Raw genomic sequence first — 57,671 nt, 5'->3', positions numbered from 1 at the left:
GTTTATCCCAAGCATTTTTCATTTGTTGCAGCAAGATACGTTCATGAGCTGCATGCATATCAACAATAATCAGACCTTCAGTATTTTGCGCCAGAATATAAATTCCATGAAGCTGAGCAATGGCAATACCTAAGGGAAATTCATCAATTTTAGCGACAGGCTCAATATTTTCATCAACTGAAAAATTGGCAGCAGGTTGATCACGTAATGGGGCCAAGTAAGTCTTTAATGCATTATTTAACTGCGCAGAACCATTATATTTGGGGGTTTGTTCTGCATAGTGAACAGCTTGTGGACGACTGTCATTAAAATCAGTTAAAAGTTCAGTAGAGGGCTGATAACTAATAGGCTTGTCTAGTGTTGTATCAACAGCTTGGTCTGTGCGATGCAATGTGAATTGTTCTTGATATTTAGGCTGAGATTGTACAAATGAAGCCTGTGTATCGTCCACTTTCATGGCTTGTGCTAAATCAGCACTCGCTGTCTGAAATTGTGCTAGTGTTTCTTTAGCATAATGTCTTACAAACTCATGTACTTCGCGTTGATTTAGGAAACGAATCTCATGTTTTGTTGGGTGAACGTTAACATCGATATTTTCAGGATCAACTTCTAGGAAAAGTAAATAAGATGAATGCTGATGACCATGTAAAATTCCGTCATAAGCCATTCTTAAAGCATGCGAAATCGTTTTATCTTTAACAATTCGGCCATTTACATACACATATTGCAAGTCTGCTTGAGCACGTGCATCTGAAGGATGTCCTAACCAACCCGACAAACGCATGTTGATACTGTCTGCATCAATCCAGTAAGCATTTTGAACAAACTGTTGCCCCAATAATTGCTGTACACGCTGAAATCTTAATTCACCGCTATCTGCAATCGGTAAATTAATTCGAATATTATCGTTATGCTCAAGTACAAAACGTATATCAAAATGCGTTAAAGCCAAACGGCGTACAATTTCTTCAATATGGCCAAATTCAGTGGTTGGCTTTTTTAAAAATTTACGGCGAGCAGGAACATTAAAAAATAAATCCTGAACTCGAATATGAGTACCCTTTTGTGCAGCTACAGCTTGTACTTGCTGATGGTCAAAGGCTGTACCATTCACCTCAACCTGATGACCAATTCCGCTTTCATCTTGACTACTGGTTAAAGTCAATCGTGAAACTGCTGCAATAGAAGCAAGTGCTTCACCACGGAAACCTAAGCTCACAATCGCGTGTAAATCTTCTGCTGTTTTAATTTTACTGGTTGCATGGCGCATCACTGCCAATGGTAAATCATCAGGATGAATCCCATGTCCATTGTCAATAATCTCGATTAGTGTTGAACCACCTTGTGCAATCCGCACAATGAGCTCCGTTGCACCTGCATCAATTGAGTTTTCTAATAATTCTTTTACAACCGATGAAGGGCGTTCAATCACCTCACCGGCAGCAATCTGGTTGGCTAACGCGGCGTCTAATGTATGAATACGACGTTGTGTTAGCTTTTCATCAGTCATGAAGCTGTTCCTGCAAAGTCTGGTACAAATGCTCTGTTGGTAAAGTTAAGGTGACGAAACGATTGAGTTCATCATCTGATTTTTGAATATCAATGACGATATCCGCTTCAGGGATTTCGTCTCCACCTTTTGACGGCCACTCAAATAAAAATAGAGCATCCTGAATATCTAGATAATCGCGGATTCCCATTAATTCAAGTTCGTAAGGATCATTGAGACGGTATAAGTCAAAATGAAAAATTTCTTTATTATTAATTTTATAGGGTTCAACCAATGTATAAGTTGGACTTTTAACCGAGCCTTTATGCCCTAGAGCCTGTAAAAAATAACGGGTCAATGTCGTTTTACCAGCACCCAAATCGCCAATCAGATAAATCACGCCAGCTTGAACATGCTGCGCCAATGCCTGAGCTAAACGCTGGGTATCTTCTTCATGATTTAAGACCATTTTCAATGAATACGACATAACACACATAACATGATTCAAAATAATCGATATGATACCATTGCCCTGCTTTAAAGCCTACTTAAGTCCTCAAAGTTGGCTTTTTTTACACCACATTTATTAAATATTGACACACTTTTATGTCTAGTTCGATTGAATTTTTCCCACCTATGATTGATGGCGTAAGCGCAAGCCAAGTCTATCTACCACCGCAAACAAATGCTCACACCATCTATCAATTTCTTTGTGAAAATTTTCCTCATATAAAAGCAATAGAGTGGCAGCAACGTTTTCAAGATGGGCTTATTTACGCGGCAAATGGCGAAAAATTAACATTAGACAGCCCTTATATAGCAAACACTCATATTTTTTATTATCGATTTCTTGCTTATGAAGCCCACGTTCCATTTGAACATCAAATTTTATTTGAAAATGATGACTTGCTCGTTGTAGATAAACCTCATTTTTTAACCATTAGTCCAACCGGGCAATATGTACAAGAAACGCTATTAGTCAGATTAAAAAAACAAACGGGTAATGAGTTTTTAACCCCAATCCATCGATTAGACCGTGAAACTGCGGGAGTCGTTTTATTTTGCAAACGACCACAGTCACGCGGGGTTTACCAACAGTTATTTGCAGATCGTCAAGTTCATAAGATTTATCACGCCATCGCTCAATATAAAGCTGAATTAAAATTTCCTCAGACTTTAAAACTATATTTAGATAAAGGTACGCCCTTTTATACAATGTGCGTTATCCCCCATATTAAAACCAATACAGAAACAAAAATTGAGTTGCTTGAGCATAACCAATCTTGGGCTAAATACTGTTTAACACCCACTACAGGAAAACAACATCAACTCCGTGTGCATTTAAGCTATTTGGAAATTCCGATTAAAAATGATCCTTTTTATCCAGTAGTTCAACATAAAGCCGATGATGATTTTTCTCAGCCACTACAGCTTTTAGCTAAACAAATTTCTTTCATAGATCCACTGACAAAACAGGAAATGGTTTTCAATTCTCAGCTTGAATTGACACTGTAATCACGCCGTAATGACAAAAAGATTATTTTTTATGCTGAAAGACATTGAAATTACATTGCGATGGTTTAAAATAAATCCCTAAAAATTAAAAATCATTTGGTTTTGTTATTCATGCGAAAAACAGAAGTTTATCAGGTTCGACTTGACTCCCAAGAGAAAAAACAGGCTTTTGCTGTTTTTAAACAATTGGGGATTACCCCTGCCCAAGCAGTGCGACTGTTCTTTAAACAAGTCGTCTTAACTAAATCTATTCCTTTTGCGATCGAAAATCAGAACATTAATATGGAACAATTATTAAAACTGAGAAAAGCGAAAGCATCTTCATTAAATCAGAACTCTTCAACTTTAAATGAAGATGATGACCATGAAGATTTATTTGAAGAGTTAAATGCTCTATTAGGTGAAAGTGACAAAACTTAACGGTGTTGCATTTTTAAACAACTTTTAACGTCAGTTGGTTGATTTTTTAGTTATGCTCTCTTTGTAAAAATATAAACATAAATACAAGGAGCGCCTAATGATTGTAAGACGAGCGACCTATGAAGATCTAAGTCAACTTGCTGTTCTATTTGATGAATACCGTCAATTTTATGGTGCATCTTCTAATCTTGATGAATCACATCATTTTTTAAAACAACGTTTTGAGAATAAAGAAAGTGTGTTTTTTATCCATATTAAGGATGAAAAAATCACAGGTTTCGTTTTACTTTATTTAGGTTTTTCTTCAGTTGCTTGCTCAACTTACTATATTTTAGATGATGTCTATGTTACCCCTATGTTCCGACGTCAGGGTTCAGCAAAACAGCTCATTGATACAGCTATTTTATTTGCAAAACAAGAAAATGCTTTACGTATTAGTTTAGAGACTCAAACGAATAATCATGAATCTCACCGCCTCTATGAAAAAATGGGATTTATTCGAGACAGTGAATTTCAGACTTTCCACTGTTTTCTTAAATAATATTTTGAGCGAGTTGTTTTTCCTGCTCCGACAAATACACCCAATCTCCTTCCTCAATTTCAGGTAAAATCAATTGACCGATTTGATATCGATGTAATTTTTCGACTCTATTGCCCACAGCTGCAATCATTCTTTTGACTTGATGATATACACCTTGATGAATGGTCATTGTTAACTGATGAGTTCCTAATAGCGCCACATCTGTCGCAGCAAATATACCCTTTTCTTGGTGCAAATTAACACCTTGAGTAAGCATTTCAATTTGCTCAGGTGTTACTGGATCTATAGTCGTAACATGATAAACCTTTGGAACATGTTTACGAGGATGAGTCAAAGCTTGAAGATATTTACCATCATCTGTGAGTAAGAGTAAGCCCGTTGTATCTTGATCTAAACGACCAATGGCTTGCACGCCACGTTGAATCATGATTTCAGGGAGTAGACTAAAAACACTTTGATGATGCTGAGGATTGTGTGAACATTCAAAACCTTGCGGCTTATTTAGAGCAATATAAACTTTTTCTCGATATTGATAGGTTTCCCCAAACAGAGAAAACTCTAAATTTTCAGGGGAAAACTGTTTTTTAAGATCGCTCACCACCTCCCCATCAATACTTACAGAACCATTTTTTATTAACTGCTGGCAATATTTACGTGAACCAAACCCTTGTGATTGCAAAATTTTTTCCAGCAGCATAAAGCTTTCTCTTTAAAACGAAACCATTATTTTAACGTAGTTTCAGAGTTTTATTACTTTTTGCTTGATCATCTTTGCACTTAACGTCTATTAATTTTGAATTATTCTTCAATGACGCGATAAATATTTTCGTTTTGTTCACTTTCAAATAATAATTCAGTGGTAGGTAAGATCACTTCATTATCCACAATAATATGTTCAATACGCTGACTTAGCTTTAATGGCTCATTTTCATGTTCAACTAAATTTTTCTTTAATTGAGCTTTTGCATCATGAATTTTGTCGAACTGATCTTTAATCTTGATATCTATAATATCCATACGACTAACTCCGCACTCATGAGTAGTGATTATTTTATATCATACTCTCTCAAAAGAAGGATTTTTAAGTTGTTAATTTATATAACATTGTGTCCAAGCGTAACTAAAAATAAAACTTCTTATCATTGAGGCATATACATTAAAATTCTTATTAAAAAGGCCATCTTTATACTTTATCGCTTTTGAAAAGCTCTCACATTTTGGCTCTCAATTATTATACAATTCAAATTATTTGCTTTTTTTACCGCCTCTCATGCTTGCCCAATTCGATGTTAATTTAGTGGTTTTATTAGTTCTACTTATCTGCGGTTTACTAAGTCAAAATGCAGCTGTAACTATCGCCGCAGGCATCTTAATCGTCATTAAAATCACACCGTTAAATCAATTTTTTCCTTATATTCAAGCTCATGGTCTCAACCTAGGAATTCTCATTTTAACCATTGGTGTACTGACTCCCATTGCCAGTGGTAAGCTTAGTGGAGAAAGTATTTTAAAATCCTTTATAAGTTTTAAATCTTTGCTGGCTATTGCTATTGGTCTACTTGTCGCTTGGCTAGGGGGCCGTGGTGTGAAACTCATGTCAAGCCAACCTGATGTAGTTGCAGGCTTACTTATTGGAACAGTTGCAGGTGTTGCCTTACTCCGTGGTGTACCTGTTGGTCCACTAATTGCTGCCGGCCTGCTGTCTTTATTCATTGGCAAATAAATCATAGATATTAAAAAGGTGCTTAATCGCACCTTTTTGATACTTAGGCTAAATTATTTGTTTTATCCAGAATAATAAGCGTTTCGTTTTAACGAGAACTTTTCTAACTGCTTTAAAAATCCTTCAAAATAGCTCTTCTCTTTTTCTTCAGTTCGGTAGCCTGCATATAATGTACGTCTTAAACCAGCTGAAGAAACACAGTCTAAACGGCGGCTAGTCACCCAACCTTTTTGTTCATATTCATTCACAACCCAATCTGGTAAAGCAGCAATACCTCGGCCACTTGCTACAAGTTGAATCAGCATTTGAGTTAAATCTGTTGTTCGAATTTGTTTTGGCTGAATATTTGCTGGTATAAACAGTTTCGACATAATATCTAAACGGTGCTTATCAACCGGATAAGTAATGAGAACTTCTTCTGCAAGATCCTGAACTGTAATATTTTCAGCACGAACCAATCGATGAGTATTTGATAAAACCAAACGTGACTCATATTCAAAAATTGGAAAATACTCGATTCCTTTTAATGCAATCGGATCGGCTGTAATAAGTAAATCAAACTCACCGTTTTGTAAAAGCTCATGTGGATTTGCTTCAAAGCCTGAAGCAAAATCTAAATCTACGTCTGGATACTGTTGTCGATATTGATTTAATAAAGGCATTAACCAGTCAAAACAGCTATGACATTCTGAGGAAAAAATAATTCTGCCTGTTTGTCCATGAACAATTCGCGTAATGTCACTCTGTGTGATCTGAATTTGCGGTAATACATCGTCAGCCAATTTGAGTAAACGCTGCCCAACATTCGAAAAGCTAACAGGTCTACTTCGTCGATTCACCACTTCCACACCATACCAATGATCTAATTCTTTTAATTGGTGAGAAATAGCAGACGGTGTTAAACACAGATCATTAGCAGCCGCAACAAGTGAACCATGTTCACGTAAAGCAACTAAAGTTTTAAGATGACGAATTTCTAACATGGGCAAAAGCCTGAACAAATTGATTTATCTATTAATTTTTAAACTCATCTGTTATTTAGCAGCAAATAGAGTCAGTTTAGATAAATCACTATTAATGAACAGTATTCATGTTATCACAATATTAATTAATTTACCTCAACATGAACTGTGCTTCATTATTTTTATAAGAAGTGAATTTTCATAATTTTAAAGTTAAGTATTCTTTCTAAATAGAAACTAGTAAACCTTTTATATAGACAAAGAAAAAGGCCTAATGGCCCTTTTTATTTCATCATTGTGCTTTTGCTTTGGGAAATGCCTGCTCAAAATCGATAAGCTTAAAGCTTTTCACCAAGTCATCTTGTCCATACGTTACTTCGTAAGAAGTTGGTTTACCACTAAAATATGCTTCAGTTGGTGTTCCAAATACTTCCCATAGCCCAAATGACGCAACATCTGCTATGCCATGGCCAAATGCACGGCTGACTTTCGCCCATTTTGGATAACCTTGCTGGAAAGTATAAATTTCGACTCTTGTACCATCACGATATTCAGAAAGTACAGGTGCTCCAAACTCAGCAATAACATAATTGCGAGAACTACCCGGATTTAAAACATTTAAATTTTTTTTACTTGGTTGATTACCCGCCATAAAGACTGAGCAACCAGACATAGATAAAATGACCAACCCCATAAGGCAGGCAATACTTAATTTTCTCACGCTTTAGATTCTCTATTTTTTAAATATTTATACAACTCGTTGTAATACCTAAAGTATTACGTGCTCATCATATATAATTTATAAAAAAATTTCGATAAATTATTCAAAATAAAGATAAAATGCTTTTGCTTAAGATGTGCAAACATACTCTCAATATTTTAGTTTTTTATTATTTTGATCTCTTTTCCCTTATACTTTCATTTTTGAGTCTGTTTTTTTAATTTATTATGGCGTCACCCCAATCTCCTTCATCCACACATCGGCATTATTCACTCTTTTTAGCAATTTTCTCACTCGCAGTAGGCGGTTTTTGTATCGGAACTACAGAATTTGTCGCAATGGGACTTATTCAGGAAATTGCTCATAACTTAAACATTACAGTACCTGAAGCGGGGCATTTTATTAGTGCTTATGCATTAGGTGTTGTTATTGGTGCCCCTATTATTGCCATATTGGGTGCCAAAGTCCCTAGAAAGACATTATTACTCGGTCTAATGCTGTTTTATGGTATTGCTAATGCTTGTACCGCTTTAGCTCACACACCAGAAACCGTTTTAATTTCTCGTTTTATTGCAGGTTTACCTCATGGCGCATATTTTGGAGTCGGTGCCCTCGTAGCTGCTGAACTCGCAGGCCCTTCACGCAGAGCTTCAGCTGTTGCACAAATGATGATGGGCTTAACCGTTGCTACTGTTATTGGCGTACCTTTAGCCACATGGTTAGGTCAACATTTTGGTTGGAGAGCAGGTTTTGAATTTTCAGCAACGATTGCATTTTTTACTTTAATTGCCGTAGCTTGCTTTGTACCCAATATCCCAGTTCAAGCTACTGCTAGCATAAAAACAGAATTAGCTGGGCTTAAAAATATAAATATGTGGTTAACTCTTGCAGTTGGTGCAATTGGCTTTGGAGGTATGTTCTCGGTATATAGCTATGTCTCACCCATTCTCACAGAATACACAAAAGTTAATATCCAAATTGTTCCTATTGCGCTAGCGTTATGGGGAATCGGAATGGTGATTGGAGGTTTAGCCGCGGGTTGGCTAGCAGATAAAAATCTCAATAAAACCATTGTCGGCGTACTCATTAGCTCAGCAATTGCCTTTGTTGTTGCAAGTTTCCTAATGAGTAATATCTATACTGCGATTGCTTCTTTATTCTTAATCGGACTAACTGTAATGGGTTTAGGTGGGGCTTTACAGACACGCCTGATGGACGTTGCAGGCGACGCGCAAACGCTAGCAGCTTCACTTAATCACTCTGCCTTTAATATGGCAAATGCATTAGGAGCATTTTTAGGTGGTTGGGTACTGAGTCATCAAATGGGTTGGATTGCACCGATTTGGGTAGGTTTCGTACTGAGCCTTGGTGGTCTTATTATCTTACTCATTGCATTTGCTGTAGAAAAAGCAACTCAAAAAGCCTGATTCTCGTCAGGCTTTTTTGCTGAAATACTAGTCTGTTAATTTTTCGCCACAGTGCGGACAATAGCATTTCTTCTCTCTCGCAGATTCTTTTTCTTCTAATACCTTTTCTCGCATAATTTGGATAATCAAATTATGCGCTTGTTCTTTTGGTAGCCCTACTTTTTGCCGAATACGTTCTATTTCAACTTCATCATGCAAGATATCAATACCACGCACTTGAAGTAACTCACGGAACTCTTGTTCAAGGCGCTGATTACGCTGGTTAAGTTCATTGGCTAAACCAGAAGCTAGAATACCAGCTGGCAAAGCAGCAATCCCTACCCCTAAAATTGTAATTAAAGCCCCTAGTAGTTTTCCTAAGCTGGTCACAGGTGTGACATCACCATATCCGACTGTGGTTAAGGTAACGACAGCCCACCACATTGCTTTAGGAATAGAGCTAAAAGCTTCTGGTTGCGCTTTATTCTCAACCACATAAATACCAGAAGCAGTCATAATAATCATAATGATTAAAATAAAAATCACTGCCTGAAACGAACCTTTTTCTCTTTTAATGACACATAGCAATATTTGCAAAGAGATAAAATAGCGAGTTAATTTTAATAGTCGAAGTAATCGTAAAATTCTGAGCATACGAAGGTCTATTCGTACGAAGAAATTTAAATACGCCGGCAAAATTGCCATGAGGTCAATCAGCGCCTCTCCGCTTTTCATCCACGCTAAACGCTGCTTCCATGCAGCTTGTGTAGGATCACGCTCTACTACACTCCAGAGGCGTAAGAGGTATTCAACACTAAAAATCGTGATTGAAATATTTTCAAAGTAGTCAAACCATATACGATAGCTGTAATACAGATCGTTTACTGTTTCTAGCAATACCGCAATGACATTCCCAATAATTAAGAAAACCAAGAAGTAGTTAATACACCTACTCACTGTTGTTTCGTAATCATGGTCATGAAGGTTGTTATAGAAGAACTTACGTAATGTCTTCCAAGCTAAAATTCGCATACGGTTCTGAGCCACATTATATTGAACATATATTAAGCTCACATACGTAAATTCACCACTACAGTGACCAATAAAATATTTTATTAATTGTATTAACTAAACAATCATAAATAATATTTCATATTTTCTAATTATATTTTAATGAGCAGCGACATATCTAAACTCATTTTCTTCCCACCATTGCACATCATAAATACCTGCATGTGACTTCAAAATGATATTAATATAATTTTGAAGCAGCATAATATGATGAGTAATATCTAACTTTCTAAAAAGAAATCTTCTCAAAATTGGTGTATTTGGTGAAATGAATATTGCAAAGCCATTACTGTATTCTTCATACACACTAATACCGATATACATGGTGATCTCAGGTAATGGTACTTCTATTTCCCAGCCCCAACGTTCAGCAGTTAATTCAATACTTAAGTGATATCTATTTTTCAATATACTATAAATATACTGTGCAATATCTTCAGTTTTCTGTACTAACGTATTTCCGTCTTCTGCTGATAAATTTTGATCATATAGATGGTAATCATCAAATTTAAATTCAACAATTGTCTTTAGCATTTTTAAGTTCCATATATAAAATACCCATGTTCTTTTTAATTATTTTTAAGTTCGTTCAATTATTTTAAAGCAAAATCTTCTTTAATATCTAGCCTTATATTTATTTTTACATTTTAAATAAACAAAACATGATCTATTTAATATTTTATTTGAGAACTAGGTATTAATTCTCTTTTAAATAAAAAAGGAGCTGAATAATCAGCTCCTTTTTTGTACTAAATCGACAAATTAAGTCAATTGAGCAGCAGCAATTTTCTTAGTATCTACTTTATCAGCAGCATTTGTATATTCGCCCATTTGGTCGAAATTCAAATATTTGTAGATGTCAGCAGACATACTGTCAATTTGAGCTGCATATTGTTGGTATTCTTCTGGAGTTGGTAATTTACCAAGTACAGCAGCAACAGATGCAAGCTCAGCAGATGCTAAGTAAACGTTAGAACCTTGACCTAAACGGTTAGGGAAGTTACGTGTAGAAGTCGATACAACAGTTGTGTTCGGCGCAACACGTGCTTGGTTACCCATACATAATGAACAACCAGGCATTTCTGTACGTGCACCAGCACGGCCATAAGTGTTATAGAAGCCTTCTTCCATTAACTGATGTTCGTCCATACGTGTTGGTGGAGCCAACCATAAACGAGTTGTTAATGAACCGCTTGGTACTTTTTCAAGTAACTGACCAGCAGCACGGAAGTGACCAATGTTAGTCATACAAGAACCGATGAATACTTCATCAATTTTGTCGCCTTGAACGTCAGAAAGAAGTTTTGCATCATCTGGATCGTTCGGGCAGCAAAGGATAGGTTCTTTGATGTCTGACAAATCAATTTCATAAACTTTAGTGTATTCAGCATCAGCATCAGCTTTAAGTAAGCTTGGGTTTGCTAACCATTTTTCCATGTTTTCAACACGGCGAGCCATAGTACGAGCATCACCATAGCCTTGTGAAATCATCCACTTAAGCATTGTGATGTTAGAACGTAAGTACTCAGCAACTTTCTCTTCAGAAAGTGTGATTGCACAACCAGCAGCTGAACGTTCAGCAGAAGCATCAGAAAGTTCGAATGCTTGCTCAACTGTTAAGTCAGTTTCCATTTCTGTTAAGTCGATTTCTAAGATACGACCAGAGAAGATATTTTTCTTACCTTTTTTCTCAACAGTAAGATCGCCTTCTTTGATTGCATAGTAAGGAATCGCATGTACAAGGTCACGTAAAGTGATACCAGGCTGCATTTTACCTTTGAACTTAACAAGAACTGATTCAGGCATATCAAGTGGCATTACACCAGTTGCAGCAGCGAAAGCTACAAGGCCAGAACCTGCTGGGAACGAAATACCAATTGGGAAACGAGTATGCGAGTCACCACCAGTACCTACTGTATCTGGAAGAAGCATACGGTTTAACCAAGAGTGGATAATACCGTCACCTGGACGTAAAGATACACCACCACGGTTCATGATGAAGTCTGGAAGTGTATGTTGCATTTGTACGTCAACTGGCTTTGGATAAGCAGCAGTGTGACAGAAAGATTGCATTACTAAATCAGCAGAGAAGCCCAAGCAAGCTAAGTCTTTTAACTCGTCACGAGTCATAGGACCAGTTGTATCTTGAGAACCAACTGTAGTCATCTTAGGTTCACAGTAAGTACCTGGACGGATACCTTGACCTTCTGCAAGACCACATGCACGACCAACCATCTTCTGAGCTAAAGTAAAACCTTTGCCAGTGTCAGCAGGTTGTACTGGAGTACGGAATAATGTAGATGGAGCTAAACCTAAAGCTTCACGTGCTTTAGCAGTTAAGCCACGACCAATGATCAAGTTAATACGACCACCAGCACGTACTTCGTCTAAAAGTACTGGAGTTTTAAGTTCAGACTCAGCGATTTGTTCGCCATTTTTGAACGCAGTAACTTTTGCAGCAGCATGATCGATTTTAAGAGTAACTTCGTCACCCATGTTCATGTTAGAAACATCGATCTCTACTGGTAATGCACCAGCATCTTCCATTGTGTTAAAGAAGATCGGAGCAATTTTACCGCCTAAGCACACGCCACCGTCTTTTTTGTTTGGAATGTGAGCGATTTCATCACCAAAGAACCAAAGCACAGAGTTTGTTGCAGATTTACGAGATGAACCTGTACCAACAACGTCACCTACATAAGCAACTTGGTTGCCTTTAGCAATAAGTTCTTTAATTTGGTTTAATGGACCAACTTCACCTGGTTTTTCAGGGTTGATACCGTCACGCTCGTTTTTCAACATTGCGTTTGCGTGTAATGGGATGTCTGGACGGCTCCATGCGTCTTGAGCTGGAGACAAGTCATCAGTGTTTGTTTCACCTGTTACTTTGAACACAGTGATTTTGATTTCTTCTGGTACGTCTTTACGACTAGTGAACCATTCAGCATCAGCCCAAGATTGTAAAACAGCTTTTGCATTAACATTGCCAGCTTTAGCTTTATCAGCTACGTCATGGAACGCATCAAATACAAGTAAAGTTTTTTTCAATGCTTCAGCAGCTAAGCTCGCTAATTCAGCATCATCTAGAAGCTCAACTAAAGGTGCTACGTTATAGCCACCAAGCATAGTACCTAGTAAATAAACTGCACGTTCTTTAGAAACTAGCGGAGATGTCGCTTCGCCTTTTGCAATCGCTGCCAAGAAAGCTGCTTTTACGTAAGCTGCTTGGTCAACACCTGCAGGAACACGGTTTTCAAGCAAATCAACCAAGAATGCTTCTTCACCTGCCGGTGGGTTTTTTAATAACTCAACAAGTTGAGCAGTTTGAGCATCATCAAGTGGCTTCGGTGGGACTCCGAGTGCGGCACGTTCAGCAACGTGTTGGCGGTAAGCTTCTAGCACGGTGTTCATTCCTCTTTTTTTAAAAAATTACTTGTAAATTCCAGCTTTCACAAAGCTTCACAAGTAATATGGACTACAAAATTTTACTAGAGTTCAAGCTAAAAGTTAATGCGCGCGGGGTGTTTCTCCGTGATGCCCATTATTTTGTAACTAAATACCCCTGTGTAAATAATGATCTTAATGACTGACTTATCATGCGATATTTTGATTTGAAAGAACACTCCACCTTAGTGGAGTGTTGACGATGTCTTGTACACTTAGAACTTTTTGTAGTTTGGCATTTTGTCGTGGGGTGTAACTAAGCACTCATCTGCCATTTGTTTTCTAATTTTTTCTTGTAGGGCTTCTGGGTTAGTTTTTAGTTCATCTTGTGGAATAGCATAAACTTTTTCAATAATATTCAAGATGAATTTTTTGGTGATCTCATCTTCAATTTTATTTGCATGTTCAACCGCTTGAGTCTTTTCAATTGCTTGCTGACGATCAAACACAATACTTCTAGCTGCATTTCCAACACTTGTACAAAAGCCATGCCATTGTTCTTCAGGTGTTAAAGGTTTTTTCTCTGTACAGCCGACTAACAACATACCCATCAAAACAAATAAAACTTTTTTCATCATTACTCTACACAGACTAAGCTGCCCACATCATACTGAATCTGACAAACTTTGCAAAAACTGCCATAAAAAACCGAGATAGAAATTCTCGGTCTTTTATAGGAAGTGTTAGAAATACTGATTTATCAATTCAGATTAATTAAAAAATTTAATATCAGTAGGCGTAGATATTTTTGCAGCATCGCCAGCAGGTTTTAAGCTACCGCTTTTTGCATCAAAGCGGAACAAACTAATATTATTACTGTATACATTCGTCACATACAGATATTTACCAGTCGCATCGAATGAGAAAGCTCGTGGTTCAATACCATTAGCGTTATAAACGACTGGTTGATCTAGCAAGCCATTTTGTTGAATTTTAAATACCAAAAGTTTGTTGTCTGCACCACGATTGGCAGCAATTACATATTTGCCATCTGGACTAAGGATAATTCCACTCGCACTTTTAAATTCGGGGGTTTTATCTTCATGTACCAGCTTTAGCTCAGCAATTTTTTTCAAATGTCCATCTTGTACATTAAACGCCACAATTTCACTTCGCATTTCTGCGGTAATGTATGCATGCTTGCCATTTGGTGAAAAGACCATATGACGTGGACCAGACCCATGAATAAACGTCACATCTCGGCTACTGTCCGCTTCAAGTGGTTGCGTTTTACTTGGGTTATAACGAAAGGTATAGATTTTGTCATTTCCAAGATCGCTCGCATATAAATACTTACCATCTGGGCTGAAAGTTGTCGAATGTGCATGACCACTTTCCTGACGACCTTTGACATGACCAGAACCTTCTGCGAACACAATATTTTGTACCATTTCACCTAAATGTCCATTTGGCAAAATTGGCAAAACGGCTACGCCACCACGACCTTTATCGAATGCGGAATAGTTCGATACAAACAGGAACTTACCATCTAAACTGATTGAGGCATGTGTTGGATGTCCACCATGGCTATCCACTGTGTTCAGTACCTCTACCTTTCCGTTTTGAACTGATAAAGCAGTGACTTCCCCTGAGTTTTCTTCATTTGTTGTATATGCAAAACGGCCATCTTTCGATTTCACAATCCATGAAGGACTTTTCATTTTTAATACTTTAACAGGAGTTAAAGTCCCATCGCTATTCACTTGAAGCTGGTACAAACCTTCACTGGCCTGTTTTGGTTTTTGCACAAGTGGTGCATTAGGAATTGATGTCCAAGTTCCAACTAAAGCGATTTGTTGATCTGCAGCATTCACAGCGTTCCCCCAACCAAGTGATAAAAACGTCACTGATAAGGTTGTTGTTAATTTTTGAATTAGCCCACGATATTTAACATTTGGCTCGTTATCCCTATTCTCTTTAATTTCAACACAAGTATCTTTTTTCACTGGCATTTCCTTGGAAAACTCACCTTATTTGCAATTATCAACAAGGCATTATCAATCTAATTTCATTTAATGATTCTGAAAATTAATTTATAAAACTGCAGTTTTCAAGTGAATTTTCTTTAATAAAAAACCTATTTAAAGCGTGACTCCTGCTCAAAAATTGATGATCTATATGATTAATATCCAACTTTTTAAAAACACTATAAATATTTAATAAAATAAGAGCCCACTAAAAGTGAGCTCTTAATTCATACATTTAGAAACGCCAATTGTAGAATAGGTCGATTGCTCTTTCTAAAGACTGACTTGCTTCTAAATATAAACGGCGGTTCATTTGATAACGCAAGGTAAGCTTGTTAACTGGCGTAAATACACCAACACCATAACGAATGAATAAGTCAGGGGTAATATATCCAGTTAAACTTACCTGAGTATCATCCCCTGTACCTTGAGCATCGAGTGCAAGTCCACTTAAACCAAAAGTACGACCAATTTGATTCGTTAAAGCACGAGTACCACCCAAGCCCATACTAATACCGGCCGCAGCAATTGTATTGTTTACATCAGATTTAAAACCTTCTGAATTACTTAAACCGCTAGAACCTTCATTAATACGACCTGTTACCAATGCATTTAATGCTTCTTGTTCAGATAAGCCTGCATCGTTATAAACTTGAATGTTTGGAGATGATGCAGTACCTGTGACACGAACGCCCACCATACTGCCCTGAACATTCTTATTCGCATCAATATCTAAAGTCGGGTTTGCCAACGGACCATTGAAACGGGCAATTGCACGGTTTAAATCTAAGCTTTGTCCATAGGCTTCAATTTTCACTTTTTGGCTCACACCAATAGCACCCATTGCGCGCATTGCAGTTTCATAACCACGCTGAGTTAAGTTCAAACGACCTACTAAAGGAATATTACTGTTAAAGCCTTGGAAGATAACCTGATTACCAATATTTACCGAAATATCTGCACGAATATCCCAAGGTTTTGCTGCACGTAAAATTGCAAGTGGATCTTGGCCTTGACGAACAATACGGACATCTGAAGATGTATTAATGACAGGTGCGGTTGTTTCAGGCATTGAAATACGTGCACGAGGGACATCTACCGATCCTTTCAAACTTAGACGTTTATCGAAAGGATACATATCGAGTGTCAAATTCGGATTTGCAATTGCGGTAATTAATGGTGCTTGGCGTACCAGTAAGTTATCACCTTTTAAGTTCAACTGTAGACGTGGTGAATCTTTCCAGTCGAAACTACCTTTAAGTAAACCTACCCCTTGTCCACTGTTAAATGCACCATCAATTGTTGCCATATCCTGACGAATAGACGAGTACACTTGTACGTTGGTTAAGTTCACTGGCAGGGAAATCATACTGATCGCCCCGTTTTTCAAACGCATTTCACCCGTAAACTGCGGTTGGGTTAATGTACCATTCACTTTACCTGCTAAGGCTAAGGTACCACTCATTGAACGTACATCTTGAATGAATGGTTTTAAAACTTTCAACTGCACATCATTAAAGGCCACCTCACCACGCATTGGCATAGAGGGTTGGTATGGATTAATAATGACATTTGCATAGCCAGTACCAATATCAGGTGTTTTTACATCAACACGTAACAATAGACCATCTGAAATACTCTTCGCGATTACGCTCAGTTCATCATAAGTCAATGTCGTTGGTGGGTCTTGAGGGTCTTCTGCTGCTAGACCTAGCTCACCTTTTCGTGTCACTAAACGTGCATCAAGTTTAGGGTGTCCACCATTTACCCAAGAAGCTTTTGCATAGCCATTGAGTTGCCCTGTCATTGCCAACCCTTCTGGCATGAACGCAGCAAAATCGCCTAAATCCAAATTTTGGGTAACAAATGAAATATTGCCCTGTGCTTTACTTACACGTACAGGTTGATCAAGACATAACTGACTACTTCTACTTTGCCAACAATGTTGTCCCACATATAACTCAGAACGTGCTGATGAGAAAACAACAGGTGCATTTTGATTTTGTGCTAAACGAATTCGACGTGAATCAAAACTACCTTTTTGAATTTGGCCTAACCAATCATTATTCTGGTTAAAACCGCCTGCTAACTGTACATAGAACTTAGAAACATTATTATTCGCCTGCACTTTTAATAAGTGCGCTTTTCGTGTTCCGGCCAAATTCACCTCAGCAGACTGGATTAGACGGCTACCACTACGTAAATTGTCTAGTTTTGCTGTGAGTTGAGTTGGTGTTGTTTCAGAAGTTGGAAGTTCACCCTGTACACGCAGTTTTTTAATACTCACTAAATTAGTGTAGGCAAAGTTATCAACTGCAATATTAGCTGTAGCCTTTAAACGTGGTTGAGATTGGACACTCAAATCTCCATACGCACGGCCACTTAAACCAGGATACAACTCATAAAGTGCAGGTGCATTGAGCTTAATTTTTAAATTCTGCGCATTACCAGTCGCTTGCAACTGGTTCTGTGCATACACTAAAAATAGATTATTCGCTTCAAATTGTTGAGGTAAAAAGCCCTTTTGGTTCGAATCCATAAGTATAGATAAGTTACCTTTACCTCTCACTGGCTTGTTATTCAAAAATCCTGCAAGATTCAATTGTTGAATATCAATACGCTTTAACTTATCAGACCAAACACCTTGCGTTTTTACATTTCCTGAAATTTCACCTTTTACACTAGAAACAAAATATTGAGGTTTAAAACGCACAAGCGAACTATTGATATCCCAAGCAATACGATCTTTTAAATTTAATGATCCAGTCGCATAGATTTTTCCTGCAACACCATCATGTTGTAACTGACTAATTCGAATAAACTCTGGAGTACCTGCAATAGAGAACTTTAATAATCCATTAGCCTGATTAAGTGCTTTTAAAGATCCATCATAATTAACGGCAAAACCTTTAAAACCGCCACCAGCTTTAACATCATTAAATAATAAAGCTGCTGTACTTTTTCCAGCTAGCGCAATAGTTTCTTGGTTTGCTTGAGCCAATTGGCCTTTTAAATCAATTTTTTCCAGTTGAATAATTTGTTGATTTGGCTTTGCAAAACCACTTGCCTTGACTGATCCATTGAGTAGGTTAACCGGTGCAGCTGCATGAATACTTTGTGGATTAAAGTCTTTTGCATTTAATAAAGCATTCCATGCCAGCTGACGTTTTTCAGTAGGCAATAAAACTTTGGCCTGACCTGAGAGACTACCTTTTTGAGCCACAAAATTAAAACTAGGAACATTAAGAATATTATTTTTAACATTCAACGTTGCCAGATATTGCCCTGCTGGCAATAAAGTCTGTTCATGCTGATATACTTTTGTCGAGACTTTAATATCTTGCTGACCATCTCGAAGAGTCAGATCAACTTGACCACTATCACTGCTTAACCAACCTATATATGGCATAGCACGGTCTATTTTTGACCAAGCCACATTCATAAACATTGGCTGAGGTTTTTTATTCTTTTCAGGAGCTTGGTTTAATTTAAGTTTCCAAGACTCGTAGCGGTCAAAGTCTACATTAGCTAATACTTCAGTACCTTTTTCCAAAGAACCCGTTGAAGAAACGGCTGCATCTAAACTTGGTGGCAAGAAATCCTGAACGACTTGAGGAATCGCTTTATCTTTAGGAGTAACATGATCTAAACGACCTTTTACATCCCAAGTGACATGATCTTTCCAGTTCACTAACCCTTTAAGGTTAATTGCACCTTTCATAACCTGACCATTAAAGTCAGTAATATTCAACTGGTGAACCAGATCGGTATTCATTAAGGCGTTGTATTGGCCTTCAGGTAAATTCTCACCTTTTAAATCTGTATCAAGTGCTAAGTTCAGTTGTTTCACATCTCCCTGAAACTTGATCACGCCATTTTTAGCAAATAATTTTTGTTCGACCAGTAAAGGCAAGTGATAGTTTTTGAATAACAATGCACCTTGCATAGGTACTTCATGACGAACAGGATGTAAAACGACCCAACCTGTTAATAAATCTGGTGTTGTGGTTGCTACACCAGCTTGTAAAGTGTCTAAACTTCCTCGGGCTGCCACTTTAATATTTTGGATATTTAAACTTTTTAAAGAAGGAATTCTTAAATCTGCAGTCGCATTAAGTGGATATTTACCACTAAAGTCCATATTTCCTGTTGCGTTATGAACAGAAAGATACCCCATATCCATACTTGAGTTTTCAAACTTCAGCTTTGTTTCTGACCACAGCGCATCATTTAGATGAACATCATGGAAATTTACGACAGAACCTGAATTTTTAATTTCTAAATGATCGACATCTGCCTGATCTACCCGCAGCACAAATGGCAATTTAATGGGTTTAAATCCAAATGGTTTATCTGATGGCGGAGCTTTATTAATAATGATTAAGTTACGTACATCTGCATTACTCAAATGCACTTCTTTTTCTAATATTAAAGAACGCCACCCTAAGCGAACATCAGCTCTATCTAAAGTAACATCGACTTCTGCTAACTGAACAATAATATTTTTAAGGATAATTCCTTTAAGTAAATTACCCCCTTCATATTCATATTTAATAACTTGCTGCGCCTGTAAAACACGGTCTAATAAGAAACGGCTTCCACGGTCAGTCGACATCATAATAATGATAGAAGCAACAAGTAATAAAAGTATGATTAATATCGTCAGCAAGAAGCTGCGCAAAATGCGTCGCTTCTTAGGAGAGTCAGGTGCCGAAGTGGGCTGCTGTTCTACTTCCGCCATAAAATAAACCTAATAAATTTTATTTTTAAAGTTGTGGACCAATAAAGAAATGCAAACGAATCGGATGATTATCATCAGAAATACCTGAAGCCACATCTAAACGAATTGGTCCAATTGGTGACTTCCAACGAATACCGACACCAACACTATAAGCACTCGGATTACTAAAATTCTTATCGTAAGCATTACCAAAATCAGAAAAAACAGCTGCTCGCCATCCCTCTTTGAATTGATAGTTATATTCCAAAGAGCCAATAGCTAAAGCTTGTCCACCAATCTTATATCCATTTTCTTCTGGTGAAAGACTTTTATAATCAAAACCACGAATTGTCTGATCACCACCAGTAAAGAATCTTAAATTATAGGGAACTTTATCAAATTCATCGGTAAAAATATAACTAAGATCAGATCGCCCCACAAACTGATGGTTATCGTTTTCACCCAAAGAATAAATAAATCTCCAACCCGCTGTTGCAATCGCCATATTAGCATCGGAAAGTAGACTACTACTTCCCAGTTCTATCTTATAGCTTTGTTTAAATGCTTTAGTTGGGTTTAAACGTGTATTACTCGAAGTTTTAGATGTTTCATAACCGAATAACAAGGCTTCTTGTTCTGATGCAGCAGCTTTAAAAGCATCTGGTAACTCAGAAATATCAACATCCCCTTTTTGAGTTAAACGGTCCAGACGGTAACGTACCCCAATCGTATGTTGCCAGTTTCCTAATGGCTTTTTAATAACTCGCTCACCACCGAATACCGCAGATTCAGTTAATAAACTCACATCAGGACCGATATTATCTCTAGTCTCGCGCTCATAACCACCCACAATATTAAAGTAATCATTTAATGGGTGCTTATAAGGAATACTATAACGGCCATCTATAGACTGCCGAATTTGTGAAAGTTCAAAGTTGGCATCAAATGAATGACCATATTCATTGACAATCGAGCGGCGATATTGACTACGTAAACGAGCTCCCGTGTCAGTACCATAACCAACACCTGTTTCCAGACTATTTAGTTTGTCAGCATTTAAGGTCACAATCACCGGAATTCGTTTTTCTTCACGTGCCTGGGCTTGTAAACGGTCTTGTTCCGATTCTTGCTCTGCGTGTTGTACTGCTGCTGTTTTTAAAGCAGCGGGCGCCGCAGCTAATTGTGGATTTTCAGTTCCGGCAAATTGTTTTTCGTCCACGACATTTTGAGTGACTTCTTTACTAGATGAAGCTAACTGTCGAGCTTTAGCAAGCTGTTGTTGCTCAGGGGAAAGCAATTTCGATTCATCAATAGTGACATTTTGCTGATCAACCAATGCTTGCAAATCTGGCGGTAATTCAAGTGGTTTTTCAATTGGATCAGGTTTAATTGAATCGACCAAAGTGTAGTTAAAATAACGCGAGTTAGTCAGGTTATTGGCTAAAGCATTTACACGCCAGAATGTGTAATCATCACCTTCTTGCCAAGGTGCCATACTTTCCAGAATTTTTAACTTGATTGGCAATGGTTTTGAAGGATCGCTCATACGAAACTCAACCTTACCCAGCTTATAGCGCTCACCTGTTTCATACTTGAGATTAATATCTGCTTTGTTCTCAGGTTGGCTTACTTTCACATCATGTAAACGCCAGTACGCATCAAAATACCCGTTATTCGATGCAGCATCGACAATTCGGCTTTTGGTTGTTTCATACAGACCATGATTAAAAATATCACCTACATCTTGGTCTGGCACTAAACGAATAACCTGAAACTGTGGCTGTTTTGAACCAGCTCCACTAAACTCAATGTTTTGTTCATTAATTCGTACAGGCTCATTTGGAGTAACGTTAACACGAACGCGGCTTGCACTTAATTTTTCAAAACGAAACTCAGCATTGTAATAACCCACAGCTTGGGCAGCTTGGTTACTTAAACTTCTAAGCTGAGGTAACGCGGAATTAAAATCTTCAAATGATTCTTGGGTAAATGTAGATAATTTGCCTTTAATATTTTTAGCAAGATCATCCGGAGCTCCACTGACCTCAGCAGAGATACGAGGTATTTGTTCCATCGGAATCACACGTGGTGGACGGATTTTATTTATTATTCGCTTAAAGAAACCTTTTTCTTCGGGTGGTTCTTCAGTCGCAGCTGTAAGCTCGGGTAAAGTTTTTCCTGTTTCATTTGCTTCGACTACAATCTTACTATCCGATTGAATCTCACTCATGAGTTGGTCAATATTTACAGGTGCTTGAGTAATTTCATGTAATTCTGCTTGAGATGCATCATTGACCACCATTTCTGGATGTTTTTGCGTTCCATTCTGGAAGTTCTGAGCTTCAGTCTTTGCCTCTTCTGCTACCCGATAAATTTCATTTGCCATGTTCTGGTCAACAGGCATAACTGGTAAATCTTCAAGGTTATCGAGCGTAATTGGCTTAAATTCTTCAATCTGATTTGGAAATTGTTCTTGTTGTTGCAATATAGCCAAGCTATCTTGTTGTTGCTGTGCTTGAGTTACAAGAGTCGCAATATCAGTAATCGGAACATCGTTTGGGTTATTTGTATTCGTTTGTTGTAATGATGAATCAGCTACTGTCTGGTTTGCGACTGGTGTTATAGTATCAGCCGAACTTTGAGCATAACAAGGATTAACACATAAACTTAACAATAGGCTGCTACAAATAAGTTTAGGTATACTCTGCATTTTCAAGATTAAATGCATAGAGTGAGAAAGAGTTGACTGTTTAAACTTAATTTTAGAAGGCATGGAAAACTCTAAACTTATTTTTTAATAAACGCACCAATATGAGGATAAAACTCACTCGAAACCATTGATTTTTCATTTAATCAAGCGTTAAAAATATCATACATGGTTTTCGATGCAAATTAACACTCCGTCACATTTTTTAATAAAACTCAATGAAGCTTGCACATGATGAAACAAGATGAATCCCTGATGACATCACGTCGGTTTGTACCGATGTTTTTTACACAGTTTTTTGGCGCATTAAATGACAATGTTTTTAAGCAAGCTTTATTGTTAGTCATTACGTATGGTTGGATTCAACAACAATCTGCCCCAGTAAGCACACTCAATAATTTAGCAGCATTATTGTTTATATTGCCATATTTCTTTTTCTCGGCAACAGCTGGGCAAATTGCAGACAAATATGAACGTGCACAGCTTGTACGTGGTATAAAAATATTAGAAATCATCATTATGCTTATTGGTTCTGCTGGTTTTTTATTGGGGCATTTATGGTTGCTTCTTCTCGCTTTATTCTTAATGGGAACTCATTCCACATTTTTCGGACCTATTAAATATGCAATTTTGCCTGAGATTTTAAAACCAAATGAACTCATGTCGGGCAATGCCTTATTTCAATCAGGTACATCGATGGCAATCTTGTTCGGAATGATCTTAGGTGGTGCCGTAATTGCATCATCAGAAGGTAATTTGCTGTGGATTAGTCTGACTGTAGTTGCTATTGCTTGTATAGGCTATGTGTTTAGTCGCTTTATCTTGCCTCAAAAAGTTGCTGCACCAGATCTAGATATTGACTGGAACTTTATTCGTACAAGCTTCCAAACCATTACATATGCCAAAAGCTTACCGTTAGTGTTCACAATTTTATTAGGTAACTCATGGTACTGGTTTTATGGGGCGACTTATTTAACGCAAATTCCGCAGCTGACTCAGCAAAATCTCCATGCATCAGAAAATGTCGTCAGCCTACTACTCACCTTTTTCTCAGTCGGAATTGGTGTCGGTTCACTACTTTGCCGCAAAATTGGTGGTTCAGAAATTAATATTAAAATGGTGCCAATCGGTGCAATTGGCCTTACTGTTTTTGCACTTTACCTTGCAGCCAGTCTAGCTTTTGTACCCGAAAGAACTGGTGCATTACTGACGTTAAAAGATATTTTCACTCAAGGTTGGGTTTACTACCATGTCATGATTGCTGTGACTTTATTGGGTATTAGTGGTGGTTTTTATATTGTTCCTTTATATGCCATGATGCAGGCTTATTCGCCTCGCTCCCATCGTGCCCGAGTGGTTGCAGCAAATAACATTTTAAATGCTGTATTCATGGTTTCTTCTGCAATTTTCTCAATCTTAATATTAAGTGTTTTAAAAATTGATATTAAAATACTATTTATTATTACAGCTGTACTTAGTGCAATCTTTAGTATCTGGCTTCTTGCCCGACTAAAACCAATGCTTGCCACAGCACATCTTTCTTTGGAGGACTAATTTATGCGCCACTACACGGGAATTGATCAACTTATTAACTCCTTTGATCAAGCATTACGTAGTCTTGTTCCGGGTGCAACAGCAGCTCAGCGCCAAAACCCAGCTGAAACGGCTGAAACACAACTTGGTGTAGAAGATGCTCGCCATGTTGCAGGCCTCATGCGTGTTAACCATAGTGGTGAAGTATGTGCTCAAGCGCTTTATCATGGACAAGCATTAACGGCGAAATTACCGAATGTACGCCGTGAAATGCAACAAGCAGCAATTGAAGAGCAAGACCATTTAGCTTGGTGCGAAGACCGTTTAAAAGAGTTGAATAGCCATACAAGTTTATTGAACCCAATCTGGTACGGCCTTTCATATGGTATGGGCGCTCTTGCTGGTATTGCTGGTGATAAATATAGCTTAGGTTTTGTTGCTGAAACTGAACGTCAGGTAAGCATGCATTTGCAAGACCATTTAAACCAGTTACCTCCTCAAGATGAACGTTCTCGTAAAATTTTGGAGCAAATGAATGAAGATGAATTACATCATCGCCATACAGCGCTTGAAGCAGGTGGTGTTGAATTGCCATATGCGGTAAAAATCAGTATGACTGCCATTTCAAAGTTAATGACTAAAACGAGTTATTATCTTTAAAAAAACAAAGGATTGATCTCATTCAGATCAATCCTTTTTTCAAATATTATTTTAAGCCGTGATCGTATTTAAAACGTTCAATATCTCGAATTGAGTTCCAATAGTTGCGATTAATACGGTCACGATCAATTTGTAATTCTCTTAAAAGCTTACGATAACGTTCACGCTCTTCTGGCTTTAATTTTTCGTTATAAGCACTGTCAGAATACTGCTTAAACTTTTCATCATAACGGTCGTATTCATTTTTTGCATTGTAGTAATCTGAGGCAGCTCGATAATAAGGTCTTAAACGATTACGCTGCTCGATTGGACAGACATTAATATTCCCATTCCCTTCTAAAGCATTATAAAAAATGTTTGCTGGCTGGCAATAATACCCTAGACCTTCTTTATATCCACGCTCATATGACTTTTGATCTGGAACAATATTGGCTTTTCCGCACGCTTTGTAATATTGATCTAAACGTGGTGAAGAACCTTTTGAACCATCTTTCTCACCCACTAATGACCAATTTGCAGTCTTACATTCTTCTACGCTCATTGCAGCACAACCCGAGAGGCTGATTGCCAAAATGGCTAAACCGATATTTTTCATATTAAGAGAACTCAAAAATAAAATTTAAAAAAACGCAAAAAATAAAATTCCATTACACACCTATATAAGTCCTACTTTATTCGAGACTTATACATAAATGTTTAACTGGATAAGCGTTTAAGTTTAAAGCAGTTTGACCATCTCACCAAATTTAAGGATCACAAATTCTAATTATGTTTAATTTTTAAAAGCGAAATCATGAATTATTAGATGGCTCTATACGTTAATTTTACTTTGAAAATTTATTATCAAAACAAAACTCAAACCACTGATTATGAATACAAAAAATAAAAATTACTTATAAAATACTCTTTAATTATTTTACTCTTTTTTTACGCGATTTACTTCAAGGGCTAAGGTAGGATTTTAGCTAAATAACCACCAAGGTTTTTTATAATGAGTACGCTTATTTATCCAAATTTAAACTTAAAAGATTCTCACTTTAAGGCATTTAAAATATCAGATGATTTTATTGCACCGACACAAGATAACACTTTCAACGCAGAACTTTTTTTAAAAGAAGTTGATGAATATTTAAGTTTATATCCTCAGACTCAGCACATTGATATTTGTTTACATGACTTAAATGGGCATATTCGTGGTAAACGAATTGACGTTAAAAGCCTCAAAAATCTCTCTCATGGATGTTATTTTCCACTTTCTGTTTACGCCATGAGTCTGGATGGAAAAGTGATTGAAGAAACAGGCCTAGGAAAATATATTGGTGAACCAGATAGACTTTGCCTGCCCATTTTAGGCAGCTTGCAACCCAGTGCCTTATCCCCTGAATTAAATGCCCAGCTTTACCTATCCATGCAAGAAGAAGATGGTACAGACTGCCGTTATGAACCACGCAATATATTAAAAAAAATATTAAATCAGTTACATACTAATAATTATTTTCCTGTCATGGCTGCCGAGCTAGAGTTTTATCTTTTCTCACCTCAGTATCAGGCTGAAACATGTATAGAAAACCAATGCTTTGATATAGATGCACCAAATAACTATCAACAAGTCCTAGATGAAGTTGAAAAAGCCGCTCTACTACAATCTATTGAAATTACAGCTATTGTTGCGGAATCATCTCCTGGACAATATGAATTAAACCTTCAACATAGCCATGACATTTTAAAGCTATGCGATCAAATTAATGCTTTAAAAAGAATTGTAAAACAAGTCGCAAGAAAACATGACTTAACTGCTTGTTTCATGGCGAAACCGAACTTGGCAAAAGCCGGTAGTGGCATGCATTTTCATATGAGTATGCTGAATCAATATCATGAAAATATATTTAGCTCAGAAGAAGAAAAAGATGAGCTTTCTACCAAATTACTCAGCGCGATTAGCGGGCTCATTGAGTTAATGCCCGCATCTATGGCGATTTTAGCCCCTAATATCAATTCTTATAGACGCTTTAAAATTGGTCATCATGTGCCATTAGAAGCCAATTGGGATACCAATAATCGTAATGTCGCAATTCGCATTCCATGCTCGGATGTACAAAATCAACGTTTAGAATATCGTGTTGCTGGAGCTGACTGTAACCCCTATCTTGTTACAGCCACTATTCTAGCAGGTGTATCTTACGGCTTATCTCATAGATTACCGCTGCCAAAACCTGCTCATCTTTTGAAGTTTCAAGATGAACACATTTTATTAGCTAATAATCAGCCAGAAGCCTTAAAAATATTTAAAGGAAGTCTTATTTTAAAAGGATATTTAGGAGCAGACTTTGTCGAACATTGGTACACAGTTAAGCAGGCTGAATATCAAAATATTTACAGCCAAATGACTGAAGCAGAACAACATTGGGATATTTAAATAAAAAAGCAAAAAACTATAAACCACTTTGCAAACCCTTAGGGAGAAATACCCTAAGGTTTTTTTATATCTCATTAATGATTTTTCTGTTTAGCTAAAAAGCGTAACCCAACACCAGGCTCAGTAGCAATATAACGTGGCTGAATCGCGTTATCTCCCAGTTTGCTTCGCAACTTACCCACCAAAATACGCAAATAATGCGTATCTTCCTGATGAGTTGGCCCCCATAGCTCTTTTAAAAGCTGTGGCTGTGTTAAAAGCTGTCCTTGATAGCGCATTAATAACGTTAAAAGTTGAAACTCTTTTCGAGTTAAAGTAATTGGTTGTTGCTCGACCCAAACCAAACGTTGTGTGACATCGACTTTAAGATAACCATCGTCATAAATATGTGCTTCTTGCTGGATTGGTTGACTTCTTAAGATGACACGAATGCGCGCCAAAAGCTCTTGCACACTAAAAGGCTTGGTCATGTAGTCATTTGCGCCGGCATCTAGCAAAGCAACTTTTTCATATTCATCAGCACGTACAGATAACACAATAACAGGCACATTCGACCAGCTACGTAACTCTTGAAGGACTTCTTTCCCGTCTAAATCGGGTAAGCCTAAGTCTAAAATAACCAAGTCAGCCCCTTGGGTTGCCAAAACCTCTAGGCCTTTGTAACCCGTTTCACAGAGCGTGGTTTTGTATTTTTGAGTTCTTAAAGCAATGTCTAAAAATTTACGGATTTGAGGCTCATCATCAATAATCACAATGCGTGTCTCTACAGGTGATGTTTCGGAACTTATCATGAATTTACAACTTATTCTTTTACTGGGTGAATGGGTAATCTGATTTGAATTAAAGTACCTTTATTTTGGCGCCCTGAAAATGCCTCTATTGTACCCATATGAGCACCAATAATCGCTTTTACGATTGTAAGCCCTAAACCAGTACCAAACTTTCCACGGTCTCCTCGTTCCATGGTGTAAAACATATCGAAAATGCGGTGTCTTTCGTCTTCAGGAATTCCCGCACCTCTATCTTCAATTTCAATTTTTACTTCATCTTCTGATGAAAATTGAGCACGAATCATGACAGGTTCATCTGGAGGTGAAAAGTTTGCGGCATTTTCTAAAACATTAAAAATGGCTTGTTCTACCAGCGCTGGGTGAACATACAAACTAATCGGTTGCTCAGGTAACTGAACGGCCACTTGAGTATCTGGTTTATAGCGCTTTAAACGGCGGGTTGCCGAACCAATTAACTCATCGATACCAATCCAGTCTCTTTTTAAAGTTAGACCTTCGTGGCCCAAACGGGTCATATCAAGCAAGTTTTGGATATAACGGTCTAAACGCTCACCTTCTAAATGAATTGTTTCAAGTAAATCTTGCTGGTCTTGTTCTGACATATCAGCTTTAAAATTGGCAAGTGTGTCTGCTGCTCCAATAATAGAAGCAAGTGGCGAGCGTAAATCATGTGATACCGAAGATAATAAAGCAGAACGTAAGCGCTCTGTTTCACTGGTGACTTTTGCTTGTTCTAGCTCATTCACCAATTGGGTTCGAAGTGCTGCCTGTGCAATATATTCGATTACACTTTCCGTCAGTTTCTTTTGCTCAAAATTTAGAGAAACTACGTCATCCTTAAAGTAAATTCCCACTATACCTAGGCTATTTTTCTGTTCTAAAAGAGGTAAAAACCACCAGTTTGATTGACTAAGAGTATCGGTAAAACGTCCGCACGGTTGTTGATGTTTCAAGCACCATTCTGCGGCTACTTTTTCTTTATCGTTTAGCTCTATGTCAGATGAAATAACTCTATCTTGAATAGAAATCCACACCTTAGTTTGCAGCTGGGTTTCTAAAGTCATACGTCCTGTTTGCATGACTTCTTCAAGGTTCACCGCACTAGAAAGCTTACGTGCCAAGTCTTGCATCACTGTGGTGTAGGCATTCGCAGCTTTTAAAGACAAAACCTGCTGACGTAACTGAGAAGCCAACCGCCCAGCGATTAAAGCTGCCGCAAAAAAAGCAACAACGGTAACCACCCCTTGATGTGCTGAAATTTGAAATGTAAAACGTGGTGCTATAAAGAAAAAATTGTAGGCTAAGAAACAAATAAGAGCAGCCACTACTGCAGCAAGCATTCGGGTTTTCGTTGCTACAATTAAAACTGAAATAATAAAAATGACAGAAAAGTCTTCAATACCCAATAGAACTTCGGCAAAGTGAGCTATAAAAATACTGACACAAGTAACCGCTAAAACAAAAACACTTTCTTTTAATGATAAAAATGATGGCTTTTCAAGTTGAGTTGTCTTTTTAGTGCCCTGTTCTGGATGCAAAATCGTTAAAGCAATCGAGTTTTCTTGATTTAATAATTGCTGAGCTAAATTTTTCTTAAATAACTTTAACCACCACGGCGAAATACTTTTGCCAATGACCAGATTGGAAATACCTCGATCAACGGCAGCATCCATTAACACTGACGCAACTCGATGCCCATATAAGACTTCTGTTCGACCACCGAGTTGTCGAGCCAGCTCAAATGCGCGGTCGATCTCGATATATTCTTTTTTATATGAGTTTCCTGAACTCTGTCCAAAGTCCAAACTTTTAGCAACATTCACTACAGTCCATGTTGCTCCATAGCGTTCAGCTAATCGACAACCTGCCCGTACTAAATATTCAGAAGAACCTTGTCCATCTATCGCAATCATCAATTCATTTTGCAACGAAATAGACTTCAAACCCTTAGAGGTGTAACTCTGTTTTAAATCTAAATCGACATGCTCAGCAACGCATTGCATTGCCAGTTCACGCAATGCTGTTAAATTTGAAATGCTAAAAAAGCCTTGTAACGCCAGATTCGCTTGCTCTGGCACATAAACTTTTCCTTGATGGAGCCTTTCAATGAGTTCACTGACAGGTAAATCAATTAAACGAATATCTCGAATACGATCAAATACACGATCTGGCACAGTTTCATTTACTCGAATGCCCGTAATCTGATGCACCACATCGTTTAAGCTTTCTAAATGCTGAATATTCATGGTGGTAAATACATCAATACCAGCGTCTAGCAATTCATTGACATCTTGCCACCGTCGTTCATGGCGACTATTGGGTATATTGCGATGAGCCAATTCATCAACCAAAACAATTTCTGGATGCCTAAGTAAAATAGCATCCAAGTCCATTTCTTCTAAAGTATGCCCCTGATATTGCATTTCCTTTCTAGCAATTTGAGGCAACCCTTCCAAAATTTTTAGAGTTTCTATTCTTCCATGGGTTTCAACAATACCCACAACAACATCTGTGCCCTGTTGATATAACTCTTTAGCGCGGGCAAGCATGGCATAGGTTTTTCCAACACCAGGTGCCGCACCGAGAAAGACCGTTAGTCGACCGGCTTGATATCTGTTGACATGATTTAATAAGGCTTCAGCCTGATTTTCGCGATTGCTTTGCACTTGATATCATCCGGTAAACTAACAATTTTATTTTCAAGTTAATGTGTAGATTGTAAGTGATCTAAAGCGATATTTAGCTCTAATACATTAACACGAGCTTGCCCTAGTACACCAAACTGAACTGGTTCAATATGCTTTTGAAGTAACTCTTCTACAACTTTAGGGTTTAAATGACGCGCTTGAGCTACTCTGGCAACCTGTAACTGAGCTGCCTCAGGGCTAATATGCGGGTCGATACCACTACCCGATTTAGTCACCAAATCGCTTGGAATCGATGTATTACCTGTATGATCTTGTTTTTTCACCGCAAGAATCTGAGCATCAATTTGTTTTTGAAGCTCTGGATTGGTAAGGGCTAGGTTTGTGGCCCCCATAGACATCGGGTCATAAGCGACTGCTGAAGGACGTGGATGAAAATAAGCCTCTCCAACAAATGGCTGAGCAACTAATTTTGACCCTAAAACTTTATGGTCTATTTCAATCAAACTACCATTTGCTTGATTTTTGAATAACACCTGTCCCGCACCTGTAGCGATCGCACTATAAATAGCACCGCAACCCACCAGAGTAAAAATTAATAATCCCAAAGATGCTCTTAAGGTCTGACCCAAATTTGCTTCTGAATTTTGTGCATAAGTTTTCATTTCAAACTCCAGATTACAAACCAAATAATTGAACAATCACTACATCAATCGCTTTGATGGCAATAAATGGCAGAACCACACCGCCCACACCATAAATCAACATATTTCGACGTAATAACTGAGTTGCAGTTGAAGGTTTAAATTTGACGCCTCGGAGTGCGATTGGAATTAATAGCGGGATAATAATCGCGTTAAAAATTAATGCAGATAAAATCGCGCTGTTTGGGCTTGCTAAATGCATTACATTCAATACTTGCATTTGTGGAATCGCAGCAGCGAACAATGCAGGCAAGATGGCAAAGTATTTAGAGACGTCGTTTGCCAATGAAAATGTTGTTAAAGCACCACGGGTAATCAACTGCTGTTTCCCAATCTCGACCACAGCAAGTAGTTTGGTTGGATCTGAGTCTAAATCAACCATGTTGCCGGCTTCTTTTGCAGCTTGTGTACCCGAGTTCATGGCTAGACCAATATCAGCTTGTGCTAATGCTGGCGCATCGTTGGTTCCGTCACCGACCATTGCAACTAAACGACCTTGTTGTTGTTCGGTGCGAATACAAGCCAATTTGTCTTCTGGTTTTGCTTCGGCAATATAGTCATCTACACCCGCTTCAGCAGCAATCGCGGCCGCAGTTAATGGGTTATCACCTGTAACCATGACGGTTTTGATACCCATTTCTCTTAAACGAGCAAAACGTTCTTTAATGCCGTGTTTAATCACATCTGAGAGTTCAATCACCCCCAGTACATGATGTTGATTTGCGACAACCAATGGTGTCGCACCCTTTTTGGCAACTTGCTTAACACGTGCTTTTAACTCTAAATCTTGAGAATAATCTTCATCTACAAATTTCAAGATTGCATCTAAAGCACCTTTACGAATTTGGTCACCATTCGGTAAATTCACACCAGAAATTCGAGTCGAAGCACTAAAAGAGATAAATTCAGCTTGCTCAGGTTCTTGCTGTTTTAAGCCTTGCTCTTTTGCTAACTTAACAATCGATTTACCTTCTGGTGTTGGGTCGGCAAGTGAACTTACCCAAGCAGCAGCTCTTAATTCAGACTCGGTTACCGAAGTTAAAGGATAAAAAGAAGTCGCTTGACGATCACCATAAGTAATGGTTCCTGTTTTATCGAGTAAAAGCACATCAATGTCACCCGCAACTTCTACAGCTTTACCTGATTTTGCCAAAACATTGGCTTTGAGTGCACGGTTCATCCCCGCAATACCAATCGCAGGTAACAAGCCACCAATGGTTGTAGGAATCAAGCAGACCAATAACGCCACGAGCACGACTGGATCAAGTTCAATATGCAAATACTTGGCAATAAATGGCAAGCTAATCACGACAATTAAAAACGTGATTGTCATCACCATTAACAAGAAGCCAAGCGCAATCTCATTCGGTGTTTTTTGACGATTTGAACCTTCGACCAAAGCAATCATACGGTCTAAGAAACTTTGACCAGATTCAGCAGTCACTTGCACAACAATACGATCTGTAAGTACTTTGGTTCCGCCAATAACACCTGAACGGTCTGTTCCAGCTTCACGTAGCACAGGTGCTGACTCACCTGTAACAGCCGATTCATTAATGGTCGCAAAGCCTTCTACAATCTCACCGTCGGCTGGAACAAGCTCACCTGCATGTACTTCAATAAAATCATTTAAATGAAGTTCGGTCGCTGCAACTTGAGTCGCTTGACGGTCTGTCAAAGAGTTGAGTCTTCGAGCCGTTAAATTTTCTCTTGCTGCACGTAGTGAAGATGCCTGCCCACGGCCTCTAGCCTCTGCAACTGCTTCGGCATAGTTAGCAAATAAAATCGTAATAAACAGAATTGCTGTAACCACTAAACCAAATAACAGCGTGGTGTAACCTAAGATTGTACTAATGCCTGTAACCACTGTTCCAAGCCATACAATTGCCATCACAGGGTTTTTAATTGCATGCTGTGGTAGCAGTTTCACAAATGCATTTTTCCAAACTTCAAAATTTGGCACTGCCATGGTTTGTTTATGGCTATTTACATGAGTTTGTGTATTCATTTTCACTCGCCTCCTTAGCCTTTAACCAACAAAAGTTGATCGGCAATAGGCCCAAGGACAAGAACTGGCATAAATTGTAATAAGGTAAGCAACACAACAATCGTAATCAGCGTTAAAGCAAAGGTTGGAGTTTCAACCTGAAGACTACCTGCTGTTTCGGGTGCTTTTCTTTTTGCTGCTAAACGTGTTGCAATCATTAATGGCAAAATTAATGTCGGGAAGCGTCCTAACAGTAGAGCAATACTACAAGTAACATTCCACCATACCGTGTTGTCTCCAAGACCTTCGAAACCTGAACCATTGTTTGCAAATGCAGAAACATATTCGTAGAACACTTGGCTAATACCATGTGGTCCTGGATTACTAATTCCAGATATGCCTGGAACGCTGAGGCTTAATGCGGTAAATGCAAGAATGACTAAAGGTTGAATCAAAATAATAATCGCGAGCAACTTAATTTCTGCGGCTTCAATCTTGCGCCCAAACAATTCAGGGGTACGACCTGTCATTAAACCTGCAATAAATACTGCGAGTAACAGATAAATCATAAACTGTTGCAGACCACAGCCCACACCACCCCAAATGGCATTAATTAGCATGTTAATGAGTTCGACTAAACCGGTAAGCGGTGCAGAAGAATCATGCATCATATTGACCGAACCGTTATTTACCTGTGTAGTAAGCGCTGCCCAAACTGCTGATGCTGCTGGTCCAAATCGTTGTTCTTTACCTTCCATTACGGCAAATTGAGATGCTGTCGATGATATACTCTCAGACCAGACAGCCGCTGCACCTGAAATAACCGACATGAAAAGCATGCTACCAAATACAAAATAGGCAAATTTTTTACGTTGAGTAAAATGTCCCACCATAAAAATAACTGTAATTGGAATGAGTAAAATCGCAAGCATTTCCAAGAAGTTAGATAACGGCGTTGGATTTTCTAAAGGTGCAGCACTATTTGGACCATACCAACCGCCACCATTACTACCCAATTGCTTAATAGCGACCATTGGGGCAACTGGACCTAATGGAATTTTTTGGGTTTGTACTGTATTCGCTTTATCAATAACTTGTACTTCCGGCCCACCTTGAAAAGTTGCAGGCACGCCTTGGCTATTGAGCAACAATGACCAAACAAAACACAGAGGAAGCAAGAAACGTACTGTAGGGCGGATCACATCTGCCCAATAGTTACCAATTAAAATTTGATCTGGCTGTTCAGCAACATCCGCTGCAATATGACTAGGACGTTGATAAAAGAAAGCTCTTAAAGTCGCAACAACTAAAGCTAGTCCCATCATTGGTGTGATGACTTGCAAACCTACAATACCTGTCATTTGCGACAAATAAGATAATTGAGCTTGACCAGAATAATGCTGTTGGTTGGTGTTTGTTAAAAATGAAATAACCGTGTGTAATGCTAAATCCCAACTCATATTTGGTGCATGATTTGGGTTTAATGGTAGCCATGCTTGCGTCATAAAAATAGCAAAAACGGCTATAGCTAGAAAAACACAGCTAACAACAAATGCTAAAGAATATTGTTTCCAGTTCATTTGTTGTTGTGGAGATATGCCTAACAAGCGATATACAGGATTTTCAATCCAACGAAATAATCCATCGCCAACCATCGGCTGATTTGTCATCACTTTGGATAGATATTTGCTGAGGCACCATGCTAAAAAAATAGCAATAAATAAAACAAGGATAAGTTCTAACATGGCTATTCTCCTCTATACCCCTTGGCTTGATTTGCCAAATTGGAAATAAGGAGAGATGAAGAGATATCATTTGTTTTTAGTCCGCATAAGGCTATGCCAGACTGATGCAAGATGCGCATTTGAGAATTTATAAGCATCTTTATTGTCCTGAAGTAACACTAATTTAGTGGATTTCAGTATGGATAAAATGCTCGTAAATTCTCTATTGAGGAACTCAAAGGCCGCGTAAATTTTGCGTAAAATCTAGTTTGAAAGCTTTTAAACTTTAAAATTGACGATCGGATAAAGTGGACTATCAACCTTTAAACTTTCACAATGCCAAAGCTCATATAAAGGGATTTTGACATCGAGTGCTAAAGGTAGTTTTTTAGAATTAAATTGCATATGGTCGAGATCACTTCCCCATGCAATCAAATCTACATCTAAAGAAATATGATGTGAAGGACGAACACGTCCAGAATCTGACTCAAGTTTTTTGAGAAAAGATTCAATTTGTTCACAGGCTAAAGTGCTTCTTAATAGACATGCTGAATTCCAGTAATCATCTCCAATACCATCTCGGCATGGAATTTGATAAACAGATGAAAACTGCACTTTCCCCAAAGTTGCTAATTGCGTATAAGCAAAAGTAAAGTGTTGATCTGCGTCTAAATTACTCGCTAGGGCGAGCGCAAAAATTGTTTCTGGTGCGTTCAAGACGAATTCCTACAGCGTTTGCTTCTGCAATGATGGCTGGCTTACGGATGGTTATGGTAATTTTTTCAATTGTTGGAAAGGTTTCAAATAAACATTGCAAAACTAGATGAGCTGCGTGCTCAATTAACTCAGGTTTGGCTTGCTGAATGGTTTGAGCCGATAACTCACAAATCTGGGCATAGTTGAGTGTGTCCTCAAGCTTGTCAGACGCTGCAGCTCGGCTCAAATCATTATGGATGGTTAAATCCAACATTAAAGGTTGAATGATTTGTCTTTCCCAGTTGAAACAGCCAATCACTGTATCAACCTTCAAGCCTTCAATAATAATGGCATCCATAAATTTAAACTGACCTTAGTGCTTTAACAACGAAGCAGGTTCCATATTTTGAACCATTTTCAAACGTTGGTCTGCATAAATATCAGTATATGGTGCGAGTACGCGCATAAAACGATCGAAATAAAGCATTTGCTTAAATAACAAGGCAAAATCTCGAGGGAATTTAATACCGTGGCGCTCGCCTACACCTACCATATCCATCATGATGTCATTTAAATCGGCAGGATTGGTAGACAGAATTTGCTGTGGATCGGCCATTAAGACGCCATTAAACAAACGCTCTAAATCTTGAGCTAAAACCTGAACATCGACCTTATTATGGGTCATGCCCATTTTCAGCATATTTTCAGCCATTGCCTGATAATCAGTTTTTTGTAAGGCATCCATAAATGCAATACACGCTGTCCAGACTTCTGGCTTTAACTGCCCCACAATACCGAAATCGATAAAACCAATTCGGCCATCTTCAAGCAACATTAGGTTTCCAGCATGTAAGTCAGCGTGGAAACTCTTACAGAGCATAAGACTACCAAACCATGTATTCATAGCAGTAATCAGCACTTGTGATGGATCTTTAGCATATTGTTTTACGACACTAAAATCTGTCAAAGACACACCGTATAGACGTTGCATGGTCAAGACACGGCGCGTAGAAAACTGATGATAAACTTTAGGCGCTGTCGCAGCGTGGTTTTGAGAAATATTTAAATATTCTATAAAGTCATCTAAGTTTTGGGCTTCTTCAATAAAGTCGACTTCACGCACCATACGGGTTTTAATTTCATCGACAATATCAGAAAGAGCAGCAAACTTGATTTTAGGGACTGCACGTTCAAGTAGTTTAGCTGCCCAATGCACCACATTTAAGTCAGTGTATAAAATAGTTTCTACACCAGGTTTTTGTACTTTGATAACGACATCTTCGCCGGTCGTCAGTTTAGCCGCATGTACCTGAGCAATTGAAGCAGAAGCTAAAGGTTTTTCATCGATGTAGCTAAAAATCTGGCTTAAATCTCGTCCTTCAAATTCAGAAGCAAGTACGCCTTGAATATAACTAAATGGCAGAGTTGGGGTCTGATCTAAACAACCTTGAAATTCTTCTACATATTCACGCGGAAATAGCGATGGTGTACTCGCGATAAACTGACCAAGCTTAATATACGTTGAGCCAAGCGACTCAAAAGTCTCACGCATGAGTTTGGCATTACTTGGCTTATCAGTTGCGTACTTAATACCAGCTTTAGCCGCAACCACTGCGGTTTCACCGATACGGGCAACTGAGCGCAATCCATCAAATAAAATATTTTTTTTCATATTTCTTTAGAACCAGAATATTCGTCTCAAGTGTAGCAAATTTTGCTTTATTTGCTGATTAGCTTGCCTGACAAAGTGGACAATTTATATCTTTATCAAAATTAACAATACGTTGTGTCATATTTAACCCATCCCAAAGTAACAGTTTTTGTTTCAGAGGAGTGCGATTAAGCCCTAAATATAACAAAGTGTGATGTGCTTGTAATGACGCTATCATTACAGGAGTAGTTGCAAGCACTCCTGACTCTGCACAGCGAAGGCCTTCATTGTCATGCTGTTCTTTTGGGAATAAACATTCATAACAAGCTGAATCACCTTCAACCATAAACATTTGCGCCTGAAAGCCAATTGCAGAAGCACTAATTAATGCGACCTGATGCTTTTTACAAGCACTATTCACTAAATAGCGAGTTGTAAAGTTATCACAACCATCCAGCACTACATCTTGGTGTTCAACAAGTCTATCAATGTTATGTTCGTCTAAACGTTCATTAAAGTATTCAACACAGATATAAGGGTTAATTTTCTGTAACCGTTTTGCTAAAACTTCAGCTTTATAACGACCAATATCTTCATGACCAAATGCAATTTGACGCTGTAAATTACTTATCTCAATGGTATCGGCATCAATGAGTGTAATTTTTCCAACCCCTGCTCGTGCGAGTAGCTCTGCACTGCTACAACCTATACCACCAGCACCAACAATCAGTACATTGGCAAGTTTGAGTTTTTCCTGAGCTTCAATATCCCATCCATCAAGTAAAATCTGACGGCTATAGAGATGCATTTCTTCATCACTTAACTCTACAAAATCGATATCTTGAAGCTCGGTCACGCGTTAATCCTTTCACTTAGAAGCCAAGTGATTTTATGACTAAGTCAATCATTATGAAAGCTATAAAATGGAAACAACTTTTTTATTCGGTTAATACCCTATCACATTACTTCTCTCACACTTTCTGCAACAATAGAATGAACTAGTTTCTTTGTTACTTAGGCTAAATATGTCTCAATCATATATTGCACCAGTAGAGTTAGAAAAAGCTTATCGTTTATTAAATCATGGTCCAACTGTGCTGGTTTCTGCACAACATGGTGATGACCGCAATGTAATGGCTGCCGCATGGGCATGTGCATTAGAGTTTAAACCTGCCAAAGTGTCTGTAGTTTTAGATAAAAGTACGAAAACTCGACAGCTTGTTGAGCAAAGCGGTTACTTCACCCTACAAGTTCCTTGCTATGCACAGCTTAATATGACCAAACAACTTGGCACCATTAGTAAATTAGATGACCCACAAAAACTTGAACACTGCGGTGTTGAACTGTTTTATCAAGAAGGTCTTACTAGCCCACTTGTATCAGGTTGTATCGCATGGCTGGTTTGTAAACTTATTCCTGAACCGCACAATCAGTCAGCTCATGATTTATTTATTGGTTCTGTTGTAAGTGCATGGGCAGATAGCCGCGTTTTTAGAGATGGGCACTGGCATTTTCAGGATGCACCAAAAGAACTTCGTAGCCTACACTATATTGCTGGTGGAACGTTTTACTTGATTGGTGAAGAAGTGAAAGCCGACCTCTAATATAAAAAATAAAGGGAAATTCTAAATATTTCCCTTTGTTCAACTTAGCTTGCGTAGGCTTGCTGCATTTTTGCAATTTCTTGCTGCTTCAATAATCCTCTTTGAATTTTTCCGCTCGTGGTTTTCGGTAGACTATCCACAAACTCGATTTCTTTTGGGTACGCATGCCGAGATAAACGGTTACGAACATATTGCTGTAATTTATCTTTTAATGTTTCACACGCTTGATAAGCAGGTTTAAGCACCACAAAAGCTTTGACTATTTCGGTACGTTCCGGATCTGGTTTACCAATTACTGCTGACTCTAATACCGCTTCGCACTCTAACAAAGTACTTTCAACATCGAATGGTCCAACTCGGTAGCCCGATGTTGTAATGACATCGTCAGCACGTCCAACAAAATCAATGCCGCCATGTTCGTTTAAAGTGACCGTGTCACCAGTTAAATAATACTTACCAACAAAAGCTTTGCGATTATTGCCACCATAGCCTTTAAACCACATTAATGGCGACTGCTCCGAGTCCATCGCCAAAATACCAACACCACCAGTTGGTAATTCTTGATAATTTTGGTCTAACACCGCAAAACGATGCCCAGGAATTGCAAAACCAGCTGAACCTACTTTTAATGGGTGCTCAAGCGCATGGTGGTTCGCAATCACCATGCCGAGTTCAGTTTGGCCATACTGATCAAAAATATTGACCTCTAAATCCTGCTTAAACCAGTTCACAACCTCAGGAGTTAATGGCTCACCTGCACTACTCACTACGCGTAAATGTTGTTTAATTGAAGGGTCAAATTTTTCCTTAAACCCAAAGAACATTCGAAATGCTGTTGGCGATCCTGTTAAATTATTTATTTTGTATTTTTTGATCAGCTCAATGGCTTGGTCAACATTAAATGAGCGCTCATCCATAATAATGCTATGCCCCAAGCTTAAAGGCCCAGTAATGCCATAATACAAGCCATACGCCCAGCCCGGATCTGCCAAATTCCAGAATATATCCTCTTCACGCAAATCGACAGCATGAGTCATATAACCTTTAAATGCCAAAATTGCTTTTAGTGGAACGGGTACAGACTTCGCAAGTCCAGTCGTACCAGAGGTAAACATCATTAAAAAGTCATCATCAAAGCTACGATTTACTGGCTCACATTGCTCAGAATAGCGTTGTAAAGATTGCCAAAAATCGAAGTCATGTTCAGATAAAGGACCAGTCTGATGAACAGTGACAATAACCGGAATATTTAAAGTATTCAGTTTAGGGCGTTGTTCATCATTAGTCACAATCAATTTCGTTTGAGCAGTCGTAATACGGTGATCAATTGATTTTGCTTCAAAAGCAGTAAATAAAGGCTGATAAACAGCCCCAATGCGCCACGCTGCCAAAATTGTAATTAATAACTCAGGCGTTCTCGGTAGAAGTCCTGCAATACAATCTCCAGCTTGAATTCCTTGTGCTTTAAAGAAGTTAGCAAGTTTTCCAGAAAGCTCAGCAAGTTGTTCGAAGGTATAGTGCTCTGCCTGCCCGTTTTTTCCTTCCCAAATAAGCGCTGTTTTATTTTTTCCTACATAACGCTCACAGCACTCAACATAAGCATTTATTGCTTGGGGATGCCCAACAAGTTGCTCTTCAATGAGTTTTGCAAGATCAAATTGCTGATAAGCTTCTGCTAAAGTTTTCATGATGCTCACCTTCATTCCGTTTGATGATTGATTTTGTGTAAGGCCACAAAATCTGTCCTGACTGTTATTGTTTTAGCTAAAGCTCGAAGAATATTTCTTCAACTTTTCCATCTATTTCAAAACAAAACTAATAGCAAAAATGCATCATTTCAATTGCAAGAAACCGCACATGGTGTGCGGCTTCTTGCAGTTTTAAGTTTAAAAACTCAATACCTTATGATCTAAACTTGAGCCACTTCACGAGCAATCACCAAGCGCTGAATATCAGAAGCACCTTCATAAATCTGGCTTACGCGGACATCACGATAAATTCTCTCAACGGGGAAATCACTGACGTATCCATAACCGCCATGAATCTGGATTGCATCCGAACATACTCGCTCAGCCATAGTTGATGCAAAGAGTTTCGCCATTGAGGCCTCTTTTAAACAAGGTAGTCCCGCATCTTTTAAAGTTGCCGCATGCAAAACTAGCTGATGTGCCGCTTCAATCTGGGTTGCCATATCTGCTAAGCGAAAACCAACCGCCTGATGCTGAACCAGCTCTACACCAAAGGCCTTACGTTCATTTGCGTATTGCACGGCTGCATCAAAAGCAGCTCTTGCCATACCGACAGATTGAGCCGCAATACCAATACGACCAGCCGCTAAATTAGATAGTGCAATTTTATAACCTTCACCTTCTTGCCCCACCAAATTTTCTAAAGGAATTCGACAGTTTTCGAGAGTAATTGTCGCTGTATCGGAAGCATGTTGACCCATTTTGTCTTCAATACGAGTCACCAAGTAGCCTTGTGTATTGGTCGGTACAAGAAAGCATGAAATGCCTTTTTTGCCAGCCTGTTTATCTGTAACCGCAAATACCAAAGCCACTTGAGCATTTTTACCGCTGGTAATGAATTGCTTTACGCCATTGAGAACCCAATGGTCACCATCTCGCTCGGCTTTACATAAAATCGCGCTCGCATCGGAACCAACATGTGGCTCAGTTAAACAAAAGCATCCCAACCATTCGCCAGAGGCAAATTTTGGCAAATAGGTTTGTTTTTGCTGCTCTGAACCGTATGCCAATGTAATACCGCAAATCAAAGAGTTTTGTACGCTTACGATTGTCGAAATAGCACCATCACCTGCGGCAATTTCCTCAATTGCGAGTACCAAAGATACATAATCCATTCCGGCACCGCCCCATTCATCGGGCACAGTCATTCCCATAGCACCTAGTGCACCTAAATCTTTGAGTTCCTGAGCCGGAAATTCATGGGTCTTATCGCGATGTGCAGCTGTTGGTTTTAACTGATTTTGCGCATAGTTACGCATCATCTCCTGAACCATACTTTGTTCAGCATTTAGAATCATTTCAACATCCTTATTTTTATTATTTTGCTGCCATGCGAATTGCACCATCTAAACGGATAACTTCACCATTTAAATAGGAATTTTCAGCAATATGTGCGACCAAACGAGCAAACTCTTCTGGTTTTCCTAAACGAGATGGGTACGGAACCATTTGCCCCAAAGCATCTTGTACATTTTGTGGCATACCCTTAAGCATTGGAGTTTCCATGATTCCCGGTGCAATAGTCATAATACGAATAGCATGGCGCGCAAGCTCACGTGCAATCGGTAAAGTCATCGCCACAATAGCGCCTTTAGATGCAGAATAAGCTGCTTGTCCAATTTGACCATCAAATGCCGCAACAGAAGCTGTGTTCACAATGACGCCACGGTCCTCTTCACCTTCTTCAACCGTGTTTTTGCTCATTGCATCTGCTGCAAAACGCAGCATGTTAAATGTACCTGTGACATTAATATCTAAAGTCTTTGCAAATAACCCCAAGTCATGAACGCCCTCACGGCCAACTACTTTCGCAGAAGGGCCAATACCTGCACAGTTCACCAAACCATGCAAATGACCATGTTTAGCCAACACATCTTTAAAGAATTGCTCAGCAGCTGCTTCATCGGTTACATCAAGTTTTACAAAGTCAGCTTTTGGCCCTAACTGTTTCGCCTGCTGCTCACCTGCTTCTACATTCATGTCTACTAATGTGACTGAGGCACCCTGCTTTACCAAATACTCAGCAGTTGCAGCCCCTAAACCAGAGCCGCCACCTGTAATCACGAAATGTTTTCCTTGAATTTTCATTATGTAACGTCCTATAGAAATGTTCTTTAACCTTAGTAGTGAGAGTAAAAGTTGTTTTTTTCCGATACAATTTCAAAAAACCTCAAAATGCTTGCAGCTTTTGATCAATCCAAATTTTGAATATGAAATATTTCACTTGAAATACGTAAAAAAATGAGTCTTTGACATGGTTGTCCAATCTTCTTTAAGTAAAGGAACAATTTCGATTGCACTGGTACATGAAGCATTAAGTGCGGCTTATGCCAAGGGTCTAAATACTCAAATTATTCTGAATAAAGCGGGTATTCCTGCAGAATTACTTATGACACCTAAAGCGCGTGTTCCGGTAGCAACATATGCACAATTATGGATAGAACTTGCCAATGCCATGAATGATGAGTTTTTTGGGATGGATAGCCACCCTATGCGCCGTGGCAGCTATAAATTACTTACAAAACTCGTCAGTACGGCTGAAACTTTAGAAAAGGCTCTCTATGATATTTTGAAGTTTTTTAACTTCGTTTTAGATGATATGCATGGAGAGTTAATTCGAGAACAAGAAAAAGCTTATTTGGTCATTCGTGATCGTGAACACCCCAAACGTATGTTTACCTACGCAACCTTTTTAATGTTGGTACATGGGCTTATGTGTTGGTTAGTAGATCAGCGAATTGGCTTAAACAATATTGCGGTACGCTGTTCAAAACCAAACGATATTCAAGATTATCTAGTTCGTTTCTGTGAAGATATAAAATTTAATGCCGAAGTAAATCAGGTTGAGTTTGATGCCCACTACTTAGATATTAAAATTAAAAAAGATAAAAAAGCGCTTTATGATTTTTTAGAGCAAACTCCACAAAATCTGTTAGTTCGCTTTAAAAATGAAAATGCCTTGAGCGTTCTTATTCGTCGTCATTTATTAAAGCTTCATCCTGCTCAATGGCCCGAACTTAAAGATGTAGCACAGCAACTCAATATTTCGGAAGCTACTGTTCAACGTCGTCTCAAACACGAGGGAGTAAGTTATCAACAAATTAAAAATGAAATTCGTTGCGATATTGCGATTGAACGCTTAAGCAAAAGTAATGATTCAATACAAGACATTAGTGAAGACTTAAATTTCCACGACCCAAGTGCTTTTCACCGTGCTTTTAAAAAATGGACAGGTGTTAGCCCAGGTGCGTATCGAGATAATTTAACTACACACAAGCAATAGCATATGCTTCCAACGAAGCTTTAAGTTTTAAAACTTAAGCTTATGATATTTATGTCTTTTAAATTGAATATTTCATATAACGCATTATTTAAAACTTAATAATGCCTATAAAACATTAACTTATAATTTTATCTAAACTTTTATCTTTCAAACTGATTTACAAATCAAAATAACTAAGTTTGTAAGCCACTAAACACATGAAAGGATGATTTATTATTTTAGTTCGGTTTTATTTTTATCATGTCTTTAAAATCAAAATTTTCTATACCAAAGACTTTGTTGGCATCAACATTGGGGTTTGTATTTGCTTCATCTACTTTTGCAGCAATTCCGACTACGCTTAAACTTGATTACGCTTACTATGCCCCAACCAGTTTGGTGGTAAAGGATCAAAAACTTCTCGAGAAAGCTCTACCAAATACTCAAATTAAATGGGTTTTTAGTCAAGGTAGTAACCGCTCATTAGAATATCTCAACAGTAATAGCATCGATTTTGCTTCTACCGCTGGATTGGCTGCTGTATTAAGTCGAGCGAATGGTAGCCCAATTAAAACTGTTTATGTACAAAGCCAACCGGAATGGACCGCCCTTGTGGTTGCAAAAAACTCACCTATTAAAAGCTTAAAAGATTTAAAAGGTAAGAAAATTGCAGCGACAAAAGGAACAGACCCTTTCTTATTTACACTACAAGCACTAGAAACAGTAGGCTTAAGCAAACGCGATGTACAACTGGTCCATTTACAACATCCAGATGGCAAAACCGCATTAGAACGTGGCCAAGTAGATGCTTGGGCGGGGCTTGATCCATTAATGGCTTCAGCTCAAATTCAATCGGGCGCGAAATTACTTTATCGTAATGTAGCATTTAATAGTTATAGCGTACTGAGTGTTAAAGAAGACTTTGCAAAGCAAAGCCCTGAAGCGGTTGAAGCAGTTATTAAAGCCTACGAACAAGCTAGAAAATGGGCAAAAGCCAATCCAGATAAAGTGGCAGCACTTTTAGCTCAAGAATCAAAACTTCCTCTACCTGTGGCTAAACTACAACTGAGCCGAACCAACTTTGATCAAAGCATTCCATCAGCAACTCAAGCACAAGCGCTAAAGCGTTCTGGAAAAATTTTGACAGAAGAAGACTTGGTTAGAAAAGGTACCAACGTCAATCAAGTGGTTGATCAGTTGTTAGACCCACGTTTTGCTCAAAAAGTCGTGAAATAGTATATGAGTGATTCACTTAACAAAGCTGAGCTAAATCACTTTTTAGCTCAGCAGGCTTTAAAATCGCAGAAAAAGCATTTAAACAACAAATTTACACGTTGGTTTAAAGCGCTACTTATTCCACTTATTTTTTTAGCGGCTTGTGAGTTTTTAGTCAGAAATGGCTATATCGATGCTTATCTACTCCCCGCACCGTCTAGTTTATGGCAATCTTTTTTAGATTTAGCTCATAGCGATCTATTTGCTCATATTTATATAAGTACGTGGCGTGTATTCGTGGGTTTTATGATAGGAAGTGGTTTAGGTTTAATTTTTGCGATTTGGGTGGGATTAAGTAAAGAAGCAGAAGCTTATTTAGAGCCGACCTTTTCTGCAATTAAGTCAATTCCAAGTCTTGCGTGGATTCCATTGTTATTACTTTGGTTAGGAATTGACGAAGGCTCGAAAATTACGCTTATTGCCATCGGAGCATTTTTTCCAACCTATACCAATACAGTTGCAGCAATTCATAATGTAGATAGAAAGCTCATTGAAGTTGGAAAAGTTTATCGGCTTAATGCTTTTCAGCGGATTATATCTATTATTTTACCAGCAGCATCTCCGGGCATTTTAACGGGTTTACGTAACAGCTTAAGCTTATCTTGGATGTTTATGATTGCAGCTGAACTGATTGCAGCCACTCAAGGGATTGGCTATTTACTCAGTGATGGCCGAGAAACGTCTCGACCAGATATTGTTATCATTGCAATTATTTTATTAGCCCTACTGGGTAAAGTAACCGATACCTTAATGAAACTTATCGAAAACTGGTTATTACGTTGGCGTGATACGCTACAAAAATAATTTTAAATCCAGCATGCCAAAGTGACTCGATCATTTTGGCCATAGTCTTGAATAGTTTTAATTTGGCTAAAACCATACTCTGTGAAAAGATCTCGAACAGCTTGCCCTTGGTCATAACCATGCTCTAGTGCAATCCAGCCTTGTGGTTTTAACCAGTTTTTCCCTTGAGTAATAATAATTTCAATATCAGCCAGTCCCTGATGCTCTGCAACCAATGCACGGCGCGGTTCTGTTGCCAAAGCTTGCATGTGTTCATCTTCAGGGTCGATATACGGCGGATTAGAAACAATTAAATCAAACTTTTGTGGCTCTAGTGCTTCAAACCACGCGCCGCAAGCGAATTTCACACGTTGCAAATTATGAGCTTGAGCATTTTCTTTTGCGACTTCTAAAGTAGGCGCATAAATATCGGTTGCTGTTACCTGCCAATCTGGGCGTTCACTCGCTAATGCAAGTGCAATTGCACCTGTCCCCGTTCCCAAATCCACAATGTTTGCTTTCTTTGGCAAATTTAGACTTAAAACAGTTTCAACCAAAACCTCAGTATCCGGACGAGGTACTAAAGTATCAGATGTTACTTTTAAATCGAGCGTCCAAAATGGTTGCGAACCCGTCACATAAGCTAAAGGTTCACCGTTTTGGATACGTTCAAGACCAGCCAAATAATCTTGTTCTTGTTGGGCTGTTAACTCTTGCTCAAGTCTAAACTTCAATTCAAGCGAATTGATTTTTAGAAAATGCTCAAGTAACCAAGCATTTTCTTGTCGTTCATAACTGTCAAGCTCACCACGAATTGCAAGCGCTTGAGCAATATTCATTAGCCGCCATTTTCCTGTGCAAGCATCGCAAGCTGATCTGCCTGATATTCACGATGTAAGCTATCAAGCAATTCAGTTAAATCACCTTCCATAATCGCGTCTAACTTATATAAAGTTAGGTTAATACGGTGATCCGTCATACGTCCTTGCGGGTAGTTATACGTACGGATACGTTCAGAACGGTCACCAGAACCAACTAAATCACGACGCATTTCAGAAGTTGCTGCATCAGCGGCTGCACGTTTTGCATTTTCTAAACGCGATACCAAAAGAGCCATCGCTTTAGCTTTGTTTTTATGCTGTGAACGTTCTTCTTGGCACTCAACCACTGTACCCGTTGGAATGTGAGTAATACGCACGGCCGAATCGGTTTTGTTAATGTGCTGACCACCCGCACCCGAAGCACGGTAAGTATCAATACGTAAGTCTGCCGGGTTAATTTCAACGTTAGTATCAACATCAATTTCAGGCAAGATTGCTACTGTACAAGCTGAGGTATGCACACGACCTTGTGACTCAGTGGCTGGCACACGTTGTACACGGTGGGCACCACTTTCAAACTTCAAGCGGCCATACACACCATCACCATCTACACGGCAAATAACTTCTTTAAAGCCACCATGCTCGCCTTCATTTTCAGAAAGGACTTCAATACGCCAGCCTTGTGTCTCGGCATATTTGCTGTACATACGGAACAAATCACCTGAGAAAATTGCAGCTTCATCACCGCCCGTTCCAGCGCGAATTTCTAAATACGCAGCATTAGAGTCATTTGGATCTTTTGGAATCATCAAGATATTGAGCTGGCTTTCTAGCTCTTCAAGCAATGCTTTATTCGCTTGAATTTCTTCTTCTGCCATATCTTTAAAGTCAGGGTCCGACTTCATCATTTCAGCAGTTTCAATGTCTTCTTCTGCTTGACGGTATTTGCCCCAAACTTCTGTAATTTCAGTTAAATCACTATGTTCACGAGACAGTTTACGGAAACGTTTGTTATCGGAAATCACTTCAGCATCTGCAAGCAATGCGGTAAGTTCTTCATGACGATCACAGAGTTGATCAAGTCGTAAACGGAGTGACGCTTTCATAAGAGGAAATATCTCAAAAGTCCAAAAAACTTATCTAGATAAATATAAGAAGATAAGCCAAATCATAAAAATAGCGCATAGTTTACAGATTATGCTGATTAAATGACATATGTAATCCTTTAATTCCTGAACTTTAAAAAGACCTTCTTTTCATCTGTAAACCTATTAAATTATATATTGTTCCTCTCAAACACTTATGACTTACGTTCACTAATTTTTATTGTTCAGTTTTTAGATAAGATTGATGGTTTTCCATCCCGTTTTAATAGAAAGCATACAAAGAAGACACTAAACTCTAATAATCGAGTGATGGTTCTCCACATTTGAAGAGAAGTGTTTTGTTACATTTGCCGTAACGAAAGATATAAGGTCCTGCAACTTGGGACATGGAGTAAATGATGAAATTAAATACTTTGTTATGTAGTGCTGTTTTAGCTACTTCTATGATGACTGTAGCACATGCAGACAATACAACTCACGTAGCAGCTGCTTCGGCTTTAGGTAGTGTTGCTGGTACTGCAATTGGTAAAAGCATGGGTGGTACATCTGGCGCAACAATTGGTGCTGCTTTAGGTGGTGCTGGTGGTGCAGCAGTTGCAAGTGATCGTCGTCACCGTACAGAATCTGCAATTGGCGGTGGTTTAGGCGGTGGTGCTGGCTATACTGTTGGTAAAAGCATGGGTGGTACAAACGGTGGATACATCGGTGCTGCTTTAGGTGCGGCAGGTGGTGGTGCTTTAGGTAATAAAATTTCTAAAGACCGCGATTATGATCGATCTTCTAAACACTGGAAGAAAAAACACCGTCATCACCACTAATCACAGTGAAGACTTAGACTTAAAAACACCTTCGGGTGTTTTTTTTATAGGCAAAATTTTGCCCGCTCCCGATATATTGTTCATGATTTATTCACATCTTAATATAAACCATACAAAGCAGACACAAAACTATCGTACCAGCATGGCCCTTCTCCATAATTTTCACGAAATTTTTAATTACATTTAGCTCAAGATATAAAGATTGCTCTTCAGCAAAATGAGCATGGAGTTCCAAAATGAAAATGAATATTTGGTTAGCAAGTGCATTAATCGCAACAACCTCTATGGTGTCAGTTGCACATGCAGATAATGGTACCCGTGTAGCGGCAACTTCTGCTCTAGGTAGTGTAGTAGGTACAGCAATTGGTAAAAGTATCGGTGGTACATCTGGCGCAACAATTGGTGCTGCTTTAGGTGGTGCTGGTGGTGCGGCTGCAGCAAGTGACCGTCGTAACCGTACAGAAGCTGCTATTGGTGGTGCTTTAGGCGGTGGTGCTGGTTATACCGTTGGTAAAAACATGGGTGGTACAAACGGTGGATACATCGGTGCAGCAGTAGGTGCAGCTGGTGGTTCTGCTTTAGGTCGTAAAGTTGGTCAAGACCGTAACTATGATGACCGTTATGACCGTCGTTATGATCGTGATGACCGCCGTTACGATCGTCGCTATGATCGTGATGATCGTCGTTATTACAATGACCGCGCTTCTTATCGTCATGATAATGGCTTACATCGTGGTTGGTATAAACACCACTAATTGGTACACAGATATTAAAAAGCACCCTAGCGGTGCTTTTTTATTTGGGAGTAAAATTTATATCGAAAAAAACCGATATACATCACTCCATTTATATCGTATTATTTCGATATAACGTTTTTTGAGAATATCGCATGCGATCACTTCAAGATACCAAATTTTCAATTTTGGAGCTTGCTCCTATACGTGATGATAAGACAATCGAGTTTTCATTACGTCATGCATTAGAGCTCGCCCAACATGCAGAAAAATTAGGTTATGACCGTTTTTGGCTTGCAGAACATCATAATATGGATGGAATTGCGAGTTCAGCAACCGCTGTTTTACTTGGTTTTATCGCAGCTCATACCCAGCGCATTCGTTTAGGTTCAGGTGGTATCATGCTACCAAACCATGCACCGTTAGTGGTTGCAGAACAATTTGGTACATTAGCAACCTTATATCCAAATCGTATTGAGCTAGGTTTAGGTCGTGCTCCGGGTACAGATCAGGTCACTATGCGTGCCTTACGTCGCGGGCATCAGGAAACAGAAGATCAGTTTCCAAGAGATGTTGTTGAGATTTTGCAATATTTTAAAGCGCCTCAACCCGGCCAAAGAATTATTGCCACTCCTGGACAAAATACTCATGTACCTGTCTGGTTATTGGGTTCAAGCTTATTTAGCGCGCAATTGGCTGCGAAACTAGGATTACCCTATTCATTTGCATCGCATTTTGCACCACGCATGCTTGGTCAAGCGATCGAACTTTATCGTGAAAATTTCGAACCTTCTGAATATTTGGACAAGCCTTATGTTTCAATGGGTGTTCCTGTTGTGGTTGCCAATACAGATGAAGAAGCTCAGTTCCTAGCAACAAGCGCATACCAACGTGTTTTAGGATTAATTCGTGGTGAAAGTTTGAAACTCAAACCGCCAGTTACATCAATGCAAGGACTATGGAACACAGCAGAACAGCTTTCTGTTGAAAATTTCTATACGATGGCTCAAATCGGTTCAGCTGAAACAGTACGTTCAGGTTTAGAAAAGCTTTTGGCTACATATGAAGTCGATGAGTTTATTTTTACTTGTGATGTCTATGATACAAATAAGCGTTTAGACAGCTTTACTCAATTAATTAATTTAAAATCAAACAATTAATATATACATAAAGTCTCATGCTTGAATCAGTTTCAAGCATGAGATAACCACCTATCTGAAAATACTTTACCCAAACTACTTGCTTGGTTATTTATATTAAAACGATAAAAAATCATCATAAATGAAAACCAAAAGGACTTTTGGAAAATGAGTATTGAACTTAAAAATAATGTTGCCAAATCAGTTACTTTTCAAAATGCAGTTCAGGATTTTGACGCCTTTACTGGTCAAATTCTTTTATCAAATACAATCAAAGCATATGATTTTTCTAATTTAAATGTAGCGATTATTGGAACAGATCAGGAAACTGTCACGCACTTAGAAAAAATTTGCCAACAAGCAAAATTTGTAACTGTATTTCAAATTACACCACATTTTATTTTGCCCCATAGTCAAATCGGCATACATCGCCTCATTACCCACCCACTGATTGCCAAAAACCGGAGGTTATTTAACAATCGGGTTAAAAGCATCCTAGCTCTACGTTTTCTTGAAACTCAAGTAAATGAAACATGGCTGAGACGACTTTTAATGCCTAATACAGCACAAGCCAATAAAACCTTTTTTAAATCTGATAGCTACTATTCGGCCTTGCAAAGATCAAATTGTAAATTGCAAACTTGGCCAATTATCAAAGTTACTCAAACAGCTATTTATAGTATGGATGGTACTCAACATCCTATTGATGTCATCATTAGAACAACATCTTAAAAATAAAAAAAGCATGGTTGATCGACCATGCTTTTTTCACTCATTTCAAATCATACTGTTTTAAATGGCCCTGATCATCGTAATGTAAGACCACACGTTGTGCATTTTGTAATTCTGATAAAGATTCTGTATTTACCATAAATTGTGAAGCCAATAATTCAACAGAACTATTCGGAGCTTTACTACGACGGTCATCACCATGAAATCTAAGCCAGTTATAACTCGCCCACAAAATTAAAACTAAAGCACTTAGACCAATTAAAAGGAGTAAATGTAATAAGGTTTTCACTTCCGAAATATGATCTACCCACACATAGTCATAAATAAGATGTCCTTCAAAAAACCACAAAAATAAAGAAGCCAGTGGAAAAAGCAGCCACATTAAACAAAACCAACCTATTGTTTGCAAGGTATAGTTCGCGGTCTTATTTTTTACATATTCAGGCTGATCAATATATTCAGGTATATCTAAAACTTCTACGTCAGTCTTTTCTTCATTTTTCATGAATTATCTCCACGGAAGCCTCGATCGGGACTTACCCAGCGGGCACGTTTTTTCGTGTTAAATATAGTTTTAGGTACCGCAACCACGCTGGTAAATAACGTTAGTAGCCAGAAAAACAACGGATACCAAATTACCCAAAAGTAATTTCTAAAAAGACGCCCACGGTCATAACGATGATCGATCCATAAACTGACTAAAAATTGGATGAGGCATGTTCCCCCTAATATCACACCATACCACTGTGGCATTAGAGAGTTGATTTGCCATTGCTGAGGCAAGTCAATAAACAGCCCAATCAGGAAAAGTAAGAAAATAAATATCATCACATATGACCAAACAATACTGACTAAAGCTTCAAGCATGACTGGCCACATACGGCGCAAGCGAACTTTGAACATTTTAGGAATATATTCTAATAAGACTTCTACCCCGCCTTGTGCCCAGCGTAACCGCTGTTTCCAAAGTCCTTTAAAAGTTTCAGGCATGTAGATATAACAAAGAGCTTGAGGAATATATTGAATATCCCAGTGATCCATTTGAAGTTTCCAAGAGATATCAATATCTTCGGTAATTTTGTCATCAGACCAAAAACCGACACGAACCAAAGCAGTTTTTCTAAACGCTACAATTACCCCCGATACTGTAAAAATACGACCATATGTTCGCTGCGCGCGCTTAATTAAACCAATAATTGAAGAGAACTCCCCAACCTGTAATTTTCCTAAAATACTTGAGCGATTTAAAATTCTAGGGTTACCAGTGACGGCCCCAATACGCGGAAATTTTAAAAATGGCTGCATGAGCCAAAGTACAGCATGAGGATGTAATAAAGCATCTCCATCAATACAAACTAAATATTCGTATTTACTGACCAATACTCCCGATCTTAAAGCGACTGCTTTACCTTGATTTTCTGCTAAGTGCACAACCCGAAGTCGTGAATCTTGTGCTGCCAACTCATCAAGAATTTCTGCAGTTCTGTCACTACTACCATCATTTACAGCAATGACTTCAAAATTTGGATATTTGGTTTGCAAGGCATAACGAATGGTTTGCCGTACTTGGGCTTCTTCATTAAAGCAAGGAATAATAATACTGCACCCTTCACCTGACGGCTCAGGTAACTGTTGCTCATGGTATTCCCGTTTAAAGAAAAACCAAAGGCCACCTACCATCCATGTCCAAGCCATAAGCAGAGGATATAAAAAGGCAAAAGCAAATAGAATATCGAGTAATACTCTCATTACTTTTTCCCCTCAATCGCTAAACCTGCAAAGGGCTGATACATCACCGAACTCGAATTCAAACTCATTGGATTATATAAATACTCATGAACATTTTTTGCATTTTCAGTGTCATAGCCATCAACACCAAATTTCTGAATACCTATGCGCTGAATATCGAAAAGACCTTGTTTTACTTCTTGCCAAGCATTTCTCTGGTCATTTTCTGGCAATGTTAATGTCAGCATAATTCGTTGTTTGTCTTTCGCATCAAGAGTATTTAAAAGTTCTAAGGCTTGTTTAAATTGTTTTTGCTTACCCACCATATTAAATTTTAGGTTCACTAAATCATGTTGGGTTAAGAGTGATTTTAAAAGCACTGGTAACTGTTCAATGTGCTCTAAATCTGGTGTCAGCAACAAACTAAACTGGGCCTGATTACTCATATTCAAATAAGGCTTTGCAGCTTTTTGAGTCAGTTGACTCAGTTGTGATAATTGCTTTACTTGTTCAACACAGTTGCTTTCGTTCAACGTTGTGTTTTGCATTGCACAATTTAAAGCAGTTCCGGCATTAAGCTGAATACCACTTAAATTGCTATTAAAACGCGCAATATCTTTAGCTAAATCTGCCACCAAAAATAGTTTATTTTTTTGAGGATAAATAGGTAGTTCTAAAATAACCGCCTGACCTGCACGCGTTTGTGCCTGCCATAAACTACGGTTCAAAATATCTTGCTTAACTGGCATTTGAGTTGTTGGGAAATAAGCAATGTCATATTGCCCATCTCCATCTTGGTCATCTAAAGGCTTCAATATCAGCGTATTGTTTTTTAAGCTATAAAGTTTGGATAACAATAACCCTAATTTTTCATCTGACTGAGTATTGGTTGAAGCAGCTAATTGCTTTAAGTCCATACTTACAAAATGTTTTGGCTGCTTATATAAATCTTTCTCGGCCGAATTCAAAATATTAAGTAACGTCTCAGTCAACTGTTCAGCTGTAGAGTTGTCGACCATTAGACTACGTTTAAAGGTCAGATCATTAATCTGATTTACCCCATCACGTCCAAGACTAAAAGAAAAAGTGAAACCTGCTTGTTGAGCCAGCTTCTCTAACTGCTGATTTACCGCACCATACGGCCATACAATCGCTTTCGGCTCTACACCCAATTCTTTTTTTAAGACATCATGAGATTTTTTTAAATCATTCAAAATACGTTGTTGATATTCCGCGTCCGTTTCATAACGCGCTTGTGATTTTAAATACATATAAGAATTTGCCGCGGGTTGTTCATTCCCTTGAGGGTTAGCAAGCACACCATGATGTAAATCATCACTATGGCTTGCAAACTCAGCTAAGCCAGAATCCTGCATTTCTCGTACTTGCTTCCAATTGACCAAGTTCCCTTGTCCATAGGCTTCATAGCCAGCTTTTGTATTACCATTTAGCCAACTGGTTGGGAGTGCAAAAACTGCCGGAATCTGATATTGCTTAAGCAATGGAAATATACGACTGTAGCTACTTAAAGCACCATCATCAAAGGTTAACAAAATGGCATTATGAGGTAGCTCTTTGCCTTGCTTACGAGCCTCTTCAATATCTTTCAAACGTATTGGCTTCCAGTCAGATTGACTGAGCCAGTCAAAGAACTGCGCTAAATTTTTAGTTTGAATTGCATATATATCCCGATCGCCCTCTTTTAAAACATCATCTCTGACGTCATGAAAAGTTAAAGAAACTGTGCGATTTTTTGGTAAATCTTTTTCTATTTGGGCATATGCAAATTGCAGAGGTAACAATGTCGAAGCCAAAGCACAGCCCAACACTTTCGAAAATAAATTATTCATTAAAAACGCCCTTCAAATCCGAAAATACCATAGGTATGCTGTTCAGCATGTCCATCGTAAGGATGGTATTGCCAGCCGATTCCATAATTGAGTTGCCATGTACGTGATAGCTGCCATTGATGTTGATATTGCAAAGAATAGGCTGGCTTAGTGGAATAATCGGCTTGTTTATAAAGGCCCACCCCAGCCTCGAAATGCTGTTTAAATGAACGTTCATATTCACGCCAAGTCACCCAGTCATGACTTAAGTTCAACTCGGCGCTGTAATGCGAACTTGGGCTAAAATAAGCGGTTTGATCTTGGCTATTACTGCCATAAAAACCACGGACAGTGCCATAAGTAATGTGATGCGGCGCTGCAAATAGTCTTTCACGCCAAAAAGTTGAAAATTCTTGTTGTTTATTGCCATCACTAATATCAGTCAAACCGTAACTTGCACCAATTTGACGTGATTCATCCTTTTGCCATGTCAATGCAGCTCGGTAAGATTGACCATCTTCTCCTACATCAATCGCTTGTAGAGGAATGTCAGCCTGACTGTTATATTGCAATTGATACTGCCAGTGATCATTTAGCCACTGTGACCACTCAAGACTAACACCAGCTTGTCCGCCATCTGTACTTTGCGACAAGATCGCCGACAATGCCTTACGATTAGCTTGCCATTCGGCCCCAACACCATAGCGCTGGTTATGGACATCACCAAAATTGTATTCGCCATAACGATCTTGATGCCAAGCGAATAAACGATAATTATCTTTTATCCACGGACTATTAAGGCGAGTTTCCATCTCACGGTCTTTTAAACCGTTTTGTCCACTTACAGAATCGCTATTATTAGCTTTACTTTGGCCCCAAGTCGTTGAATGTGAAATCGTAGCTCTATTACGATCATCCAACTCTTTGCGGCTTTTAATAACACCACTATCATCAGGATAAAACTGTACTAAGTTTTGCGTTGTTTTACGCCATGTCTGGATATCACCTAAAGCCTGAGCATTTTGCATTTCATTAATGCGAGTATCTTTAGCAATCGGATCTATACCATTTAAACGAGAGATTGTTTTTTTTGCTTCTAGAGGCTTTTCCCTCCATCGCTCCACACGGGCAAGGTTATTAATTAAACTCTCATTTGCAGGTGCCTGCTCTACTGTTTTTTGAAAGTGTTTTTCAGCTTGATCTAAATGATTGGCATAAGCTAAATGCATCCCTTTTAAAGCAATATAATCGTCTCGGTCAGGATGGCTAGTTTTATCTACACCTTTTGCCTGACTATATTTATAAGTCGGAATAAGATGATCAACTTTTGCCAAAAACTGTTCAGCTTCCTTATATTTTTCTTGTTCAATATAAGAATAATACAACCCGCTATAGACGATCATATCCGGATAATTTTTTTCGGTTAAAAGCGTCTTATAAGCAAGTTCAGCTTGCTTCGGTTTTTGCTCAGCCAAATAACTATCGGCAATTGCATGACGTACATAAGCAGGTAATTTTTCAAGCGGAATATTTAATTGAGTAAAATTCTCTAAAACTGCTTTCGCTCGTCCTCTGAAATCTAATGCATATAAATAGTCATAATGAAACCTTAAATAGTTAGGGTCATCAGGTTTCATTTGCTGTTGTATCTTTTGCCCTTGTTCCAACACGCTATCTAACTCAGCAAAGCTTTCTGCATCTGATAAGCCTTGACGATTTAAATATTTATAGCGAGCAATTGCATTATTGACATGCTGAGAAAATTCACTGACTTGTAAAGTTTGTTGTAATTGCTCAGTTTGCTGATTTTTTTCGCTTGCTTGGAGTAATTGCTGAGCTTTTTGATATGCTCCAATAGCAACCAAATCATAAACATACTCTTGCAAAACAGCTGACGACTTTGGTTGTTGCTGATAAGCATGCTCAACTGTAGCTAAAGCGTCTACGGGTAAATTTATCAAACGGTAAGCATAGGCAACCCGTACCAGCTGATTAGCATTTAAACCGTTAATATTGATACTCGATAACTGAGTTTTCGCGTTTGCCGTATCTTGAGCTTCAGCATTCAAAACTGATAATAAAATACGTCCATCGACTGACTTTTGAATATTGAATTTATTTGACCAATCAATTGCAGTTTTAAAGTGTTTAAAATCACGAAAATTTTGAATTAAAGGTAACTGTGCATATTCTGGAAAATTCACATAATCCACGTTTGTCAAAAACTCTGTAAAATTCGTCAGGTCTCTTTTTTCACTTGACATAATAACTAAATAATCAGCAAGCAGTTTTTGATCATATGGATAATGTTTTAACAATTGATCTAGTTGAGAGACAGCTTGTTGAGTTTGCCCTGCTCTATAATTTTGAATAGCTTGCTCACGTAATACATCAACTTGAGCTGCGTATAAATGAATTGGCAAGAGATATACCAATGAAAAAACACATTTTTTTAGCATTTTGATAATCGGATAGTCCCATATCGAGATGGAAAATTATAGGACATATAAAAATTAAGTCACACAAATACAAAATAGTGTGATCTATTTAACATTTTTTATTTTTTATGAATTAAGTTAATTTTTTTAATAAATATTTA

The 57,671-nt window shown here is 38.4% G+C and carries 48 protein-coding genes (1 of these 48 running past the window's edge); 16 read left to right on the top strand and 32 right to left on the bottom strand.

Features of this window, described 5'->3' with window-relative positions:
• Together mutL and tsaE are read right to left on the bottom strand one after the other, a co-directional pair.
• Positions 1-1,510, bottom strand: partial view of a DNA mismatch repair endonuclease MutL gene (mutL, locus tag ACH63V_RS09635; protein WP_396463365.1) — the 5' portion only. It extends 446 nt beyond the left edge of the window; only the first 1,510 of its 1,956 coding nucleotides appear in the window; its start codon is at positions 1,508-1,510; its stop codon lies off the left edge, out of view.
• Positions 1,503-1,976 (bottom strand): tRNA (adenosine(37)-N6)-threonylcarbamoyltransferase complex ATPase subunit type 1 TsaE, encoded by a 474-nt coding sequence (gene tsaE, locus ACH63V_RS09630; protein WP_002049012.1) that lies wholly within the window; start codon positions 1,974-1,976, stop codon positions 1,503-1,505. Before tsaE ends, mutL begins: the two co-directional genes overlap by 8 nt.
• A gap of 119 nt (positions 1,977-2,095) precedes the next feature.
• Between tsaE and ACH63V_RS09625 the strand changes: the two genes are divergently transcribed.
• The 3 genes from ACH63V_RS09625 (at position 2,096) to ACH63V_RS09615 (ending at position 3,965) form a co-directional block, all read left to right on the top strand.
• Positions 2,096-3,004, top strand: a complete 909-nt coding sequence (locus ACH63V_RS09625) for a pseudouridine synthase (protein WP_396463364.1) — start codon at positions 2,096-2,098, stop codon at positions 3,002-3,004.
• 111 nt (positions 3,005-3,115) lie between these two features.
• Entirely contained in the window at positions 3,116-3,424 is a 309-nt protein-coding gene (locus ACH63V_RS09620; RefSeq protein WP_311069709.1) for a type II toxin-antitoxin system RelB/DinJ family antitoxin, read from the top strand.
• A 97-nt stretch (positions 3,425-3,521) separates the two neighbouring features.
• Positions 3,522-3,965 carry a GNAT family N-acetyltransferase gene (locus ACH63V_RS09615; RefSeq protein ID WP_002049009.1) on the top strand — a complete coding sequence of 148 codons (444 nt, stop codon included), beginning with the start codon at positions 3,522-3,524 and terminating at the stop codon, positions 3,963-3,965.
• On the opposite strand, the gene ACH63V_RS09610 is transcribed toward ACH63V_RS09615, so the two are convergent.
• Both ACH63V_RS09610 and ACH63V_RS09605 read right to left on the bottom strand, forming a co-directional pair.
• Positions 3,958-4,662, bottom strand: a complete 705-nt coding sequence (locus tag ACH63V_RS09610) for a pseudouridine synthase (protein WP_396463363.1) — start codon at positions 4,660-4,662, stop codon at positions 3,958-3,960. The genes ACH63V_RS09615 and ACH63V_RS09610 overlap by 8 nt on opposite strands.
• A gap of 101 nt (positions 4,663-4,763) precedes the next feature.
• Complete coding sequence (locus ACH63V_RS09605) at positions 4,764-4,982, bottom strand: hypothetical protein (protein ID WP_311069707.1); 219 nt, start codon at positions 4,980-4,982, stop codon at positions 4,764-4,766.
• A 253-nt stretch (positions 4,983-5,235) separates the two neighbouring features.
• On the opposite strand from ACH63V_RS09605, the gene ACH63V_RS09600 reads away from it, so the two are divergent.
• Entirely contained in the window at positions 5,236-5,688 is a 453-nt protein-coding gene (locus tag ACH63V_RS09600) for a DUF441 domain-containing protein (protein ID WP_002049035.1), read from the top strand.
• A 62-nt stretch (positions 5,689-5,750) separates the two neighbouring features.
• Here ACH63V_RS09600 and ACH63V_RS09595 read toward each other — a convergent pair whose 3' ends face one another.
• Both ACH63V_RS09595 and ACH63V_RS09590 read right to left on the bottom strand, forming a co-directional pair.
• On the bottom strand, positions 5,751-6,671 hold the full coding sequence (locus tag ACH63V_RS09595; protein WP_311069706.1) for a LysR family transcriptional regulator: 921 nt from the start codon (positions 6,669-6,671) through the stop codon (positions 5,751-5,753).
• A 271-nt stretch (positions 6,672-6,942) separates the two neighbouring features.
• Positions 6,943-7,371, bottom strand: coding sequence for a hypothetical protein (locus ACH63V_RS09590; RefSeq protein WP_396463362.1), 429 nt, complete (start codon positions 7,369-7,371; stop codon positions 6,943-6,945).
• Between the two features lie 227 nt (positions 7,372-7,598).
• Between ACH63V_RS09590 and ACH63V_RS09585 the strand changes: the two genes are divergently transcribed.
• Entirely contained in the window at positions 7,599-8,798 is a 1,200-nt protein-coding gene (locus ACH63V_RS09585; RefSeq protein ID WP_396463361.1) for an MFS transporter, read from the top strand.
• A 27-nt stretch (positions 8,799-8,825) separates the two neighbouring features.
• On the opposite strand, the gene ACH63V_RS09580 is transcribed toward ACH63V_RS09585, so the two are convergent.
• The 7 genes from ACH63V_RS09580 to ACH63V_RS09550 form a co-directional block, all read right to left on the bottom strand.
• Positions 8,826-9,809, bottom strand: coding sequence for an ion transporter (locus tag ACH63V_RS09580; protein ID WP_311069724.1), 984 nt, complete (start codon positions 9,807-9,809; stop codon positions 8,826-8,828).
• Positions 9,810-9,947: 138 nt separating this feature from the next.
• Positions 9,948-10,382: a hypothetical protein gene (locus ACH63V_RS09575; protein ID WP_396463360.1), complete on the bottom strand. Its 435-nt coding sequence runs from the start codon at positions 10,380-10,382 to the stop codon at positions 9,948-9,950.
• Positions 10,383-10,610: 228 nt separating this feature from the next.
• Entirely contained in the window at positions 10,611-13,250 is a 2,640-nt protein-coding gene (locus ACH63V_RS09570; protein WP_263614019.1) for a bifunctional aconitate hydratase 2/2-methylisocitrate dehydratase, read from the bottom strand.
• Positions 13,251-13,507: 257 nt separating this feature from the next.
• Positions 13,508-13,870, bottom strand: a complete 363-nt coding sequence (locus tag ACH63V_RS09565; protein ID WP_263614020.1) for a hypothetical protein — start codon at positions 13,868-13,870, stop codon at positions 13,508-13,510.
• Positions 13,871-14,002: 132 nt separating this feature from the next.
• The gene (locus ACH63V_RS09560; RefSeq protein WP_396463359.1) at positions 14,003-15,238 is read right to left on the bottom strand and encodes a lactonase family protein; all 1,236 of its coding nucleotides are present in this window, start codon (positions 15,236-15,238) and stop codon (positions 14,003-14,005) included.
• 256 nt (positions 15,239-15,494) lie between these two features.
• Positions 15,495-20,000 (bottom strand): translocation/assembly module TamB domain-containing protein, encoded by a 4,506-nt coding sequence (locus tag ACH63V_RS09555; protein ID WP_396463358.1) that lies wholly within the window; start codon positions 19,998-20,000, stop codon positions 15,495-15,497.
• A 25-nt stretch (positions 20,001-20,025) separates the two neighbouring features.
• Complete coding sequence (locus tag ACH63V_RS09550; protein WP_396463357.1) at positions 20,026-22,752, bottom strand: autotransporter assembly complex family protein; 2,727 nt, start codon at positions 22,750-22,752, stop codon at positions 20,026-20,028.
• Positions 22,753-22,917: 165 nt separating this feature from the next.
• On the opposite strand from ACH63V_RS09550, the gene ACH63V_RS09545 reads away from it, so the two are divergent.
• Positions 22,918-24,240 (top strand): MFS transporter, encoded by a 1,323-nt coding sequence (locus tag ACH63V_RS09545; RefSeq protein WP_087486620.1) that lies wholly within the window; start codon positions 22,918-22,920, stop codon positions 24,238-24,240.
• Between the two features lie 3 nt (positions 24,241-24,243).
• The gene (gene coq7 / locus ACH63V_RS09540; protein WP_045543974.1) at positions 24,244-24,879 is read left to right on the top strand and encodes a 2-polyprenyl-3-methyl-6-methoxy-1,4-benzoquinone monooxygenase; all 636 of its coding nucleotides are present in this window, start codon (positions 24,244-24,246) and stop codon (positions 24,877-24,879) included.
• Between the two features lie 46 nt (positions 24,880-24,925).
• On the opposite strand, the gene ACH63V_RS09535 is transcribed toward coq7, so the two are convergent.
• Positions 24,926-25,474, bottom strand: a complete 549-nt coding sequence (locus tag ACH63V_RS09535; protein WP_045543973.1) for a DUF2799 domain-containing protein — start codon at positions 25,472-25,474, stop codon at positions 24,926-24,928.
• A 396-nt stretch (positions 25,475-25,870) separates the two neighbouring features.
• Here ACH63V_RS09535 and ACH63V_RS09530 point away from each other — a divergent pair, with 396 nt between their 5' ends.
• Positions 25,871-27,295, top strand: coding sequence for a glutamine synthetase family protein (locus ACH63V_RS09530; RefSeq protein ID WP_045543972.1), 1,425 nt, complete (start codon positions 25,871-25,873; stop codon positions 27,293-27,295).
• Positions 27,296-27,369: 74 nt separating this feature from the next.
• On the opposite strand, the gene ACH63V_RS09525 is transcribed toward ACH63V_RS09530, so the two are convergent.
• From ACH63V_RS09525 to ACH63V_RS09485, 9 genes are all read right to left on the bottom strand, one after another.
• Positions 27,370-28,086, bottom strand: coding sequence for a response regulator (locus ACH63V_RS09525; RefSeq protein WP_396463356.1), 717 nt, complete (start codon positions 28,084-28,086; stop codon positions 27,370-27,372).
• An 11-nt stretch (positions 28,087-28,097) separates the two neighbouring features.
• On the bottom strand, positions 28,098-30,752 hold the full coding sequence (locus tag ACH63V_RS09520; protein WP_396463355.1) for an ATP-binding protein: 2,655 nt from the start codon (positions 30,750-30,752) through the stop codon (positions 28,098-28,100).
• Between the two features lie 38 nt (positions 30,753-30,790).
• Positions 30,791-31,396: a potassium-transporting ATPase subunit KdpC gene (gene kdpC, locus ACH63V_RS09515; RefSeq protein WP_396463354.1), complete on the bottom strand. Its 606-nt coding sequence runs from the start codon at positions 31,394-31,396 to the stop codon at positions 30,791-30,793.
• Positions 31,397-31,409: 13 nt separating this feature from the next.
• The gene (gene kdpB, locus ACH63V_RS09510) at positions 31,410-33,449 is read right to left on the bottom strand and encodes a potassium-transporting ATPase subunit KdpB (RefSeq protein ID WP_272244681.1); all 2,040 of its coding nucleotides are present in this window, start codon (positions 33,447-33,449) and stop codon (positions 31,410-31,412) included.
• Between the two features lie 8 nt (positions 33,450-33,457).
• Positions 33,458-35,167 carry a potassium-transporting ATPase subunit KdpA gene (gene kdpA / locus ACH63V_RS09505; protein WP_396463353.1) on the bottom strand — a complete coding sequence of 570 codons (1,710 nt, stop codon included), beginning with the start codon at positions 35,165-35,167 and terminating at the stop codon, positions 33,458-33,460.
• A gap of 258 nt (positions 35,168-35,425) precedes the next feature.
• Positions 35,426-35,863: a 2-amino-4-hydroxy-6-hydroxymethyldihydropteridine diphosphokinase gene (locus tag ACH63V_RS09500; protein WP_396463352.1), complete on the bottom strand. Its 438-nt coding sequence runs from the start codon at positions 35,861-35,863 to the stop codon at positions 35,426-35,428.
• Positions 35,820-36,200: a dihydroneopterin aldolase gene (folB, locus tag ACH63V_RS09495; protein WP_004886499.1), complete on the bottom strand. Its 381-nt coding sequence runs from the start codon at positions 36,198-36,200 to the stop codon at positions 35,820-35,822. The genes ACH63V_RS09500 and folB overlap by 44 nt, the downstream gene beginning before the upstream one ends.
• A gap of 15 nt (positions 36,201-36,215) precedes the next feature.
• Positions 36,216-37,514 (bottom strand): AarF/ABC1/UbiB kinase family protein, encoded by a 1,299-nt coding sequence (locus ACH63V_RS09490; protein ID WP_209046147.1) that lies wholly within the window; start codon positions 37,512-37,514, stop codon positions 36,216-36,218.
• A 58-nt stretch (positions 37,515-37,572) separates the two neighbouring features.
• Positions 37,573-38,349 (bottom strand): HesA/MoeB/ThiF family protein, encoded by a 777-nt coding sequence (locus tag ACH63V_RS09485; protein WP_311087375.1) that lies wholly within the window; start codon positions 38,347-38,349, stop codon positions 37,573-37,575.
• Between the two features lie 169 nt (positions 38,350-38,518).
• Here ACH63V_RS09485 and ACH63V_RS09480 point away from each other — a divergent pair, with 169 nt between their 5' ends.
• Positions 38,519-39,097: a flavin reductase family protein gene (locus ACH63V_RS09480; protein WP_396463351.1), complete on the top strand. Its 579-nt coding sequence runs from the start codon at positions 38,519-38,521 to the stop codon at positions 39,095-39,097.
• A 44-nt stretch (positions 39,098-39,141) separates the two neighbouring features.
• Here ACH63V_RS09480 and ACH63V_RS09475 read toward each other — a convergent pair whose 3' ends face one another.
• The 3 genes from ACH63V_RS09475 to ACH63V_RS09465 all read right to left on the bottom strand — a co-directional run bounded on the left by ACH63V_RS09475 (position 39,142) and on the right by ACH63V_RS09465 (position 42,933).
• Entirely contained in the window at positions 39,142-40,785 is a 1,644-nt protein-coding gene (locus ACH63V_RS09475) for an AMP-binding protein (RefSeq protein ID WP_396463350.1), read from the bottom strand.
• Between the two features lie 221 nt (positions 40,786-41,006).
• A complete protein-coding gene (locus ACH63V_RS09470) occupies positions 41,007-42,143 on the bottom strand; it encodes an acyl-CoA dehydrogenase family protein (RefSeq protein WP_032001313.1) in 1,137 nt (378 codons plus the stop codon).
• Between the two features lie 19 nt (positions 42,144-42,162).
• Complete coding sequence (locus tag ACH63V_RS09465) at positions 42,163-42,933, bottom strand: 3-hydroxyacyl-CoA dehydrogenase (RefSeq protein WP_396463349.1); 771 nt, start codon at positions 42,931-42,933, stop codon at positions 42,163-42,165.
• A 166-nt stretch (positions 42,934-43,099) separates the two neighbouring features.
• On the opposite strand from ACH63V_RS09465, the gene ACH63V_RS09460 reads away from it, so the two are divergent.
• The 3 genes from ACH63V_RS09460 to ACH63V_RS09450 all read left to right on the top strand — a co-directional run bounded on the left by ACH63V_RS09460 (position 43,100) and on the right by ACH63V_RS09450 (position 46,186).
• The gene (locus tag ACH63V_RS09460; protein WP_151988537.1) at positions 43,100-44,128 is read left to right on the top strand and encodes an AraC family transcriptional regulator; all 1,029 of its coding nucleotides are present in this window, start codon (positions 43,100-43,102) and stop codon (positions 44,126-44,128) included.
• A 240-nt stretch (positions 44,129-44,368) separates the two neighbouring features.
• A complete protein-coding gene (locus tag ACH63V_RS09455; protein ID WP_284084086.1) occupies positions 44,369-45,343 on the top strand; it encodes an aliphatic sulfonate ABC transporter substrate-binding protein in 975 nt (324 codons plus the stop codon).
• Positions 45,344-45,346: 3 nt separating this feature from the next.
• Positions 45,347-46,186, top strand: a complete 840-nt coding sequence (locus ACH63V_RS09450) for an ABC transporter permease (RefSeq protein ID WP_396463348.1) — start codon at positions 45,347-45,349, stop codon at positions 46,184-46,186.
• Positions 46,187-46,188: 2 nt separating this feature from the next.
• Here ACH63V_RS09450 and prmC read toward each other — a convergent pair whose 3' ends face one another.
• Positions 46,189-47,004, bottom strand: coding sequence for a peptide chain release factor N(5)-glutamine methyltransferase (gene prmC, locus ACH63V_RS09445; RefSeq protein ID WP_396463347.1), 816 nt, complete (start codon positions 47,002-47,004; stop codon positions 46,189-46,191).
• Positions 47,004-48,092 (bottom strand): peptide chain release factor 1, encoded by a 1,089-nt coding sequence (prfA, locus tag ACH63V_RS09440; protein ID WP_002049300.1) that lies wholly within the window; start codon positions 48,090-48,092, stop codon positions 47,004-47,006. Before prfA ends, prmC begins: the two co-directional genes overlap by 1 nt.
• Before the next feature lie 398 nt (positions 48,093-48,490).
• Here prfA and ACH63V_RS09435 point away from each other — a divergent pair, with 398 nt between their 5' ends.
• From ACH63V_RS09435 to ACH63V_RS09420, 4 genes are all read left to right on the top strand, one after another.
• A complete protein-coding gene (locus tag ACH63V_RS09435; protein ID WP_002049123.1) occupies positions 48,491-48,910 on the top strand; it encodes a glycine zipper domain-containing protein in 420 nt (139 codons plus the stop codon).
• 236 nt (positions 48,911-49,146) lie between these two features.
• Positions 49,147-49,665, top strand: coding sequence for a hypothetical protein (locus tag ACH63V_RS09430; protein WP_396463346.1), 519 nt, complete (start codon positions 49,147-49,149; stop codon positions 49,663-49,665).
• A 134-nt stretch (positions 49,666-49,799) separates the two neighbouring features.
• A complete protein-coding gene (locus ACH63V_RS09425) occupies positions 49,800-50,804 on the top strand; it encodes an LLM class flavin-dependent oxidoreductase (protein ID WP_263614040.1) in 1,005 nt (334 codons plus the stop codon).
• A 147-nt stretch (positions 50,805-50,951) separates the two neighbouring features.
• Entirely contained in the window at positions 50,952-51,515 is a 564-nt protein-coding gene (locus ACH63V_RS09420) for a flavoprotein (RefSeq protein ID WP_396463345.1), read from the top strand.
• A 40-nt stretch (positions 51,516-51,555) separates the two neighbouring features.
• Here ACH63V_RS09420 and pgaD read toward each other — a convergent pair whose 3' ends face one another.
• From pgaD to pgaA, 4 genes are read right to left on the bottom strand one after another with little or no spacing between them, the layout of a single operon-like run.
• Positions 51,556-52,020: a poly-beta-1,6-N-acetyl-D-glucosamine biosynthesis protein PgaD gene (gene pgaD, locus ACH63V_RS09415; protein WP_396463344.1), complete on the bottom strand. Its 465-nt coding sequence runs from the start codon at positions 52,018-52,020 to the stop codon at positions 51,556-51,558.
• The gene (gene pgaC, locus ACH63V_RS09410; protein WP_396463343.1) at positions 52,017-53,264 is read right to left on the bottom strand and encodes a poly-beta-1,6-N-acetyl-D-glucosamine synthase; all 1,248 of its coding nucleotides are present in this window, start codon (positions 53,262-53,264) and stop codon (positions 52,017-52,019) included. The genes pgaD and pgaC overlap by 4 nt, the downstream gene beginning before the upstream one ends.
• Positions 53,264-55,093, bottom strand: coding sequence for a poly-beta-1,6-N-acetyl-D-glucosamine N-deacetylase PgaB (gene pgaB, locus ACH63V_RS09405; RefSeq protein ID WP_396463342.1), 1,830 nt, complete (start codon positions 55,091-55,093; stop codon positions 53,264-53,266). The genes pgaC and pgaB overlap by 1 nt, the downstream gene beginning before the upstream one ends.
• Complete coding sequence (pgaA, locus tag ACH63V_RS09400) at positions 55,093-57,531, bottom strand: poly-beta-1,6 N-acetyl-D-glucosamine export porin PgaA (RefSeq protein ID WP_396463341.1); 2,439 nt, start codon at positions 57,529-57,531, stop codon at positions 55,093-55,095. Before pgaA ends, pgaB begins: the two co-directional genes overlap by 1 nt.
• Positions 57,532-57,671 lie beyond the last annotated feature (140 nt).

The sequence above is a fragment of the Acinetobacter sp. ABJ-A23_2 genome (genome assembly GCF_044538765.1).
Classification (GTDB): Bacteria; Pseudomonadota; Gammaproteobacteria; order Pseudomonadales; family Moraxellaceae; genus Acinetobacter; species Acinetobacter nosocomialis_A.
The sequence above is the reverse complement of the archived record's forward strand: the minus strand, read 5'-3'. Positions and strand labels throughout refer to the sequence as shown.

Excerpts from the sequence above, each read along its gene's own strand:
- tsaE (WP_002049012.1), bottom strand. The coding sequence starts at position 1,976 with ATGTCGTATTCATTGAAAATGGTCTTAAATCATGAAGAAGATACCCAG.
- ACH63V_RS09625 (WP_396463364.1), top strand. The coding sequence starts at position 2,096 with ATGTCTAGTTCGATTGAATTTTTCCCACCTATGATTGATGGCGTAAGC.
- ACH63V_RS09620 (WP_311069709.1), top strand. The coding sequence starts at position 3,116 with ATGCGAAAAACAGAAGTTTATCAGGTTCGACTTGACTCCCAAGAGAAA.
- ACH63V_RS09615 (WP_002049009.1), top strand. The coding sequence starts at position 3,522 with ATGATTGTAAGACGAGCGACCTATGAAGATCTAAGTCAACTTGCTGTT.
- ACH63V_RS09610 (WP_396463363.1), bottom strand. The coding sequence starts at position 4,662 with ATGCTGCTGGAAAAAATTTTGCAATCACAAGGGTTTGGTTCACGTAAA.
- ACH63V_RS09605 (WP_311069707.1), bottom strand. The coding sequence starts at position 4,982 with ATGGATATTATAGATATCAAGATTAAAGATCAGTTCGACAAAATTCAT.
- ACH63V_RS09600 (WP_002049035.1), top strand. The coding sequence starts at position 5,236 with ATGCTTGCCCAATTCGATGTTAATTTAGTGGTTTTATTAGTTCTACTT.
- ACH63V_RS09595 (WP_311069706.1), bottom strand. The coding sequence starts at position 6,671 with ATGTTAGAAATTCGTCATCTTAAAACTTTAGTTGCTTTACGTGAACAT.
- ACH63V_RS09585 (WP_396463361.1), top strand. The coding sequence starts at position 7,599 with ATGGCGTCACCCCAATCTCCTTCATCCACACATCGGCATTATTCACTC.
- ACH63V_RS09580 (WP_311069724.1), bottom strand. The coding sequence starts at position 9,809 with ATGCGAATTTTAGCTTGGAAGACATTACGTAAGTTCTTCTATAACAAC.
- ACH63V_RS09575 (WP_396463360.1), bottom strand. The coding sequence starts at position 10,382 with ATGCTAAAGACAATTGTTGAATTTAAATTTGATGATTACCATCTATAT.
- ACH63V_RS09565 (WP_263614020.1), bottom strand. The coding sequence starts at position 13,870 with ATGATGAAAAAAGTTTTATTTGTTTTGATGGGTATGTTGTTAGTCGGC.
- ACH63V_RS09555 (WP_396463358.1), bottom strand. The coding sequence starts at position 20,000 with ATGGCGGAAGTAGAACAGCAGCCCACTTCGGCACCTGACTCTCCTAAG.
- ACH63V_RS09550 (WP_396463357.1), bottom strand. The coding sequence starts at position 22,752 with ATGCCTTCTAAAATTAAGTTTAAACAGTCAACTCTTTCTCACTCTATG.
- ACH63V_RS09545 (WP_087486620.1), top strand. The coding sequence starts at position 22,918 with ATGATGAAACAAGATGAATCCCTGATGACATCACGTCGGTTTGTACCG.
- coq7 (WP_045543974.1), top strand. The coding sequence starts at position 24,244 with ATGCGCCACTACACGGGAATTGATCAACTTATTAACTCCTTTGATCAA.
- ACH63V_RS09535 (WP_045543973.1), bottom strand. The coding sequence starts at position 25,474 with ATGAAAAATATCGGTTTAGCCATTTTGGCAATCAGCCTCTCGGGTTGT.
- ACH63V_RS09530 (WP_045543972.1), top strand. The coding sequence starts at position 25,871 with ATGAGTACGCTTATTTATCCAAATTTAAACTTAAAAGATTCTCACTTT.
- ACH63V_RS09525 (WP_396463356.1), bottom strand. The coding sequence starts at position 28,086 with ATGATAAGTTCCGAAACATCACCTGTAGAGACACGCATTGTGATTATT.
- kdpC (WP_396463354.1), bottom strand. The coding sequence starts at position 31,396 with ATGAAAACTTATGCACAAAATTCAGAAGCAAATTTGGGTCAGACCTTA.
- kdpA (WP_396463353.1), bottom strand. The coding sequence starts at position 35,167 with ATGTTAGAACTTATCCTTGTTTTATTTATTGCTATTTTTTTAGCATGG.
- folB (WP_004886499.1), bottom strand. The coding sequence starts at position 36,200 with ATGGATGCCATTATTATTGAAGGCTTGAAGGTTGATACAGTGATTGGC.
- ACH63V_RS09490 (WP_209046147.1), bottom strand. The coding sequence starts at position 37,514 with ATGAAAAAAAATATTTTATTTGATGGATTGCGCTCAGTTGCCCGTATC.
- ACH63V_RS09480 (WP_396463351.1), top strand. The coding sequence starts at position 38,519 with ATGTCTCAATCATATATTGCACCAGTAGAGTTAGAAAAAGCTTATCGT.
- ACH63V_RS09475 (WP_396463350.1), bottom strand. The coding sequence starts at position 40,785 with ATGAAAACTTTAGCAGAAGCTTATCAGCAATTTGATCTTGCAAAACTC.
- ACH63V_RS09470 (WP_032001313.1), bottom strand. The coding sequence starts at position 42,143 with ATGATTCTAAATGCTGAACAAAGTATGGTTCAGGAGATGATGCGTAAC.
- ACH63V_RS09465 (WP_396463349.1), bottom strand. The coding sequence starts at position 42,933 with ATGAAAATTCAAGGAAAACATTTCGTGATTACAGGTGGCGGCTCTGGT.
- ACH63V_RS09460 (WP_151988537.1), top strand. The coding sequence starts at position 43,100 with ATGGTTGTCCAATCTTCTTTAAGTAAAGGAACAATTTCGATTGCACTG.
- ACH63V_RS09455 (WP_284084086.1), top strand. The coding sequence starts at position 44,369 with ATGTCTTTAAAATCAAAATTTTCTATACCAAAGACTTTGTTGGCATCA.
- ACH63V_RS09450 (WP_396463348.1), top strand. The coding sequence starts at position 45,347 with ATGAGTGATTCACTTAACAAAGCTGAGCTAAATCACTTTTTAGCTCAG.
- prmC (WP_396463347.1), bottom strand. The coding sequence starts at position 47,004 with ATGAATATTGCTCAAGCGCTTGCAATTCGTGGTGAGCTTGACAGTTAT.
- prfA (WP_002049300.1), bottom strand. The coding sequence starts at position 48,092 with ATGAAAGCGTCACTCCGTTTACGACTTGATCAACTCTGTGATCGTCAT.
- ACH63V_RS09435 (WP_002049123.1), top strand. The coding sequence starts at position 48,491 with ATGAAATTAAATACTTTGTTATGTAGTGCTGTTTTAGCTACTTCTATG.
- ACH63V_RS09430 (WP_396463346.1), top strand. The coding sequence starts at position 49,147 with ATGAAAATGAATATTTGGTTAGCAAGTGCATTAATCGCAACAACCTCT.
- ACH63V_RS09425 (WP_263614040.1), top strand. The coding sequence starts at position 49,800 with ATGCGATCACTTCAAGATACCAAATTTTCAATTTTGGAGCTTGCTCCT.
- ACH63V_RS09420 (WP_396463345.1), top strand. The coding sequence starts at position 50,952 with ATGAGTATTGAACTTAAAAATAATGTTGCCAAATCAGTTACTTTTCAA.
- pgaD (WP_396463344.1), bottom strand. The coding sequence starts at position 52,020 with ATGAAAAATGAAGAAAAGACTGACGTAGAAGTTTTAGATATACCTGAA.
- pgaC (WP_396463343.1), bottom strand. The coding sequence starts at position 53,264 with ATGAGAGTATTACTCGATATTCTATTTGCTTTTGCCTTTTTATATCCT.
- pgaB (WP_396463342.1), bottom strand. The coding sequence starts at position 55,093 with ATGAATAATTTATTTTCGAAAGTGTTGGGCTGTGCTTTGGCTTCGACA.
- pgaA (WP_396463341.1), bottom strand. The coding sequence starts at position 57,531 with ATGCTAAAAAAATGTGTTTTTTCATTGGTATATCTCTTGCCAATTCAT.